At 41.0% G+C, this 56,944-nt stretch carries 61 protein-coding genes; 18 read left to right on the top strand and 43 right to left on the bottom strand.

The genetic code is table 11. The features are described from left to right. The first annotated feature begins 148 nt into the window (after positions 1-148). The 3 genes from HGJ91_RS10835 to cysK are packed head-to-tail and all read left to right on the top strand — an operon-like array spanning position 149 to position 2,443. A complete protein-coding gene (locus HGJ91_RS10835) occupies positions 149-544 on the top strand; it encodes a helix-turn-helix transcriptional regulator (RefSeq protein WP_291347765.1) in 396 nt (131 codons plus the stop codon). 5 nt (positions 545-549) lie between these two features. Further along, positions 550-1,533, top strand: a complete 984-nt coding sequence (gene epsC / locus HGJ91_RS10830; protein WP_291347764.1) for a serine O-acetyltransferase EpsC — start codon at positions 550-552, stop codon at positions 1,531-1,533. Next, positions 1,520-2,443, top strand: coding sequence for a cysteine synthase A (gene cysK, locus HGJ91_RS10825; RefSeq protein ID WP_291347763.1), 924 nt, complete (start codon positions 1,520-1,522; stop codon positions 2,441-2,443). Before epsC ends, cysK begins: the two co-directional genes overlap by 14 nt. A 279-nt stretch (positions 2,444-2,722) precedes the next feature. Here cysK and HGJ91_RS16525 read toward each other — a convergent pair whose 3' ends face one another. From HGJ91_RS16525 to HGJ91_RS10760, 14 genes are all read right to left on the bottom strand, one after another. Further along, entirely contained in the window at positions 2,723-3,607 is an 885-nt protein-coding gene (locus HGJ91_RS16525) for a radical SAM protein (protein WP_367142598.1), read from the bottom strand. 36 nt (positions 3,608-3,643) lie between these two features. Then, positions 3,644-4,651: a hypothetical protein gene (locus tag HGJ91_RS10820; RefSeq protein ID WP_291347762.1), complete on the bottom strand. Its 1,008-nt coding sequence runs from the start codon at positions 4,649-4,651 to the stop codon at positions 3,644-3,646. A 519-nt stretch (positions 4,652-5,170) separates the two neighbouring features. Further along, positions 5,171-5,503, bottom strand: coding sequence for a hypothetical protein (locus HGJ91_RS10815; RefSeq protein WP_291347761.1), 333 nt, complete (start codon positions 5,501-5,503; stop codon positions 5,171-5,173). A gap of 15 nt (positions 5,504-5,518) precedes the next feature. Then, complete coding sequence (locus HGJ91_RS10810; protein WP_291347760.1) at positions 5,519-6,472, bottom strand: hypothetical protein; 954 nt, start codon at positions 6,470-6,472, stop codon at positions 5,519-5,521. A 442-nt stretch (positions 6,473-6,914) separates the two neighbouring features. Beyond that, a complete protein-coding gene (locus HGJ91_RS10805; RefSeq protein ID WP_291347812.1) occupies positions 6,915-7,502 on the bottom strand; it encodes an ImmA/IrrE family metallo-endopeptidase in 588 nt (195 codons plus the stop codon). A 10-nt stretch (positions 7,503-7,512) separates the two neighbouring features. Next, on the bottom strand, positions 7,513-7,875 hold the full coding sequence (locus HGJ91_RS10800) for a helix-turn-helix transcriptional regulator (RefSeq protein WP_291347759.1): 363 nt from the start codon (positions 7,873-7,875) through the stop codon (positions 7,513-7,515). Between the two features lie 331 nt (positions 7,876-8,206). After that, entirely contained in the window at positions 8,207-12,022 is a 3,816-nt protein-coding gene (locus HGJ91_RS10795) for an Eco57I restriction-modification methylase domain-containing protein (protein ID WP_291347758.1), read from the bottom strand. A gap of 487 nt (positions 12,023-12,509) precedes the next feature. Beyond that, complete coding sequence (locus HGJ91_RS10790) at positions 12,510-13,400, bottom strand: heterodisulfide reductase-related iron-sulfur binding cluster (RefSeq protein WP_291347757.1); 891 nt, start codon at positions 13,398-13,400, stop codon at positions 12,510-12,512. After that, positions 13,375-13,911, bottom strand: coding sequence for a 4Fe-4S dicluster domain-containing protein (locus HGJ91_RS10785; protein WP_291347756.1), 537 nt, complete (start codon positions 13,909-13,911; stop codon positions 13,375-13,377). Before HGJ91_RS10785 ends, HGJ91_RS10790 begins: the two co-directional genes overlap by 26 nt. Beyond that, positions 13,908-15,080: a cysteine desulfurase NifS gene (gene nifS / locus HGJ91_RS10780; RefSeq protein WP_291347755.1), complete on the bottom strand. Its 1,173-nt coding sequence runs from the start codon at positions 15,078-15,080 to the stop codon at positions 13,908-13,910. Before nifS ends, HGJ91_RS10785 begins: the two co-directional genes overlap by 4 nt. Positions 15,081-15,088: 8 nt before the next feature. Beyond that, a complete protein-coding gene (gene nifU / locus HGJ91_RS10775; protein ID WP_291347754.1) occupies positions 15,089-15,652 on the bottom strand; it encodes a Fe-S cluster assembly protein NifU in 564 nt (187 codons plus the stop codon). A 135-nt stretch (positions 15,653-15,787) separates the two neighbouring features. Beyond that, positions 15,788-16,501 (bottom strand): DNA/RNA nuclease SfsA, encoded by a 714-nt coding sequence (gene sfsA / locus HGJ91_RS10770; protein WP_291347753.1) that lies wholly within the window; start codon positions 16,499-16,501, stop codon positions 15,788-15,790. A gap of 171 nt (positions 16,502-16,672) precedes the next feature. Further along, positions 16,673-16,870 (bottom strand): hypothetical protein, encoded by a 198-nt coding sequence (locus tag HGJ91_RS10765; protein ID WP_291347752.1) that lies wholly within the window; start codon positions 16,868-16,870, stop codon positions 16,673-16,675. A 265-nt stretch (positions 16,871-17,135) separates the two neighbouring features. After that, complete coding sequence (locus HGJ91_RS10760; protein ID WP_291347751.1) at positions 17,136-17,297, bottom strand: hypothetical protein; 162 nt, start codon at positions 17,295-17,297, stop codon at positions 17,136-17,138. Between the two features lie 769 nt (positions 17,298-18,066). On the opposite strand from HGJ91_RS10760, the gene proC reads away from it, so the two are divergent. After that, on the top strand, positions 18,067-18,924 hold the full coding sequence (gene proC, locus HGJ91_RS10755; RefSeq protein ID WP_291347750.1) for a pyrroline-5-carboxylate reductase: 858 nt from the start codon (positions 18,067-18,069) through the stop codon (positions 18,922-18,924). A 92-nt stretch (positions 18,925-19,016) separates the two neighbouring features. Here the strand turns inward: proC and HGJ91_RS10750 are convergent, their stop codons facing one another. The 11 genes from HGJ91_RS10750 to HGJ91_RS10700 all read right to left on the bottom strand — a co-directional run bounded on the left by HGJ91_RS10750 (position 19,017) and on the right by HGJ91_RS10700 (position 28,382). After that, the gene (locus HGJ91_RS10750) at positions 19,017-19,370 is read right to left on the bottom strand and encodes a DVU0772 family protein (protein WP_291347749.1); all 354 of its coding nucleotides are present in this window, start codon (positions 19,368-19,370) and stop codon (positions 19,017-19,019) included. Between the two features lie 261 nt (positions 19,371-19,631). Continuing rightward, positions 19,632-20,207, bottom strand: coding sequence for a rubrerythrin (gene rbr / locus HGJ91_RS10745; RefSeq protein ID WP_291347748.1), 576 nt, complete (start codon positions 20,205-20,207; stop codon positions 19,632-19,634). Between the two features lie 14 nt (positions 20,208-20,221). Beyond that, positions 20,222-20,413, bottom strand: a complete 192-nt coding sequence (locus tag HGJ91_RS10740; RefSeq protein ID WP_291347747.1) for a ferredoxin — start codon at positions 20,411-20,413, stop codon at positions 20,222-20,224. Between the two features lie 50 nt (positions 20,414-20,463). Further along, positions 20,464-22,608 (bottom strand): FAD-dependent oxidoreductase, encoded by a 2,145-nt coding sequence (locus HGJ91_RS10735; protein WP_291347746.1) that lies wholly within the window; start codon positions 22,606-22,608, stop codon positions 20,464-20,466. Between the two features lie 19 nt (positions 22,609-22,627). Further along, positions 22,628-23,755 carry an FAD-dependent oxidoreductase gene (locus HGJ91_RS10730; protein ID WP_291347745.1) on the bottom strand — a complete coding sequence of 376 codons (1,128 nt, stop codon included), beginning with the start codon at positions 23,753-23,755 and terminating at the stop codon, positions 22,628-22,630. A 32-nt stretch (positions 23,756-23,787) separates the two neighbouring features. Beyond that, positions 23,788-24,618: a rhodanese-like domain-containing protein gene (locus tag HGJ91_RS10725; RefSeq protein WP_291347744.1), complete on the bottom strand. Its 831-nt coding sequence runs from the start codon at positions 24,616-24,618 to the stop codon at positions 23,788-23,790. A 62-nt stretch (positions 24,619-24,680) separates the two neighbouring features. Continuing rightward, the gene (locus tag HGJ91_RS10720; protein WP_291347743.1) at positions 24,681-24,860 is read right to left on the bottom strand and encodes a rubredoxin; all 180 of its coding nucleotides are present in this window, start codon (positions 24,858-24,860) and stop codon (positions 24,681-24,683) included. A gap of 50 nt (positions 24,861-24,910) precedes the next feature. Further along, the gene (locus HGJ91_RS10715) at positions 24,911-25,069 is read right to left on the bottom strand and encodes a rubredoxin-like domain-containing protein (RefSeq protein ID WP_291347742.1); all 159 of its coding nucleotides are present in this window, start codon (positions 25,067-25,069) and stop codon (positions 24,911-24,913) included. 286 nt (positions 25,070-25,355) lie between these two features. Next, positions 25,356-27,128, bottom strand: coding sequence for an aminopeptidase P family protein (locus HGJ91_RS10710; RefSeq protein ID WP_291347741.1), 1,773 nt, complete (start codon positions 27,126-27,128; stop codon positions 25,356-25,358). Positions 27,129-27,217: 89 nt separating this feature from the next. Beyond that, complete coding sequence (locus HGJ91_RS10705) at positions 27,218-27,796, bottom strand: DUF6691 family protein (protein ID WP_291347740.1); 579 nt, start codon at positions 27,794-27,796, stop codon at positions 27,218-27,220. 1 nt (position 27,797) lies between these two features. Then, complete coding sequence (locus tag HGJ91_RS10700; RefSeq protein ID WP_291347739.1) at positions 27,798-28,382, bottom strand: YeeE/YedE thiosulfate transporter family protein; 585 nt, start codon at positions 28,380-28,382, stop codon at positions 27,798-27,800. Positions 28,383-28,704: 322 nt separating this feature from the next. Here HGJ91_RS10700 and HGJ91_RS10695 point away from each other — a divergent pair, with 322 nt between their 5' ends. The 6 genes from HGJ91_RS10695 (at position 28,705) to HGJ91_RS10670 (ending at position 35,049) form a co-directional block, all read left to right on the top strand. After that, positions 28,705-29,850 carry a MalY/PatB family protein gene (locus tag HGJ91_RS10695; protein ID WP_291347738.1) on the top strand — a complete coding sequence of 382 codons (1,146 nt, stop codon included), beginning with the start codon at positions 28,705-28,707 and terminating at the stop codon, positions 29,848-29,850. Between the two features lie 258 nt (positions 29,851-30,108). Next, the gene (locus tag HGJ91_RS10690; protein WP_291347737.1) at positions 30,109-31,227 is read left to right on the top strand and encodes a branched-chain amino acid ABC transporter substrate-binding protein; all 1,119 of its coding nucleotides are present in this window, start codon (positions 30,109-30,111) and stop codon (positions 31,225-31,227) included. 115 nt (positions 31,228-31,342) lie between these two features. Then, the gene (locus HGJ91_RS10685) at positions 31,343-32,326 is read left to right on the top strand and encodes a branched-chain amino acid ABC transporter permease LivH (protein WP_291347736.1); all 984 of its coding nucleotides are present in this window, start codon (positions 31,343-31,345) and stop codon (positions 32,324-32,326) included. Positions 32,327-32,350: 24 nt separating this feature from the next. Beyond that, on the top strand, positions 32,351-33,553 hold the full coding sequence (locus tag HGJ91_RS10680) for a branched-chain amino acid ABC transporter permease (protein WP_291347735.1): 1,203 nt from the start codon (positions 32,351-32,353) through the stop codon (positions 33,551-33,553). A 4-nt stretch (positions 33,554-33,557) separates the two neighbouring features. Further along, positions 33,558-34,349, top strand: coding sequence for an ABC transporter ATP-binding protein (locus HGJ91_RS10675; protein ID WP_291347734.1), 792 nt, complete (start codon positions 33,558-33,560; stop codon positions 34,347-34,349). Then, positions 34,342-35,049 carry an ABC transporter ATP-binding protein gene (locus HGJ91_RS10670; RefSeq protein ID WP_291347733.1) on the top strand — a complete coding sequence of 236 codons (708 nt, stop codon included), beginning with the start codon at positions 34,342-34,344 and terminating at the stop codon, positions 35,047-35,049. The genes HGJ91_RS10675 and HGJ91_RS10670 overlap by 8 nt, the downstream gene beginning before the upstream one ends. Positions 35,050-35,130: 81 nt before the next feature. On the opposite strand, the gene HGJ91_RS10665 is transcribed toward HGJ91_RS10670, so the two are convergent. From HGJ91_RS10665 to HGJ91_RS10610, 12 genes are all read right to left on the bottom strand, one after another. Next, on the bottom strand, positions 35,131-35,571 hold the full coding sequence (locus tag HGJ91_RS10665) for a GNAT family N-acetyltransferase (protein ID WP_291347732.1): 441 nt from the start codon (positions 35,569-35,571) through the stop codon (positions 35,131-35,133). Between the two features lie 14 nt (positions 35,572-35,585). After that, positions 35,586-35,771 (bottom strand): DUF2080 family transposase-associated protein, encoded by a 186-nt coding sequence (locus HGJ91_RS10660; RefSeq protein WP_291347731.1) that lies wholly within the window; start codon positions 35,769-35,771, stop codon positions 35,586-35,588. A 242-nt stretch (positions 35,772-36,013) separates the two neighbouring features. Further along, positions 36,014-36,916 carry a DMSO reductase gene (locus HGJ91_RS10655; RefSeq protein ID WP_291347730.1) on the bottom strand — a complete coding sequence of 301 codons (903 nt, stop codon included), beginning with the start codon at positions 36,914-36,916 and terminating at the stop codon, positions 36,014-36,016. An 18-nt stretch (positions 36,917-36,934) separates the two neighbouring features. Beyond that, positions 36,935-39,544 carry a molybdopterin-dependent oxidoreductase gene (locus tag HGJ91_RS10650; protein WP_291347729.1) on the bottom strand — a complete coding sequence of 870 codons (2,610 nt, stop codon included), beginning with the start codon at positions 39,542-39,544 and terminating at the stop codon, positions 36,935-36,937. 15 nt (positions 39,545-39,559) lie between these two features. Continuing rightward, a complete protein-coding gene (locus tag HGJ91_RS10645) occupies positions 39,560-40,216 on the bottom strand; it encodes a 4Fe-4S dicluster domain-containing protein (RefSeq protein WP_291347728.1) in 657 nt (218 codons plus the stop codon). A gap of 78 nt (positions 40,217-40,294) precedes the next feature. Beyond that, positions 40,295-40,843 (bottom strand): 2-oxoacid:acceptor oxidoreductase family protein, encoded by a 549-nt coding sequence (locus HGJ91_RS10640; protein ID WP_291347727.1) that lies wholly within the window; start codon positions 40,841-40,843, stop codon positions 40,295-40,297. A 15-nt stretch (positions 40,844-40,858) separates the two neighbouring features. Then, positions 40,859-41,818 carry a thiamine pyrophosphate-dependent enzyme gene (locus HGJ91_RS10635; protein ID WP_291347726.1) on the bottom strand — a complete coding sequence of 320 codons (960 nt, stop codon included), beginning with the start codon at positions 41,816-41,818 and terminating at the stop codon, positions 40,859-40,861. Position 41,819: 1 nt separating this feature from the next. Beyond that, a complete protein-coding gene (locus HGJ91_RS10630; protein ID WP_291347725.1) occupies positions 41,820-43,073 on the bottom strand; it encodes a pyruvate synthase subunit PorA in 1,254 nt (417 codons plus the stop codon). Further along, positions 43,070-43,357 carry a 4Fe-4S binding protein gene (locus HGJ91_RS10625; RefSeq protein WP_291347724.1) on the bottom strand — a complete coding sequence of 96 codons (288 nt, stop codon included), beginning with the start codon at positions 43,355-43,357 and terminating at the stop codon, positions 43,070-43,072. The genes HGJ91_RS10630 and HGJ91_RS10625 overlap by 4 nt, the downstream gene beginning before the upstream one ends. 350 nt (positions 43,358-43,707) lie before the next feature. After that, on the bottom strand, positions 43,708-44,409 hold the full coding sequence (locus HGJ91_RS10620; RefSeq protein WP_291347723.1) for a response regulator transcription factor: 702 nt from the start codon (positions 44,407-44,409) through the stop codon (positions 43,708-43,710). After that, positions 44,396-46,072 (bottom strand): HAMP domain-containing sensor histidine kinase, encoded by a 1,677-nt coding sequence (locus tag HGJ91_RS10615; protein WP_291347722.1) that lies wholly within the window; start codon positions 46,070-46,072, stop codon positions 44,396-44,398. The genes HGJ91_RS10620 and HGJ91_RS10615 overlap by 14 nt, the downstream gene beginning before the upstream one ends. Before the next feature lie 25 nt (positions 46,073-46,097). Further along, a complete protein-coding gene (locus HGJ91_RS10610) occupies positions 46,098-47,459 on the bottom strand; it encodes a VWA domain-containing protein (RefSeq protein ID WP_291347721.1) in 1,362 nt (453 codons plus the stop codon). Positions 47,460-47,679: 220 nt separating this feature from the next. On the opposite strand from HGJ91_RS10610, the gene HGJ91_RS10605 reads away from it, so the two are divergent. After that, complete coding sequence (locus HGJ91_RS10605) at positions 47,680-48,048, top strand: VOC family protein (RefSeq protein ID WP_291347720.1); 369 nt, start codon at positions 47,680-47,682, stop codon at positions 48,046-48,048. Positions 48,049-48,067: 19 nt separating this feature from the next. Here HGJ91_RS10605 and HGJ91_RS10600 read toward each other — a convergent pair whose 3' ends face one another. The 4 genes from HGJ91_RS10600 to HGJ91_RS10585 are packed head-to-tail and all read right to left on the bottom strand — an operon-like array spanning position 48,068 to position 50,936. After that, a complete protein-coding gene (locus HGJ91_RS10600) occupies positions 48,068-49,348 on the bottom strand; it encodes an FAD-binding oxidoreductase (RefSeq protein ID WP_291347719.1) in 1,281 nt (426 codons plus the stop codon). Between the two features lie 48 nt (positions 49,349-49,396). Beyond that, positions 49,397-49,816 carry an alternative ribosome rescue aminoacyl-tRNA hydrolase ArfB gene (gene arfB, locus HGJ91_RS10595; RefSeq protein WP_367142599.1) on the bottom strand — a complete coding sequence of 140 codons (420 nt, stop codon included), beginning with the start codon at positions 49,814-49,816 and terminating at the stop codon, positions 49,397-49,399. A 12-nt stretch (positions 49,817-49,828) separates the two neighbouring features. Next, the gene (locus HGJ91_RS10590) at positions 49,829-50,293 is read right to left on the bottom strand and encodes a GNAT family N-acetyltransferase (protein WP_291347717.1); all 465 of its coding nucleotides are present in this window, start codon (positions 50,291-50,293) and stop codon (positions 49,829-49,831) included. Continuing rightward, on the bottom strand, positions 50,286-50,936 hold the full coding sequence (locus tag HGJ91_RS10585; protein ID WP_291347716.1) for a class I SAM-dependent methyltransferase: 651 nt from the start codon (positions 50,934-50,936) through the stop codon (positions 50,286-50,288). The genes HGJ91_RS10590 and HGJ91_RS10585 overlap by 8 nt, the downstream gene beginning before the upstream one ends. Positions 50,937-51,180: 244 nt before the next feature. On the opposite strand from HGJ91_RS10585, the gene HGJ91_RS10580 reads away from it, so the two are divergent. The 5 genes from HGJ91_RS10580 (at position 51,181) to HGJ91_RS10560 (ending at position 53,042) form a co-directional block, all read left to right on the top strand. Next, positions 51,181-51,618, top strand: a complete 438-nt coding sequence (locus tag HGJ91_RS10580) for a VOC family protein (RefSeq protein ID WP_291347715.1) — start codon at positions 51,181-51,183, stop codon at positions 51,616-51,618. Continuing rightward, a complete protein-coding gene (locus HGJ91_RS10575) occupies positions 51,602-51,814 on the top strand; it encodes a hypothetical protein (protein WP_291347714.1) in 213 nt (70 codons plus the stop codon). The genes HGJ91_RS10580 and HGJ91_RS10575 overlap by 17 nt, the downstream gene beginning before the upstream one ends. Positions 51,815-51,866: 52 nt before the next feature. Next, positions 51,867-52,061: a KilA-N domain-containing protein gene (locus HGJ91_RS10570; protein WP_291347713.1), complete on the top strand. Its 195-nt coding sequence runs from the start codon at positions 51,867-51,869 to the stop codon at positions 52,059-52,061. A 64-nt stretch (positions 52,062-52,125) separates the two neighbouring features. Beyond that, positions 52,126-52,617 carry a GNAT family N-acetyltransferase gene (locus HGJ91_RS10565; protein WP_291347712.1) on the top strand — a complete coding sequence of 164 codons (492 nt, stop codon included), beginning with the start codon at positions 52,126-52,128 and terminating at the stop codon, positions 52,615-52,617. A 47-nt stretch (positions 52,618-52,664) separates the two neighbouring features. Further along, positions 52,665-53,042, top strand: coding sequence for a YajD family HNH nuclease (locus tag HGJ91_RS10560; protein ID WP_291347711.1), 378 nt, complete (start codon positions 52,665-52,667; stop codon positions 53,040-53,042). A 15-nt stretch (positions 53,043-53,057) separates the two neighbouring features. Here the strand turns inward: HGJ91_RS10560 and HGJ91_RS10555 are convergent, their stop codons facing one another. Together HGJ91_RS10555 and HGJ91_RS10550 are read right to left on the bottom strand one after the other, a co-directional pair. Next, a complete protein-coding gene (locus HGJ91_RS10555; protein ID WP_291347810.1) occupies positions 53,058-54,605 on the bottom strand; it encodes a histidine kinase N-terminal 7TM domain-containing protein in 1,548 nt (515 codons plus the stop codon). A 201-nt stretch (positions 54,606-54,806) separates the two neighbouring features. Beyond that, positions 54,807-55,607, bottom strand: a complete 801-nt coding sequence (locus HGJ91_RS10550; protein WP_291347710.1) for a thymidylate synthase — start codon at positions 55,605-55,607, stop codon at positions 54,807-54,809. Positions 55,608-55,836: 229 nt separating this feature from the next. On the opposite strand from HGJ91_RS10550, the gene HGJ91_RS10545 reads away from it, so the two are divergent. Together HGJ91_RS10545 and HGJ91_RS10540 are read left to right on the top strand one after the other, a co-directional pair. After that, positions 55,837-56,181, top strand: a complete 345-nt coding sequence (locus tag HGJ91_RS10545; RefSeq protein ID WP_291347709.1) for a metalloregulator ArsR/SmtB family transcription factor — start codon at positions 55,837-55,839, stop codon at positions 56,179-56,181. A 19-nt stretch (positions 56,182-56,200) separates the two neighbouring features. Beyond that, a partial coding sequence (locus HGJ91_RS10540; protein WP_291347708.1) for a permease occupies positions 56,201-56,944 on the top strand: 744 nt, incomplete at its 3' end.

The raw sequence follows: 56,944 nt of genomic DNA, 5'->3' as shown, positions 1-56,944 counted from the left end.
GGCGTCAAGCAACCGCCTCTCAATTATTTTTGTATCTGTCTATCCTTTGGATGCACGGTTTTCTCATTGACAACCCCCACTCTGTGGTATATGTTTAGAAAAATAAGTCAAGATGACAAATAACCCTTTAACTTAAAAAAGTGCACTAATGAAAAGCAATAAATTCAAAGACATCCGAGCCAAACTGAATAAAACACAAAAAGAGCTGGCACAGCTTCTTGGAGTCTCTATCAAGGCAATTCACAGTTATGAACAAGGCTGGCGCAAAATACCTCATCATGTTGAACGGCAATTACTTTTCCTGCTTTCCCGGGTAATCCTGGACAATGGCAAACCTTCGGATAAATGCTGGGATCTACGGAAATGTCCTGATAAAAGGCTTAAAAAATGCCCGGCCTGGGAATTTAAATCCGGCGATCTGTGCTGGTTTATCAACGGAACCAAATGCAGTGGAGAAGCCCACAAGTCATGGGAGGACAAAATGGAAGAATGCCGAGCCTGCAAAGTGTTTATACATTTTTTTGAAGCAAAAAAAGGAATTTAAAACCAATGGATGATTTTATTATAAATAACGCCTGCCGAACCGAAAGAGACAATGCTTCTGAGTATCGCAAAGAATTACCACATGCTATCAATGCTATTCTTGCATCTATGGATGATAAGAGGTGCTTTGCCCATATAGGAGATGAACCGATTCATTTTTCAACAAGCGTAAAAGAAATGATTGATAAATTCAGAGAAATTCTTTTTCCCGGCTACTTTTCCCGTGAGAAAATTGACGGGGCAAACCTTGTTTACAATATGGGCCAGGCAGTTTCATTATTGTATGATATCCTGTCAGAACAGATCATTCATGTGCTGAGACATGACTGTCTGCGATATGGTCAGGCATGCGCTGAATGTGAAAAAAGCGGGAATTCCATTGCTTTGGAAATCATCCAGTCCATTCCGGATATTCGCATTTCTCTGGCCAAAGATGTAAAAGCCGCCTACGATGGTGATCCTGCTGCAAAAAGTCATGATGAAGTCATTTTTTCCTATCCCGGATTATATGCCATCACGGTTTACAGAATCTCTCATATTCTTTCCAATCTGGGGGTTCCCCAACTGCCAAGAATTATGACGGAACATGCCCACAGCCTGACCGGGATCGACATTCATCCGGGTGCAAAAATAGGAGAAAGATTTGTCATTGATCACGGAACAGGTGTTGTTGTGGGTGAAACCAGTATCATCGGCAATAATGTCAGAATCTATCAAAATGTTACCATTGGTGCATTGTCTCTGCCCCCGGACGCAGGAGAAAAACTTCGGGGGGCCAAACGCCATCCCACCATTGAAGATGATGTCATCATCTATTCCGGTGCCACCATCCTGGGAGGAGAAACCACCATTGGTGCCCGGTCCGTTGTGGGCGGCAATGTCTGGCTGACCAATTCTATTCCGCCGGACACCAAAGTCTTTATTGACTCTCCGCACCTTATTTACAAATACCAGAAAACCCGGAAAGATTTGAGCCATGCACAAGCCTGACATTACAAAGGCCTGCGGCAACACCCCTTTGGTCTACCTGAAAACCGCCAGCAGGGAAACAGGAACAAAACTATATGGAAAACCTGAATTTTTTAACCCGGCCTCCAGTGTAAAAGACCGGATCGGTCTTGCCATGATTGAGGATGCCCTTGAAACAAAAAAAATCAATTTGGAATCCACCATTGTTGAACCGACCAGTGGCAATACCGGCATTGCCCTTGCCTTTGTGACCCGGGTCAAAGGATTGAAACTGATTTTAACCATGCCGGAAACCATGAGCATTGAAAGACGGCAGCTTTTAGAACACCTGGGAGCAACCCTTGTTCTGACCAAAGGGTCAAAGGGGATGAAAGGTGCCATTGAAGCGGCAAAGAAAATTGTTAAAGAAACGCCCAATTCCTTTATGCCCGACCAGTTTTCCAATCCAGCCAATCCTGAAATCCATCGAAAAACCACTGCATTGGAAATCTGGAATGATACCCATGGAAAGGTTGATATCTTTGTAGCAGGCGTGGGCACCGGCGGCACCATCACAGGGGTTTCTGAAGTTTTAAAAGAAAAAAATCCTGATCTCAAATCCGTGGCAGTAGAGCCTGCCGCTTCACCCGTCATTTCCGGCGGAACTCCGGGTCCCCACAAAATTCAGGGCATTGGTGCAGGCTTCATTCCCAAAAATCTTAACGTGGATATCCTCGATGAAGTCATTACCATTGAAAACGAAGAGGCCCTTAAGGGAGCAAGGGATCTTGCCAAACAGGAAGGAATCCTATGCGGTATTTCATCGGGTGCAGCATTTCATGCCGCAAAAACCATTGCATCTCGTCCAGAGAATAAAGGCAAAACAATTGTGTTTATCATCCCGGATACAGGGGAAAGATATCTGAGTACAGATCTGTTTAAAACATCCTGAATAGAGGGATGATTCAGATTTCCCGACTCGGGTATTTGGCGGAAATGCCAAGGCTGTCAAAATGGCTGAATAACAATTTTTTGTCAAAAATTCATTCAGGGAATAGTCCGGGGTACTTTTTGAATTTTGAAAAGCCAGAACTATAGCCAGAATTGCTCACTTAAATTTTTTATAAAGAACACTGCAAGGATATAAAATTAATGGAATTTGTCTGGAAATATAGTTGAATCAAAGTTTGAGTTCGAAATTGTCCCAAATACCGGACTTTGCGAGGGATAACTATTCTATATCATCAGATATTAGATCATAAGCAAGGCAGCCACCACAACAATGGCCATGCTTGAAAAGATTACAACTCAAACAAGATGAAATGCGTTTTCGTTTCTTCAATTCTATATCTTTCCTAAAAAAAGTTTTTGGGGAAAGATTGTCAAGGGTTTTGATATCTGCTCTTATATCAAGCTCCGGGCACGGTTGTATAGTTCGTCCATCTGGATGTATATAAAGAGAATTCGATGGTAAACTACAATGTCCCTTCAATCTGCTTGTTTTTACCAGAATTTTTATTTGTTCCGAATTAAAGATGCAGAGTGGTGTCGCTCTAGATATTCGAGTCGTGATTGATTTTGATGCCAATTTTGTTACTAGTTCATATATAATATTGCCAATATTGGGCATTGGTTTAGCAGGGAACCGGCACGATAGTGACACTGAATTTGCATACTTGCATGCTAACGACACAGCATCCTCAATGTTAAGCTTTGTAAATTCTTCTCCAATATTAAAACGAAGGACTATCCTAGATTTGTGCTTATATTTTTGAAGATTTTTTAGAAAAATTGATTGTAGTGTATCACTCCAGAACGAACTAGCGTTTATAAATAAGCTGTTAGGAAAAGCTCCCAACGGTGTTATACCATTGGTGAAAACTGATACATACTTATTTTTATTCTTCAATACTAAGATGGCCTCATTGATAAACTTCCATTGAGTAGGCTCTCCACCAATAATGCAAAATCTATTATATCTCCACATCAGAGACTTGCAAACACCAATGAAGTTTGGCCAGTCTAAATCATAGGGGAACTCTGAAGCATACTTGGCGGAGTAGCATTGCTCACATTTCAAGTTGCATCTATATGTTGGCGCAATGTACGCAGGCAAGTAACACTCTCCATGTAGAATTCAAAATTTTCATTATTATTTTGGGCAATCATCTGGGCAATCATCTGGGCAATCATCATCTGGGCAATCATCATCTGGGCAATCATCATCTGGGCAATCATCATATGGATAATCATCATTTGGGCAATCATCATATGGATAATCATCATTTGGGTAGCTTAAGCGCAGCCTTTTATCGGGTAGAGATACTTCTTCTATCGCAAACTTAAATATTAGTTCTTCGTATTCAGTTATATTTAAGCCACAGTAGTGGCAAGCCAGTTCTTCAAGGATCAATCTACTTTTTGTGATTATGAACTCAACACCCCGTTCCCTTTGCCGTTGTACTTTTCTCTTTAGTATGGCTTTTTGTTGGCATGATGGGCAGGCCACAATTTTATCTATACTTCTTACAATATAATCTTCGGTGTTTTTCTTCTGGTCTCGCTCTTGAGGTGTAAGATCTTCGAAATAGTGATTTTTTGCAATCTCGACTTTCTCGTAAAAACTACTTTTTGTTTGGCTGTCTATCGACTCTTTGAACCTGCTTAATGAGGCTACAATTCCTGCCTTGAGAAACAAATCGATTTCGAGACCCATCTCTTTTATCAGTACACTTATATATTCAAAAATATGAACAATCAGTAAGATCTTTAACTTTCTGTGGCTAATCTGGTATTCGAAATGAACGCACTTATTCCTAAAATGGTTTAGCTTCTTTAGATGTACTGAATATTGTTCAGGTAATTTGGAAAAATTAGACAGTCTAGTTTGGCATTCTGCATAGTTTATAGTGTTTGAATCTATGGTAATTTTATTCACTGTATCAGTTCTGTCAATTAAAAGAGATGTGTAATTTATTTTTTGGTATATCAATGCTCTGTTTTTTTCCATTAGATATATTTTCATAAGCAACTCAACTCCATTATGCACTGATACTATCGAATTCCTGTAGTCGATTGTTGTCTTTGCTCGAATTAAACTTCCATAACCAAAATTCAAGCAAAGCATTGCATTTGTGCGTATATCAATGGGGTTAGACATCTTTTTATATCTCCAGGTTCTCTGTCTTTACTCCACAACAAACAATGCAGAGTGAGCAAGGCTGGGTTATAGGAACTGCATTTATATCCCCAATCCTTTTAATTGGGTTGACTATAGTTTAGGAATGAAGAAGTTGTCAATAATATCATCAAATTGGAATCTCGGTGCACATCCCCGCATATTCTATAAATTCGAATGACCATACAAATTCAAAACATGGTTTAAGTATTCCGTATCAACATTTTTAATGACCTTCGAAGCATTTCAGCAAATCAACTTTTGTGAAAATATAATTTATTGCGGAAAAAATGTCAAAATAACCTTTATTGGAGAAAAAATATACCGATACTCATTCTGAAATGGTGTTGACTTTGTCTATACATCCGTTGTTTTTTTTAATAATTTATTGATCCAGATTTTAGCCAGTAGTCAACGCTTAACGATTTCATCACTCATTCACATTTTGCCCCGGTGTGAAAATGGGAGATCCGAAAATCTCCCATTTGTCAGATTAAATTTCTATACAATAGAAGCACCTTTCCCAGCTATGTCAGCTATCTTATCAAGGACATCAGTAATTTTGTCTATTTTTCGAACGATGTCATCTATATCATCCGACTTTTCTTTGGCCTTTTTAATGACCGATTTTAGTTTTTTTGAAGATCTTTCAATATTCTCAACTTTCTTTTCCAACTCGCTGAATGTCAGGTCATCTTCGAGGTCGTCGAGGATAATGTAAACATCTTCCAACTCTTTTTTTGCAGGGTGGTCGGCATTGGCTTTCCGAATCTGAACCTTTTTTTTCAAAGACCTTATATCATCCAAAACCGTTTTAATTTCTTTATTTACCATTATAATACCCTCCTATCAGGAATTCTTTTTATCAAGTTTTTCTTTAAAATTTTTGGCAGCCTCAACTTCCTCAACCAAGGTTTCAATAATCTCAATGGTATCTTTTAAATCCGTCTTTTTTTCTATCTTTGTTATCAAAATCTTATGGGCTTTTTGCAGATTTACAGCCGCATTTTTCGATTTTTCAACTAAAATTAGGACGGATTCAATTCTTTCAAGTTCTTCAGCCACCCATATGGCCGTGGACAAAGGCTGTTTATATCCTGAAGTTTCGTACCACGTCTGCAAATCGTCTTTTTCCGCTTGTATAATGTCCAGGCTATTTTCACCGGCATACATTTCCAGAAGCTCTGTTATGGCGTTCATGATTTCTTCAATCGCAGGGTCAGCTTCTGTAACTGCCATTTTAATCGCCTTGTGCTGTCTGTTTTTAATGTATATCGAACTAACACCTCTCAGAGTGGCTGCAATCAAACTACCAAAAGTTGTCAATGAAGATTTCGAAATTTCATTGTATTCTTGGATTGAATGATCCAGCTGCGATCCCAATTTTTCCAAACTCGCCTGTGTATCTGCTGTGTAGGTGTCTGAAGAAAGTTTATCAAGGATAGCTGAATAGGAGCGCAATATTCCGCATGCATTGTCTGTTCTTTTTTCCAACCCTGTAAGCCTTTTGTGTTTTTCAATACCTTTTTCAATGAAGCCAAAGGCATTTTTCCCATCCACTGAACTGGATGCGTTTGTAAGCTGGTTATGAAAACTCAGATCTGCATGAGAATTAATAACTGCTCCTGGATAATCACTGTATGAGTTTGAAGCGGAAGAGAATTTTTTAATTTCTGTTACTTGAGACTCAGTCAGAAGCCCAACACATCCAGATAAACAAAATGTTAGAAGAAGGAGAATGATGAGCAGTGATTTAAATTTAATACCGTTTTTCAATTCATTTACTGTTACAAAGTCAATCATTTTTTACCTCATAATAAAGAATTAATAGAAGTGGTCTCTGTTCTGTTCCATGCCGAGACCAAAACATGGTGCCGTAGGCACTGATTCAGGTTAACTATGCCTTTTCATAGATTGGAATTTTCCAAGCTTTGAGGCCATAGTCTTTAGCCCAGATTTGAGTTCCATCCTTGGTATATCTCCAAGCTCGGAAGATGAACCCAATAATCCGACGGCCTTTAGATTTATGATCCATAATCTAAATTCCTTATCGAGGATTTTTTATTGACAAATTGGTCTCAGAGTGTAAATAATGACTTTACGGACATTGTAATTTAAATACACAATGGGCAGCAAACCATTTTCAACTGAATCGTTGAAAATTATTTTTGATATTTCCAGTCCTCACGCCGGATAATATTAAAGCTGCAAATATAAAAAAAGAGCATGGCCAAATGCTCTTTTTTTATTTAAGCTCAATTTTTAATGCCCTGGCTCTCGTCTGAACAAAAGCAGGATTGACTTCAAATATATTTGCCATTTCTCTTGCACTAACACCATCATTAACAAGTTTTTTAAAAGTAATAGCAGGCATTAGCAGTGCACCTGCATATCTCCATGCCTGCCATTCCGGATTTTTAAATAAAGGAATATCGCTTTGTCTATACATTTTCAAAGAAGCGTGATCATCATCGTGTATAGATCTCAATATAGCTTTCTTTAATCTGAATTCTGGGACATGTATTATTGCATGACCTATTTCATGTGCCATTGTTGATCTCGCGAAGTATATATCTGGCTTGGAATTTCCCTCCATAAGTTTTGCTGAAATAACACATTCTTTTTTATCTGAATCTGTAAATCCATGAATTCCTACTGGCAACTCGCGATAATCGGGATCTATTCCCGTAAGCTTTTTTAAATCCAGATCAAAAAATGATTCAATATCAAAAGAAGATGGTCTCTTTAGAGCATCTGGTTGAATCCTCATGATTAGCATTTGAGCATCCAAATCAATTCCAGCTCCGCTTTTAGGTTTAGCAATAGGAACCATGTTTCCCAAATTATTGTCTCCTTTTTCGCTCAAGTTGTTTTACAAAATTCATAAATTCATCAACCTGATCAGCATCGATATCTTCATCAACTCTTAACAAAGCACCTGATAGGTTGGGCTTTAGCATTATATTGCTCGATAGATCTTTTGGCATCTTTCTTTTAATTACCGATGCCAATCCTACAAGACTGCCATCCAGAATTCCTAAAAATTCTTCAATTTTCTGGACCAAATCAAGCTTTGGTGGATTTTTCCTGTTGTGTTCAATATCAGACAAATATCCCACCGACAGATCTACATGTTCTCCAAGTTTTCTAAGCGTGATCCTTTTGGCTTGCCTTGCTTTTTTTAATGACCTGCCAAAATCAATCATTAGAGCCTCCTTTTTGTTTTTATTTATTAATTTATACACATTAGCGTATATCATAAAATCAATATAGTTATTAAAATTAAGCTTGTCAAGGTTTTTACGCCAAAAAAAGAGAAGATAAATACTCCTATATTTGCGTAAATTTAATTTTGATCCTTCAGCTCTTAAATTTCTATAACTTCGTTTTCCTCTTTCCCTTTATAAATCAACCAATACAAAGATTAGAATGCCTACAAGCGCTGCTGTTATAATCGAAAATAGGCCCATTTCGGAGATATTAATCTTTCAGCTATAAGCTCTGATGATATTTTGGAATTTATGACCAAGGTTGAAATTATTTTCCTTCAATAAGTTGAATCTCTTCATCATCAAGGCCATAAAGTTGATAAACAAGCTGATCAATTTTGTTTTCCGCTGAAGTGGTATCTGCTCCCGGGTTGCCTTTTTTTGCTTCGATAATTCGATCAGCAAGATCGGTTATTCTTTCTCTCAATTCTTTTTGTTCATCAAGGATTTTCGGGATGGGAATCCGGCCGAAATATTGCCAGATAAGCTGATACCCGTTTTGAATGGCAGTGCAATATTGAGAAATAAGCCACCAGCCGATTTTAGAGTTCAAAATTGCCAAAAGGACTTTGTCGTCTTTTGGGATTATCCACATAGAATTGTTACAATATAATCCTTGATCGTCATAAATGAAGCATGGCTTGACCTGAAAAACTTGATACATAATTTTGTTTTTTTCAAATTCCCGCCAATACGCTATATTATCCTGGATTTCAAACCATTTGTTTCCTGTTTTTTTTCGACTCCCTTTTGAACCTGATTGTTCAAGTCTTTTTTCACCAAAAGTAAAAAAATAATCTTTTATGGCTGGATACTTATCAATATTGATATCTAAAACAGGAAAGGTGCCAATCAGCCAAAGATTATCCTGATTTGTGTACCATTTTTTTATTGTCCTGCCTCTCAATACCGGCTTTAATAAATCTAAGTTTTTGGGATCTGTTGACAACAGGTTTTCTTTTATGCCCTCTCCTATGATAAATGCCTCTGTTAATCCAGTTACAACACCTCTAAATGACTTTCCATCCACATAGTCAGCTAATGAAACACAGTAACTGTTTAACTTAGAAAGCAGTTTTTGATCCGGCCCTGAGCTGACAATCCATGTTGCATCGCTAAGTTCACAAATTTTCATTTGATTGTTTATCGATTTTACATAATTTTCAAATCCATCTTTAAATAAAAGAGTCTTTACAGGAGCGGAATCAAATGCCGCATCATCTCCACAGGGTTTGTTAATTGCCGACAGGATGCAGGGGTAGGTGGTTGCCTCTTCAAAAACCTGCAAATCACCGAAATCGATTATTTTTTCCAATCTGTTTTCAAGGAAAAAAGCTCTGAGAGGCTTCCCATATCCCGCCTGCATCCATTTATTCGGCATGATATAACAAAAACAACCTGTTTTTGTTAAAATCTGAAACCCCCGCTCAACAAAGAAAACGTACAAATCCGAAGTACCTGTGTAAGTGATGAAATTTGATTTGAGATAGGGTTTTTGATTCTTGATCGCTTCCTGTCTGATATATGGCGGGTTGCCAACGACCACATCAAACCCTTCAAATTCACCATTATCATTGAGAACTTCCGGAAATTCAAAACGCCATTCAAAGGCATTTTCGTATATCCGGTTGCTTTTGATTTCTTCTATGGTATTTTCAATCTGAGCGATTTCTTTTTCAAGTTTTTCAAGTTTCTTCTTTCTCTCCTTTTCTTCAGCTTTTGTTCTTTCAAACAATTCCAATTGCTTAACAAGGTCTATCTGCGCTCCTTTGAGTCTTGCGAGCCTTTTTACTCTGGGATCATTTTTTGTGATTTCGCTTTGAAAGTTGGATTTAATTTCTGCGATCAGGGCCTCCATTTCCCTTTTCTGATCTTTGCTTTCAGCGTTTTGGTAGGTATGAACAGCCTTTTTGTATGCATTGATACTCAACTTGCTTTTTTTCAGAGCTTCCTTCAAATCCGAATCAAGGGGATATCTGCTGATAAGGGAATTACCGCATTTAATATTGATATCGATATTAGGGAGGGTTTCAAGTTCGGAAAACCTGCTTTCCGCAGTATAGTAAGCGCTTTTTAACAGTTCGATCCAGAGTCGCAGCCGACAGATCTTGACAGAGTTGGAATTTATATCCACTCCAAAAAGGCAATTTTCTATTAATCCCTGCTTTTCATGAAAAAGGGTTTCCTGGATACACTGAGATTCCTTGTTTGACGGTCTGTATTCAAAAAACAGGTTTTCATCATCACTGTCTCTTGTAACAATGAGTTCATCATTCACAACCGTAACGGAATATTCAGTGATTTTTTTTCCATCTCTGTCCTGAAAAATCCCCAGGTCATATTTGATGGCGATCAGTTCATTTAAGGCAGAAACAAGAAAGTGGCCGGAGCCGACAGCCGGGTCGCAGATCTTTATGCTGTTGATAATTTCATTTGCCTCTTTCCTTGGCGTTTTCCTGCCTTCAGGGTGGATTTTTATATACTCATGCAAATCTTCTCTAAGATCTTCAAATGACGAACAATTCCAATTTTTGACACGATTAAATTTTTGAATAACGGCCTTTCTCAGCGTGTCTTTGCACATATACATGGTGATAAAACCAGGGGTAAAAAAAGATCCGTCCTTGTAACCATTTATTTTCTCAAAGATAAGCCCCAGAACAGAGGCATTGATAAGAGCCTTATTGTCTTCCTGGATTTTCTCAGCTCCTTCGCTGCTGAAATCATAAGCGTCCAGAAATTGGAAAAGATATTCAATTGCTGTTATTTCGCCTTTTTTCTTTTTCCCTTTTCGGTCTTTTAATATCGTAGAAGAAACAATTGATAATTTTTTATCATCCCTTAGATTGCTGATTGAAATCGTTCTCTGCTCTAACTCAGTCGGCTCAAAAAGGGAGCTGTTAAGATAAGGGACTTTTCCAAATTGATTCTTTACATCCTCATTTCTTTCGTTTGGCCTTCTGGCTAGCACACTGAAAAACAGGGTATTGAGATCATCATAATCCTTAATTTTTTCAATGGTCATAAAGGCGTATTCTTTGTTGCCGTTATGATAATTTATTATCTGGGCTTCAAGCAATTTAAGGAAAAGGACTCTGTTGATCCATGTGATGGACAGTTCAAGTGCGACATTAAAAAGTTTTTCCTGAAAAGACTCGCCATATTTATAAGGCGTTTGTAATCTGTAAATTTTCCCCATTGTATCTAATTGTACAATGGCACTTTCAATTAATGCTCCTTGACTGCGGTTTGATTGCTCTTCCCTCTGTATCAGTTTTTTGCCGGTTTTTTTTATTTCAGTGAGTCCGATAATATGAAGCAGTTCTGAATAAAAAGACCGGTCAAGGCTGTTATTGTCGTTTTTGAAAGGAAGTTTTAATAAATGCTGAGGAGAAAAAAGTTTAAAAAGTGCAATGAACTTATTATCATCTTTTTTGTCACTGTTTCTAAGCGCTTTTTCATACTCCTTTAAGTTAAAATAAGTAAAGCTGATTTGATTTTGGACGGAATCGATAAACGGCTTTGCTATCTCGGAATAAAAAAAATCAGTGGTCCTGCCTGAAAGGCTGCCTCCATCAAATGACTTGAATTTTTTTAACAGCCCCTTGTCCGCTGAAATAAGCTTTTCAAAAATATTGGCATCAAAGATAAACCATTCATAAACATTGGTTATGATAAGGTGCTTTATTTCGATGTTCTTTTCCTTAAACCTCTCCTGTAGATAATAAAAAATAAGTTCCTGAAGTGCTTTGGTGTTAAGCTTGCCTTTCTGGGCCATCTCTTGCCTGTTGGATGGATTCTTTGCCTCGATTATAACCCCGGCACTGGCTCTGGCATCTTTCCCGTTATGAATTACAAGGTCTTTTCTGTCCTTGGTATTGATAAAAAAATCGGGGTGGTAATAGGTGATTTTAAGAAAATCAGAAATAAGATTTTTATGAAATTCTTCCGACTCGCTCTCATGGACTTGATCCAGCAGGATCTTAACATTTGTTTTAAATTTTTCAATATCGCTTCTAAGAGGCTTTATTTTTAAAAAGGCTTTGTTAAGAGCTTGTTTTGGTCCAAGAATATCAACTGCCATATTTCACCTCAATTAAGTCAGGAGAGTTCTTTGGAAAAGGGATAATTACAAACCTTCCATGACTATGTTTTTTCACAACCGATAGCAGTAAACTATCTCATAATTTATCAAACTACAAGACTGATCATCCATTATTTGGGAGAGGACATCATCAAATCAATCAAGATTCTATTCAATTTTAATTGGAGACAAAAAGTAAGGAATATCCATTCTGATATGGTGCGGACTTTGTCTATTATGGTTTTCCAACGTCTCTGAATTTAAAAGCCAGGACTAATAGAAGTCCCGGGCTTTCTGAATCAGAACCAGACCACAATATCTGTTGCTAACACAAGCCTGACATCAGAATTAAAATAGAGTAGCGTTAGATAATCTGATATTCCAATCAAATGCTGCCACTTTCAATAAATACTTTTATACTTTCAGGTATTGATTTAAAAAGACAAGGTTGTTTTTAATATTTAAAAAGTTGGGGTTATTGAGGTTATCAGGAAATTAACAAACCTCTTTTTTTTAGAAGGGGGACAGGATCCACGATATGCCGCGGGAACCATTTTTTCTGGTCTTCGGCTCCCAAAGCCATTGAGAGCAATTCGGAAAAATGAAGGATCGGGATGGGATTTTCAAGCGAACACCGGATTTCAAGATTCAGGTGGCACATGGAACAGGCAGTTACCATACACTCCGCTCCTGCTTCCATTGCCCTGGATATAATTTCATTCACAACCTTCTGGGCAATCTGAGGTTTTGCAACAGACAGGTATGTGCCGCAGCACCGGGATCCATACCCGAAAGAGATGAGGTCAGCCCCAAGTGTTGCAAGGGTCTTTTCCATGATCCCGTAATAGCTTTTTTCAAATCTTAAATCCGGCGGCATGGAAAGCATGCAGCCATAATAGGGTGCAACCTTCAATTTTTTCAATTTTTCTTTAGGACGATCAATATAATCGTCAATGCGAACCCGATTAAGAATTTCAAAAAAATGGATGATTTCAAGATCTTCATCAAAGGGTTTCCCCCATAGATCTTCATATTCCTGTTTTAAAGTCTCATCCCCTTTAATTTTTAAATACATGGACTTGATACGGATAAGGCAGCTTGGGCAGGCGATCATTAACGGGATTCCCTTTGGAGCCAGGGAGATATTTCTCATGGGAAGCTTTTCTGCCACATCCCGGTCAACGCTGTGGGCAGATGATGATCCACAGCAATTCCAGTCTTCAAGCTCCTTCAGTTCAATATTCACGCTATCGCAAAACTTCAATAAGGACAGGGTATTCTCATGCCCGGATGCTTTGAGCGAACACCCCGGAAAGAAAGAAAACCTTAATCTGTCGGACTGACGGCTGTTTTCATTTGCCTTTGAAGATTTTTTCAATCGCTTTTTCATCCTGAACTTTTGACGGTGTTAAATCCAGTTTTCTTTTTTTCAACATTTTAAGGCCCACCCCCATATCACTGAAAAGATCCATCTTCTTGAGCTTATACCGCATCATGATCTCAAGTTTATGGGTTCTGCCGTATTTTTTTACCGTGTTCAATACTTCGTTATGAAAATTTAACACATCAGGTTCTGCAATTTTGATCCCTTTTTCAATGGCTTTATGTCGAAGTTCATCCATAACAGCAGATATGTCAATCGCCATGGGGCAATAACTGCTGCAGGTATTGCATCCCACACAGATCCAGATGGTGGAGCATTTTAAGGCTGTTTCTTCAAGGCCCAGCTGAATAAGGCGAAGCACAGCATTGGGGGCATAATCCATGCCCTCTAAAAACGGACATCCGTTTGCACAGGATTGACAGTGCAAACAGGCACTAAAATTAATCCCTGATCTTGTCTTTATTTCATCTGCAAACGCATCCTGTTCGTTGTCAAGGGTTATCATATAACTTTCCCGTCTTTCCAGAAGGGCGACATATCTCTCAGCGTTTGAATCACAGGCACGAGTGTTGTAATAATGATATCCATTTCTTCTTTAGTATTATAATGAGACAAAGAGAATCGAATAGATCCATGGGCTGATTTAAAGGGCACTTTCATAGCCATAAGCACATGAGAAGGTTCTAAAGAGCCTGATGTGCAGGCAGAGCCCGAAGATGCACAGATTCCATCACGGTCCAGCATCAACAGTATGGATTCTCCTTCCACGGCATCAAACCCGATAGATAAGGTGTTTGGAAGCCTCTGCTCAAGATCCCCGTTAACCGAAGACCCGGGTATTGCCTCAAGAATACCTTTTTGTAAATAATCCCGAAGTTCCCTGACTTTGGTATTCATAACGGACAGATTCTCACGGGCAAGCTCGCAGGCCTTTCCAAGCCCGATAATGGAAACGGTATTTTCCGTACCACCGCGTCGTCCTTTCTCCTGGTGTCCGCCGATCAGATAGGGTGAAAACTTAAATCCCTTTTTTATATAAAGGACACCAACCCCTTTAGGTGCATGAATTTTATGCCCGGAAAGTGACAACATGGTAACACCGCACTTTTTCACATCAATGGAAATTTTACCGGCGGCCTGAACCGCATCGGTATGGAACAAAATACCTTTTTCACCGGCTTTTTTTGCAATATCTTCTATGGGGAACATGACACCGGTTTCATTGTTTGCCCACATTAATGAAACAATGGCCGTGTTATCCGTCATGCTGTCATACAGCAGATCAAGATCTAAAAGTCCTTTCTCATCAACCGGAACAAATGTTACCTCATAGCCTTTTGTCTCCTGGAGATGCTGATAAAGCTTATTAATGGCAGGATGCTCCACTTTGGAAGTAATAATATGTTTTTTTTCAGGAAAGGCGTTAATGGCTGAAAAAATAGCTGAATTATCACTCTCTGTTCCGCAGGAAGTAAAAACAATCTCATCCGGATCAGCATTGATCAAATCGGCCACCCGCTGTCTTGCCTGTTTGAGTTTTTTGTCTACCTTATCTCCAAAGGTATGCATGGAAGACGGGTTGCCATATAGTTCCCCAAAATAGGGAAGCATTTCTTCTATGACTTCATCAGCGACTTTTGTTGTTGCATTATTATCTGTATAGACTATTTTCATTGTTTGAATTATCCTTTGGCTTTAACAGACTCAATTAATTCTTCAATCCTTTCAAGACAATTGCCGCATCCGCCACCGGCTTTCAGGTAGTCTGTCACATCTTCAGTAGTTTCAAGGCCGTTTGTTTTTACAGCATCTATGATCTCAAGATCAGTAACATCAAAGCATTCACAAACAATCTCGCCCGGTTTTTCCAGAATCTGGATGCCTCTGTAATCTGCAATAGCTTTTTTCAAAGCTGACTGTCCCATGACCGAACAATGCATTTTTGCTTTTGGCAGGCCCCCTAGATAATCTGAAATATCATCATTGGTTATTTTTGCCGCATCATCCAGGGTCATCCCCTTAATAATCTCAGTCAAGGCTGATGAAGACGCCACAGCACTTGCACATCCAAAGGTCATAAAAGTTGCATCAACAATTCTTTCGTTCTCATTGACTTTTAAATACAGTTTTAATGCATCACCGCAACTTAAAGAGCCGGACTCTCCAATCGCATTGGCTCCTTCCAACTCACCCACGTTCCTGGGTTTTAAAAAATGATCTTTAACTTTATCTGTATAATCCCACATAAACGCCTCCTTAATCAAATCTCCACAGGATTGAACTTTTTATTCAAATAACCAAGTCTAACATACTACAGAGTGGTAGGATGTCAATGAAACCGTATCTTTTTAATTGGCATCTTACCTGGCAATAGCAGGCCATCAATCCAGATCCACAGGCACGGTATTTCCCAACCTGATCATCTGCGTACTGATGACCGTATCCCTTACAATAACCTTAACACCATTTTTCACAACGTTCCTCAATTTTTCGGCATAGACTTTATCAATCATAGCCGCCGGTTTAAAGGCTTTTGCATCCATACGCTGAATCAGAAAAAAAATGACCCCCCTGTGACCGAGAGATACAAGGCGGTCCAGTTCGTCAAGATGCTTTTGCCCCCTTGTTGTCACTGCATCCGGAAACATGGCCGTTCCTTCTTCTGCCAGAGTGCAGTTTTTTATCTCCACATAGCACTTTTCTTCAACCTCATTTTCCAGTAACAGATCAAGCCTTGTATGGCTGCTTGTTTTCACCTCGGCTTTCACGCGCGTGTAGCCGGACAACTCTTTTATCAGACCATTTTCAATGGATTGTTTCACCAGTTTATTGGGCACCTGGGTATTGATACCGATCATTGTTCCCGGCACCTTAATCAATTCCCAGGTATATTTATACTTTCTTTTGGGGTTATCGCTCTCTGACAGCCAGACCTGTGATCCTGGCATTGCGCACCCTTTCATAGAACCTGAGTTTGGACAATGGGCTGTTACCTTTTCACCTGTTTCAAGCTCTATATCGGCAAGAAACCGTTTATACCGCTGAATCAATATTCCACTGATTAATGTCGGCAATTGAAATCCTTTGTATTTCACATCATCTTCCTTTTATTATACTTGTAAACCCGTCTCCATACACTCACACCTGAATTTATAACAATCATGCCACTTTTTATTTTAAAATAAATAAGCAATTATAGGGCCAGAAGGGATAATCACAATTAAATTTTTATACATTTCAAATAGCCTGCCGGAAAAAAAAGCAGCCTATTCCGATGCCGGTTTTGCTGGCGTTGGAGCTGGCACGTCAGGAACCGGTGGCGGATCATTGTCCAGGCAATTATTTATACAGTCATGTATGCATTCCTCATAGTCCTTGCCGGTAAGCCCTGAACAACTGCTTACACAGTCTGAACCACAGTCGGCTATTGCCTGGGAGGAGACGGCAACAATGAATACCAGCATCAGAAATACCGGGAATATAGTTCCTTTTCCTGGCTGTAAAGATCTTCCCCCACAAGTGGATTGCATAATGTCACTGGCGCAATAATAATAAGATCGATCCCACCGGAGCCCCCGAAGGTATTGGATGTTTTAAGCGGATAATAGAGTTTTTTACTCTTGAATCTGTAGACAATAGGTTCTACAAAATGTACTTCTAGTGTAACATCTACGAGATCAAATACAAAATACTTAATACCCCTTTCTACATAATCTGCAGCGATCTCAACTACTTGTTGGTAGCCTTTGCCAATTCTTCTTTAAGCATTTTGTATATTTTCACCGTGGCTTCCACCAGGTCTTTCTGTTTCATCCCTTGTCCGGGCGCTCTCATTGTCACGAGATTGGAGGCCGTCAAAAGAATTATTGATTCGCTGTCCGTTATGTTCATAAATTCCTCCTATAAAGTTTGTGGACCTATACCGAATAACAAGGCTGGCATGCTCATTAATGTAGTGTTTTCCTTGCAGAACATCAAACGCGAAGCCGTCCGTTTCAAATATAGACTTGACCCATTTTTTCTTGCTGGTTATGTTAAATTCTTGAATTAATAAATAATATATTGTCTTATTCACTATTCAAGCTTTGACCTCAATCGCCTGGATACCATTCGTGGCATCTTTATGCATTTTCTTTTTGTTACTCAAATCAATTCAATGAAAATCAACATACTTTATGTATGAAAACAATACAAATTAATTTTTATAATTGATCCTTGACCGACATGTTTCAAAGACCAAGCAGATCCTATTTGATATCAAATCAAAATTATTGTTTTGGGAGGCGTTTCCTGTCTCTAACCAATAGAGAATCGAATCATCTCGTAAATCCGAAAAACAGACAGCCCATTCATTTATTTGAAAATCATTATTTCCCAAAACATAAATGCATGACAGACTCTCGTCTGCCTCTGCTTTGAACTTAATCAGGAAGTCGTTGCCCACCCGATCTTTTCTGCCCTTCTCAACGACAAAGTGCCTTGGCGACTGATAACAGCGAATTTGGTTTGATTCCACAGATGATGTGCCGCGTTACAATAAACGCGGGCTGATCAGACCGATTGCCCTGCAGGGCCAGATAATTTGTCTTGACTATATTAATTTGAACGTCTTAATATAAATTCTTTATTTTAATCAATAATATTAAGGAGTACTATCAATATGCTGCAGGAGAAAAAGATAGGATTTATTGGAAGCGGAAATATGGGTGAAGCGTTGATCAGTGGTTTGGTTCTTTCCAAGGCGACAAAACCCGAAAATATTATCTGTTCAGATATTGCAGAAGATCTTTTAGAAGAAATTCAACATAAATACAGGGTCTCAACAACCACAGACAATATTGAAGTGGCAAAAAAATCTGAAATCATCGTCTATGCCACAAAACCCCAGATCTTAGGATCAGTCTTAAAAGAAACGGCAAGGGCCCTTGATCAATCAAAACTGATCATTTCAATTGCAGCGGGTGTTCCCCTGGCTGCCATCGCGTCAGGGCTTGGCAAGGAGCTTCGGCTGATCAGGGTTATGCCCAATATCTGCGCATTTGTAAAAGAGAGTGCTACAGCCATTGCAGCCGGTGAATACGCATCAAAGGATGATGTGGCGCTTGCAAGAGCTATTTTCGATTCTGTTGGAAAAACCGTTTTTATCCAGGAAAATATTCTCATGGATGCATTTACCGGATTAAGCGGCAGCGGGCCTGCCTATATCTTTATCATTGTTGAGGCCATGGCAGATGCCGGTGTTAAAATGGGGTTGTCAAGAAAAGACTCTCTGCTTTTATCCACCCAGACGGTTCTCGGGGCTGCAAAGCTCCTGCTTGAATCAAAAGAACACCCCGGGCAACTCAAAGACAGGGTGGCATCCCCTGGCGGGACAGCCATTGCCGGTATCCATACTCTGGAACAGGGAGGACTTCGAACCACCATGATCAATGCCATAGAATCGGCCACAAAACGCTCAAAAGAGCTGGGTGAAATGATGGTAAAAGATTTTATAGAAAATAATAAAAAAGGCAGTTAAAAAACAATCGGGGCAGAAATCACAGCATGGCGTTGTATTTCTGCCCCGAACGTTTGGCTACGGAACTTCAAGGCGGTGGTTAAGATTTAGACTTAAACTTCAAGTTCCTTTTTGAGCCAATCTCTGACGTCTCCTTCAACCGCATAGACTCCCTTGTATTGACCGATTCCCTTCATAAATTCTGTTTCAAGATTCTGTGGAAGTCTGAAATTTCCCAGCTCCTCGGAATCAAACCCTCTTCTTCTGACCAGGGTTAGAATGGGTGGTTTTTTCCATGTATTAATGACGAAATACACGGTTTCGTTATCATTATCTCTTGAATTATAATAGGCTTGTGATCTTAAGGGACCCCATTCAAGATGAAGTGCAATGGCTTCTTCCGGTGTCATTTCCCAGTCCACGGAATTCATCAGGTCAAAATTTTCTTTTATTTCACGAAGATTCATATGTTCCTCCGGTTATTTTTGTGTTGAATCAACTTTTAATGATAAATAAAGCAAATTGCGTGCCTGCATTGTCATCTTCACAGGAAACACTTTAAATAAAGGGATTCTCTTGGTTGGAAAAAAGGAGGGCAAAAAACTTATGGTACAAATATGAGGCATAACAAACGAGCCACAAGTGTATCATTTGTTATACCAAGTGCTTAGGATCGGAAATGAAATCCTTTGTAATTTCTGTTCAATCTATATAATTTCCGATCCTTATTACCAGTTTTTATAAAGCAACTCGAAAAATCCAGTCGGTTTCACACAGGCCGGGCACTTTTTTGGTGCTGCCTTTCCCTTATAAAGGTATCCGCAGCTCAGACAGCGCCAGACTTTTTCTTCCTCTTTTTGGAAGACCCTGTCCGTTGCAATATTTTCGGCCAGCTCAAGATAGAGTTTTTCATGGTGCTTTTCAGCTACAATAATATTGTTAAACGTATCTTCAGCTCTCTCAAACCCTTCTTCTTTAGCGACCTTTGCAAACAGGGCATACATGTCTTCACTGACATATTTTTCCAGTGCTGCCGCCGAAAGAAGATTGGCACGGGTATCCTTAATCACACCAGTGGGAAAAACCCATTTTATTTCAAGCTCTCCCCCGTTAAAAAATTTAAAAAACCGCAACGCATGTTCAAATTCCTGGCCCGCGGTCTCATCAAATATTTTTGCGATCTGAATATACCCGTCTTCCCGGGCTTTGTTTGCAAAAAAGTCATACCTGGTTCTGGCCTGGGTTTCGGCTGCAAAAGAGGTATGAAGATTAATGGCAGTCTGACTTTCCCTGAACTTAACCATATACACCTTCTTTTTTATTCTTCAATAATAATGGCATCTGCACCACATTCATTAGCTGCCCTGCGAACAATGTCTTTCAGATGTTCCGGAATCTCATCCATTTTAATGGTGGATTTTAACTGATCTTCATCATACTCAAAAATTTCCGGACAAAGTTCGTTGCAGTTCCTGTCGCCCATGCACTGTTTTGTAATAGTTACTTTCATTTGAATTCTTTCTCCTTTTTAATGGTTTATTTGTGTGTCTTACAACTTTGTTAGTTCCGCATCCAGGTGTGGTATTTTCTGATCCATGCAAGCAATCTCTTCGGTGCATGGCTTTTCTTCCATAACCCTGCTGCATACTTGTTGGCTTCAGCCATTGTCGGATAGATATGAATTGTTCCTAAAATCTTATTCAACCCTATTCCATGCTTCATTGCAAGGACAAATTCTGAAATCACATCTGCTGCATGATTTCCCACAATGGTGACACCTAATATTTTGTCCTTTCCCGGTACGGTCAAAACCTTTACAAACCCATGATCTTCAGAGTCTGCAATGGCCCGGTCAAGTTCATCAATCCCATATTTAACCATTTCATAATCAAGGCCGGCAAGTCTGGCATCTGTCTCATTAATGCCAACCCTGGCTACTTCAGGATCAGTGTAAGTTGCCCATGGAATGGTGCTGTAATCCACGCTGAATTTTTTAAATCTGCCAAACAGTGCGTTGACCGCAGAATACCAGGATTCATGGGCGGCTGTATGGGTGAACTGATACCGGCCATGGACATCTCCGCTGCAATAAATATTAGGAAAATTGGTCTGTAAAAATTCATTGGTTTCAATATGCTTATGCCCGGTAAGTTCAACACCCAGCTCTTCAAGGCCAAACCCTTTAACATTCGGGACTCTTCCAAGGGCGATTAAAATTTCATCAAATGTGATCCTGATGTGTTTTCCATCATGATCACAGATCAGTTGTTTTTCTTCCCCCAAGACTTCAATCTCTTTGGCTGAATGATTTAACAGGACATCAATGCCTTCTGTCTGAAACCTTTTTAAAATTATCTGGGCGGCATCAGAATCTTCTTTTTTCATTATCTGCGAGCCTCTCTGGACAAGGGTTACATTTGCCCCCAGCCTTGAAAACCCCTGTGCCAGCTCACACCCGATGGGGCCTGCACCCAATACTACCAGCTTTTTTGGTAACGTTCTTATATCCCATATGTTATCCGAGGTAAGATAGTCTATCTTTTCCAGCCCTGGCAGGGCGGGAATCAACGGGTTTGCGCCGGTGGCAACAATGATATTTTTTGTGGTTAAAATTCTATCATTCACCTTTACTTCAAAAGGGGACACAATCTTTGCCCTGCCCCGGATACAATCCACGCCTAATCCGGTATACCGTTCAATTGAATCATGGGGCTCCACTTTTTTAATAATAGATTGAACCCGCTCCATAACCGTTGCAAAATCAAAATCGATTGAAGCTTTATCAAACCCGAATTCTTTTGCTCTTTTAACATAAGAAAGTAGTTTGGCACTGGCAATCAGCGCCTTGCTGGGTACGCACCCGGTATTAAGACAGTCACCCCCCATCTTATGCTCTTCAATCAAAGCGACCTTTGCCTTGACAGCCGCTGCAATATAGGATGCCACAAGCCCGGCAGACCCTGCACCAATCACCACAAGATTGTAATCATAATTTTCCGGTTTTGAAAATTTTGAAAATACTTTCTGCCGTCTTACATCTGCTGTAAACCGTTTTGCGATAATCGGAAAAATACCCAACAAAACAAAGGAAAGAATAATATTTAATGATAAAATTCCGCTGGCTGTTTCTATTTTAGCCAGCTGAGTTCCTGCATTGATAAATACAATGGTTCCGGGCAGCATTCCCACCTGGGAAACAATATAAAAAACAAACGTTCGAAGGGTGGTCAGCCCCATGACAAGGTTAATCACAAAAAAGGGGAACACCGGCACAAGCCGTAGGGTAAACAGATAAAATCCGCCTTCCTTTTCTATTCCTTTATTAATAGCAGAAAGCTTTGAAGAAAATTTATGCTGGACCCAGTCTTTGAACATATAGCGGGAAAATAAAAAGGCTAAGGTTGCGCCTATGGTGCTGGCAAAGGAGACAAGAAGGGTCCCGTAAAAAATGCCGAATAATGCACCACCGGCCAGTGTCAGGATGACCGCCCCGGGCAGGGACAACGCAGCCATGAGAATATAGACGGCCATGTAAATCACCATGGTCAGGGCTTTATGCTGCCCATAATATTCTTTAAAGGCATCCAGCTCATCTTTAAGGTTGGCCAGCGAAAAATACTGATTCAGATCAAACAAAAAAAACATCCAGATTAAACCTGCGACAGCCAGCAACAGAATAATTTTAAATTCTGGACTTTTTTTCATTCTTATTTTCCTTATACCCCTACTCTTTTTCAATGGCCTGAAATTTCTTCATAAATTTACGATCAATATAGTCTTTAATCATGAATGCAATTTTCCCGCCAAACACCAGCCATTTTTTCTTGAATACACCATGCCCGCCGCCCACATTAAAAATTAGAAGATATTCAGGGCCCGGATCAAATATTTCAAGGTCACCACCTTCAAGGCTTGCCAAAAGGTTATGCAGCAAAACAGGATTTTCACGGACTGCATACACCCCGACCTTATCCAGAGGCCGATCCTTAAAATAAATACAGTCACCGCCGCCAAATATGTCTGGGTATTTTACAGACTGTAGATATCTATTCACTAAAAGTCCTTTATCCGGACCGACCGGCAGACCGGATTCTTCAAAGATAGTGGAAGGCTTGACACCCAGGGCCATAAAAATAAAATCCGTGGGAAATGTTTCACCCGATTCAAGACAGATTTCATCAGATTTAATCTGCCTTACATAACCTGTTTCAAGGATTTGAATACCCCTGTTCTGAAGGGATGCGAGAACCCTTGATCTGATACTTTCGGGAAATCTTGCCATAAACTTTTTACCGGCAAAAATCTGAATGTCAGGCATATACCTGTTTGTTTTTTTTGCCAGCTGCCACACATTTCCGGCCACTTCAGCCGATGAAGGGCCGCCCCCTACGATACTGACAACAATCTTTTTTTGTGAAAATAGTTTTTTTAATTTATCCGCCGCCTCCATCAGCTTTTCAATGGGCTTTACAGAATAAATAGTGTCCTGATCCTCCGGGCCCTCTGGAGCTGCCTGCATGGGAACATAGCTGCCCGCATTAAAGGAAACCAGGTCATAGGTAAATGTATGCCCTGTCTTGGTATAAATCTCTTTTTTATCCGGATCAATCCGGACAACTTTATCCTTTACAAAGATCCCACCCTGTTTTTGAACCACATCTCTTGTAGCGAACCGGATATCGTCAGAGTTGTATGTCCCGCCCAGCATCCCGGGGCCCATACCGGAATAATAGTGGTAAAAAGAAGGGCCAATTACAGTAACTTTAAACCCCTTTTCAACAAACCTGCCAATATTTTCAAGGGTCATCATATGAGCATGACCTCCCCCGACGAGTACAAGATGTTTTCTCATTTTACCCTCTCCTTTTATCTGTGATCTTTAGGTTAAAGGCTGTCCAGAAGTTTACCCAGGCTTGCCAGGTGTGCTTTTTCTTCATTGGCAATCTGATTGATAATATCCCTTGATTGCGGATTTTCTACTTTTGAGGAGAGTCTTTGATAAAGATCCAGGGCCTGTGCTTCTATTGACATGGCAAGAGAAATCACATCGATTTCAGAATTCAGATCAGGGCTGAAAAGATCAAGGTATTCTCTGGTAGAAAGACCGCCTTCCAATGCCTTTGTTTCAACCATTTTTTCAAACTCACCTTTTCTCAGTTCCTCATCGTTAATGTCATTGTAAGCAGTATAAATAGACATCTGATGTTTCACTTCAATCTCAGATAATTTTGAAAAGAGATCTTTCACTTTTTCATTTTTCGCTTCTTTTCCCATGGAAATATAAAATTCGTACAACCCCTGTTCAAGGGAATAGGCTACCTTTAACACATCCAGCGGCTCCTCCTTGCCGCTGAAAAGATCCATTCCAAGATCCTGCGGGCCAATAGCTGTTTTGGCACGCCATGCCTTTATCCCCCCTGCGACATTAAACACTTTTTTAAACCCTTTCCCTGCAAGCATTTGCGCGGCAACACGGCTGCGTCCGCCAATAGCTCAGTAGACCAGGGTGGATTTTTCAGGATCAAGCTCGTCGAGCCTGTCAGAAAGCTGGGGCAAAGGGATCAGGGTGGACCCGGGGATATGGCTCTCCTGGTATTCCGAGGGCTGTCTGACATCCAGGATCGTTATCTCTTCTCCCGAATGTTGTGAAATATAACTTTCCGTCTGATTAAAATCTATTGATTTGGCCGGTGTTAAAAACTGCCTCCATTTCATACCCACTCCTCTTTTTTGGTTTCATGCCTTAGTTAAAACTATTTATTCCCTAAAGGTTAATTTTAACCAAGCGGCTTAAATGCTTTGGTACTGGCTCCACAGACAGGGCACTTCCAGTCGTCGGGAAGATCCTCAAATTTCATTCCTTTTGCAATCTTTCCTTTTCTGTCTCCTTTATCAGGATTATAAATATAACCGCAATTAGTTGTCTGGCACTGATACATATCCTTGGGTTCAGCCATTTTTGCTTCCTTTTTCAATTCGTATTAAAAACAATCCTTTCTTTTTATCCTTATCCCTTGATCTGGGGATCATTTGGCTTCCCTTCACAATCAGGTGTATAGCAGGAATTATCAACAAAGGAACACTCACTCTTGCAAGACGGGCACTCTTCAGGAGGGGTATCAGCCTCAAGCGTATACCCGCATTTGTTACATATCCAGCTGATCATAATTTTTCTCCTTTTTTTAAATAATATAGTATTACCTGTTTCATATGATGGTCTTTCTATTCATATTTATCTAATTCAATATCCTATCAAAAACCATGCCATCTTTTGTGTATGGATATTTCGTCAAACTATTTTATGCTTTAAGGGCATTACAATTGGCAATCAAATACAGACTACTTCACCAGGATCATGATCCTACAGAATAAGGATAACCTTAATAATTACCATTTCAGGTGTTGGGTACAAATTCAACAGACATTAAACGCATTAAAGATTTATAACAATTTTATATCGCTCTTGTTTTTTCCCTGAGCCAGGATGCCACATCCTGATCCAGACTGGGGGACAACTTTTCATATACCCTGGCATGATAGGTATTGATCCAGTTTTTTTCATCTTTGGACAGCAGGGTTATATCTATCAAATTTCTTTCAAAATGGCAATTTGTCAGGGTCTCAAATTTCATGAATGCTCCAAACTCATTTTCAAACGCCGAATCTACAAGAATCATATTTTCCAGCCTTATGCCGTAAGCTCCCTCCCTGTAAACACCGGGCTCATTGGTCAGCACCATGCCTTTTTCAAGTTTAACATCAACAGGATGGGGGCTTATCCTTGCAGGGCCTTCATGAACACATAAAAAAAATCCCACACCATGTCCTGTACCATGCCCGAAATCCATTCCCTCATTCCATAAATACTGCCTTGAAAGCGTGTCAATCTGAAAGCCTTTGGTACCTTTGGGAAAAAGGGCTGTTGCCACAGCAATATGGCCTTTCAGCACCAGGGTATAATCTGTTATTTCCTGTTTTGACGGCTCACCCCGACAAATGGTCCGGGTAATATCTGTGGTACCGGTAAGATAATTACCACCTGAATCCGTCAAAAACATACCGGTATTACCAATGATCGCATCTGTTTCCCTGGTCGCCGAATAGTGACACATGGCTGAATGATCCTGATAGGCCATAATCGGATCAAAACTGTTATCAACAAATAACGCCTGAGCTTTTCGAAACGCATAAAGCTTATCAGCAACGAATTGTTCGGTAATCTGTGCATTTTCATTCTGATATTCAAGCCAAAAAAGGAAATTAACAACAGCCGCACCATCTTTTACAGCCGTTTGTTTCAAATGAGCGATTTCCGTATCATTCTTTATGGCTTTAAGTGCAATAGCCGGATTGGGTTTTTCAACAATTTTACATTTTTTGTTGATAGACTGATACAGCCTGTAATTGGTGTTTTCAGGATCAACCAGAATTACTTTGTTATCCTGGATTTGCGATAAAGCAGCGGTGATGTCTTCATATTCAGCAATCTCTATGCCATCCCTGTTCAACTCTTTGGCAAGCTCATTATCAATTTTTCCATCGCTTACAAACAAAGACACCTTTTGGGGGGCAACCAATACAAACGCAATATTAACAGGATTTGTATGAACGTCTTTTCCCCGAAGATTCAGTGTCCAGGCGATATCGTCAAGCGTTGCCATCAAATGATAGGATGCATCCAAATCATCCATCTGCTTGTGGATTTGCCTAATTTTATCCTTCCTGCTTTTGCCGGCATATTTCTCTGACAGAGAAAATGCCGCTGACTTTGGCCTGAGCGGCCTGTCTGCCCAGAGCCCCTTGATAAAATCGACATCTGTATCCAGCAAAAGCTCTTTGGCCTCAAATTCTGCTTTATACTTTTTCACATTGGCCTTGCTGACCACATTTCCATCTATACCGATGATGTCCCGGGGTTTCAAAGTATTGATCAGCCATTTTTGGAACGTCGGGACATCCGGCTCCCCCATTTTATACAACTCAAACCGGGAGCCTGAAATTTGTTTTTCAGCCTGGATATAGTATCTGAAATCCGTCCATAAAATGGCGTGTTCCAATGTGACAACAGCTATTCCGGCAGATCCCGAAAACCCGGTGAGCCACTTTCTTGCCTGCCAGTGTTCGGCAACATATTCGCTTTGGTGGGGATCATCGCTTGGAATAATAATTGCGGCAATATTGCCCTTTTCCATCAATTGCCTGATATGATCAATTTTCTCATTCATATTCATGACAAAACCTTATCACTTGTTTGTAAACAGGTAAAACCTTTTTTGGACTGTTCAGACATAGCCCAAGATTTAATTTAAAACAATCATTTTACAATACTGTGTTGGTTTTTTTGAGTCCCGGGAAGTATCCAGGCAATAATCATAAAAACAATGCCTATCCCACCCGCTATAACAATTTCAGGCATGGAGGCAAATAATGTAGTGAATTTTGCGTTACCGGTTGCGGCTAAAGTGGCTTTTCCTCCCAAATTACCAAACAAAAAAGTGGCTTTTAATAATCCATACAGCAAAGTAAAGACAAACGCCCCCAACAAACCGCCTAAGATAAAAAGCAAAGCATCTTTCCGGCCGGCACCTGCCGCTACTATACCCGTTCCAGGGCAGAAGCCCGCGATTGCCCAGCCTAATCCGAATATGATGCCGCCAATAATTACACCTGTATAGGATGTTTTTACACTAAGGTTAGCACTATCAATGATACCAATATTGAGCAGAACAAATAAGAACATGCTGCTAATACCTATACCAAAGAAAATAGTTTTCATTAAGTGAAAGTCTTTAAGACGTAACATATTGATGATATTTTGAGGATTTGCCGCACCAATTTTTTGCAATACAAAACCAAACAACAGCCCCAAAACAATTGATAGGATAATATTCATTTTATTTTTCTCCTTTGTACATAAGAATTGCAACAGGAACAGCCACCGCAAATGTTCCCAGGGTAAACAGATATCCGCTCAAAGAAGTCTGCATCATCCCGCTCATCATGTGTCCACTGGTACATCCACCAGCCAATCGCGAACCAAATAACACCAGAAAACCTCCCACAAATACAGCCAGATAGCGTTTAGCCTGCGAATCACCGAACCGGTCTGTCCAGACAAGCGGAGCAATCAGATTATCCTTACTCTCCCCGGCAGGTTGCAGTCTGCTGGCAATAAAGCCACCAGCAATCATCGCAAATACAAATATGAAGCTATAATTGATAGGGTTCGCAACATTTTTAGCATATTTGCCACCACTTTTATTCAGGTAGGCATTAGGGCTTGAATAACCACTTTTGGCAGTATTGTCCTCCACAACAATTTGATCAGAAAAAAAATCCCAGACCATACCATCGAGAATAACAAACTGGGTGGATACACCAATCGGTTTGACTAATGCTACAGTCAATATAAAGACTATACCAAGAGAGACACCGCTTAATAACCAACCCCATTGACTTTGATAAATAAAATTTTTCATAAATTCTCCTATTTTGATTTTTTTTAATAAAGATATCAGCAAATTTCATACCAGTGGGCGCATCTCCATTATTTTAAAGATATCTTATGTTTTTTTGACCTTTTATGTCTCATAAGACTGCAATAGTGTCACAAGATAAAAACATTTGAGACAAAATAATCAAACAAATTTCACCAAACCCGCACTGTACAAAATAAAAACAGGAAGGATAGCCGGACTGAGAAGAAATTGGACTAGAAGATTTATTTTGATTTTTTTCCCTCATGTTATTATTATAATTTTCTTTATATTTAGCATCATAATATTAGGAGCAAGAATCTATATGAAATATGATTTTGATGAAATAATTAACCGGACCGGCACCTCTTCGTTGAAATGGGGAAAATATGAAGGAAAGGATATCATCCCCATGTGGGTGGCGGATATGGATTTCAAAGCCCCGCCTGCCCTTTTGGATACCCTTCAACAAAATATTGAACATGGGATTTTAGGATATACGGTTATTCCTGACGACCTCAATGATACCGTTATTGAAAAATTAGACGCTCTCTATGACTGGAAAGTCGAAAAAGAATGGATCATGTGGGTTCCCGGAGTTGTCTGCGCCTTGAACGTTGCCTGCGCAACCTTTGGCGGGCCGCAAGACAAAATCGTCACCACAACCCCCATATATCCGCCGTTTTTTGCAGCACCCGAAAACTGCGAGAAAAAACTGGTTACTGTTCCCATGGTCGATATCAATCAGCGGGCAACCTTTGATTATGATGCCCTTGAAAAAGAACTAAAGGAAAACACCGGACTCTTTATGCTGTGCAGCCCTTACAATCCTTGTGGCACTGTTTTTACCAAAGAAGAAATCAACCGGATAGTAGAACTGTGTGCGGCTTATGATGTTGTCATCTGCTCAGATGAGATTCACAGCGATTTTGTTCTGGATAAAGATAAGCGCCATATTCCAACCGCATCGATATCGCAAACAGCAGCAAGGCACACCATCACTTTGATGGCACCTTCCAAAACCTATAATATCCCAGGCCTTGGATGTTCTTTTGTTATCATCCCGGATGAAGATTTACGACATAAATTTAATTCCAAATTAAAAGGCCTGATACCGAATGTAAATCTTCTGGGTCTTTTTGCCGCCAAAGCAGCCTATAAAGAATGTGATGAATGGCTTTTTCAATTAATTATCTACCTGAGAAAAAATCGGGACATTGTCCAGAACCGTGTTAATAAAATGCCGGGGTGTAAACTTAACCCCATTGAATCTACCTATCTTGCCTGGGTTGATGTCAGGAATACAGGCCTTAAAGATCCCGTTCTTTTCTTCGAACAGGCGGGTGTCGGACTTTCCGATGGCAATTTTTTCGGTCAAAAGGGATTTGTACGCCTGAATTTCGGATGCCCTGAACCTGTGCTTAAAAAGGGATTGGAGAGGATGGAGACCGCTTTGATAAAAATTAAATAAAACCAAGGGATCTTTTTACCATCATTTTAAAAACCGTGATGATTATTTTAAAAAACTTTAGAGGGTCAAAATGCGACGAATAAAAGCGAGTAGATTAATCCTGTATATACAAGATATAAGTGCGATTTTCCTGCTTTTTTGTTCTGATCAGATTTTTTTGCTTGACTATTGGGAAGCCTTGATTTTATAGTTGCAAAATCCATAATTGTAATTAAGCAGTACTAAACCAGTAATTTAAACTAGAAGGGGAGTAAAAAAATGAAATCTTTTTTTAAAACTTTAGCACTCGCACTATTGATCCTGGTAAGTTTTTGTGCGCCAGGCTTTGCCGCTGACACAATTAAAATTGGCTGTGGCGGTGTTATTTCCGGTGACTTGGCACCCTATGGAATTTCTGCTTTAAGAGGCGCTGAGCTTGCCATTGAAGACCTGAATGCCAAGGGCGGTATTCTGGGTAAAAAAATTGAATTATTAGTCGGTGATGATGTATGTAAACCTGAAGTCGCAGTCAACATGGCAACCAAACTGGTATCAGACGGTGCACAGATGATTGTTGGCCATGTTTGCTCCGGTGCCACCATTGCTGCAAATAAAATTTACAAAGATGCCGGACTTATCGTTATTTCCTCAGCATCCACAAATGATGACTTGACCCTTAAAGGCGAACATCCCAACTTCTTTCGAACTATTTCCTATGACGGCGCCCAGGCCGATCTGATGACCTCTTTTGTAAAAAATAATCTAAAGGTCAAAACAGTGGCCATGATCCACGACAAAGGCGATTATGGTAAAGGTCAGATGGAACTTGCCAGGCAATATTTTGAAAAACTCGGCGGGATTGAAGTTGTCCTTTTTGAAGGTATCACAACCGGTGCCGTTGATTATTCAGCTATTGTACAAAAAATAAAAAGAACCAAAGCTGAGCTCACCATGTTTGGTGGTTATCATTCAGATGCTTCCAAAGTTGTCGGACTTCTTAAAAAGAAAAGAGTTAAAACCATTTTCTTCGGCGCTGACGGTATCATTGGTGACAACTTTGTAAACCTGGCAGGCAAATATTCTGACGGTGTTTATGCAACAGGTCCGAATGATACTTCCAGCAACCCGCTTTATCAAGAAATTTCTGCCAAACATCAGAAAAAATACGGCGAAGATCCCGGAACATTTACCCACAATGGGTATGCATGTGTTCAGGCTCTTGCTGCTGCCGCAGAAAAAGCAGGATCACTGGATTATGACAAGATGAGAGCTGCCATGTTTGAAATTAAAATCGATTCTCCTTTAGGACCCATTGGTTTTGATAAAAATGGTGATGTTATCGGCGCAGGTTTCTCTGTATATCAAGTTCAGAATGGGAAATATACACAGGTTAATTAATATAAAGGCCTAAAATAAAAACAGGGGCATAATAAACAAATATTACGGCTCCTGTTTTTTTAATCAGGAATTTTACTTAAATTTAACAAAGTTTGGGAGAATTAATTTAATTAACATGCGTCTGTTTAATATTATATTGGGCGTGGCTGTTGTCGGGCCACTGGGATTTTTCGGTATCAAAGAGATAATTGCAGACCCTGTCTATTTTTTAGAATTATTCTTAGGCGGCCTTACAAGGGGCAGCATATATGCCTTGATCGCTCTCGGGTATACCATGGTTTACGGTATTATCCAGTTGATCAACTTTGCCCATGGTGAAATCTATATGATTGGTGCCATGACGGCCCTTATTGTTGCCAGTGTCTTAGGACTTTGGGGATGGAACTCTGCTGTTATTGTTATCCTTGCCATTGTTTTTGCCATTGTATATTCCTGTGCCTATGGATTTACCGTTGAAAAAATCGCCTACAAGCCCTTAAGAACAGCACCAAGGCTTTCTGCCCTCATTTCTGCCATTGGAATGAGTCTTTTTTTACAAAATTATGTCATGCTTGCCCAGACACCGGAATTTATGCCCTTTGAAAGTCTGATCCCTGATTTTCAATTCTGGGAACCCTTTGCCCACATTATTACTGCCGTTGAAATGACCATTATTGTAACCACTGTCATTACCATGATTCTCTTAGGAATGCTCATTAAATTCACTAAAATCGGCAAAGCCATGAGGGCCACTGCCCAAGATAAAATCATGGCATCGCTTGTCGGGATCAATGTGAACCGGGTTATTTCAACAACCTTTGTGGTGGGATCTGCCACGGCTGCCATCGGCGGTGTTTTAATTGCCTGCCATGTGGGCCAGGTAAACTTTTTTATCGGGTTTCTGGCAGGGCTTAAAGCCTTTATTGCAGCTGTTTTAGGCGGAATCGGAAGTATTCCAGGTGCTGTTTTGGGAAGCCTTGTACTGGGTATTTCTGAAAGTATGTTTACCGGTTATTTCTGGAGTGAGTATGAAGATGTCTTTGCATTTACCATTCTTGTGATTATTCTGATATTCAGGCCATCAGGCATACTTGGCAAAGATGAAATATCTAAAGTTTAACCCCCAAAATTTTGAAAGTTGATTATGGTTACAAAAAAAGAAATCAAACTGTCATTTGTTATTGCTTTATGGTTTATGGTGCTGACCTTCCCGATCATGGTCATAAAAGTCAACACCATAAAGCATATTGTAATCTTCAGATGGGAAAACCTTTTATGGACGGGTATAGTCTGCTTTTTTGCCTCCCTCATCTGGAATTATCTTTTACGGATCAAAGAGGAAAAAAAGAAATCAGATACTAAGGACGATATTCCCATTGTCCACAGGCTGCTTCAAAATGAAAAATTCAGGATTCCATTCCTGGCGGCAATTTGCTTGTTTGCCATAGCCTACCCCTTTGTATTTTCCATGTATCATACCAGTATCTTAATTTCGGCACTGATCTATGTGATGCTGGGACTGGGACTGAATATAGTTGTGGGGCTGGCAGGGCTTCTGGATCTTGGGTATGTCGCTTTTTATGCAGTTGGGGCGTATGCCTATGCCCTTTTAAACCTGCATTTCGGCATCAGTTTCTGGGTAGTCTTACCCATCAGTGCCCTTCTGGGTACTATATTCGGAACCCTTTTGGGATACCCTGTTTTAAGGCTCAGGGGAGATTATCTGGCCATTGTTACTCTGGGGTTTGGTGAAATCATCAGGATTATCCTGGAAAACTGGGATGAATTGGGCAATGGGCCTCGTGGAATTGGAAATATTCCTGCACCGTCTTTTTTTGGTCATCAATTTAATCAGCATAACTCCGTCATTTACATTTATTTTGTTGTTATTGCTTTGGTGCTGCTAACCATTTTCTTTGTTAACAGGCTTGAAAACTCAAGAATCGGACGGGCCTGGATCGCTTTGAGGGATGATGAGATCGCCTGTGAGGCCATGGGAATCGACAAATTCAAAACAAAGCTGACAGCGTTTGCTCTTGGTGCCACCTGGGCTGCTCTGGGGGGGGTCGTTTTTGCTGCTAAAACGTCTTTTATTAACCCCATGTCCTTTACGATCTGGGAGTCCATTACCATTCTGTGTGTTGTTGTTATCGGCGGGATGGGATCTGCCATTGGTGTTATTGCCGGTGCCCTCGTGCTGATACTGCTGCCTGAATACTTAAGAGCCGTTGCTGAATACAGGATGCTTGTATTTGGCGCACTCCAGGTCATCGTGATGGTATTCAAACCTGAAGGGCTTATTCGAAGTATCCGGAAAACATATAAATTTGAAAAAACAAAAGAATAAATTTATGGAACCTATACTCAATGTAAAGAACCTCACAATGAATTTTGGAGGTCTAAAAGCGCTGGACGACATAACCCTTGCTGTTGAAAAGGGGCAGATAGCAGCTCTTATCGGACCGAATGGTGCCGGAAAAACAACCTTTTTCAATTGTATTACCGGCATTTATGAGCCCACTGAGGGCAATGTAAAAATCACACCTCCGGGAAAACCAACCCAAAAATTACAGGGGCTGAAAACCAATCTTGTAACGGAGAAAGGCCTTGCAAGGACCTTTCAGAATATTAGGCTTTTTGAAGGGATGACCGTTCTTGAAAATGTCATGATCGGAAGACACTGCCGGTTGAAATCAGGAATTATCGGTGCCATGCTAAAACCTTCAAGCCAGAAGAAGGAAGAAAAACAAGCCGTTGTCGATAGCTATGAAATCCTTGAAAAAATCGGTCTTGCGCAATATGTTAACGAAATGGCCGTCAACCTGCCCTATGGTGCCCAGCGACGATTGGAGATTGCAAGAGCCCTTGCCACAGAACCGTTTTTGCTGCTTTTAGATGAACCGGCTGCCGGCATGAATCCACAGGAGACAAAAGAGCTTGATGACTTAATCATCTGGCTGAGGGATAATGAAGATTTATCTATCTTACTGATTGAACATGACATGAAGCTTGTCATGAGTCTGTCAGATAACATTCATGTTGTAGATTACGGCAGAAAAATTGCCGAAGGTACACCTGAAGAAATAAAGTCTAATCCTGACGTAATCAAAGCCTATCTTGGAGATGAGTCTGAAGATGCTTAAATTAAAAAACATACATACGTATTATGGAAATATCCAAGCACTCAAAGGGATTGACCTTGAAATTTCCGAAGGAGAAATTATTTCTCTGATCGGAGCCAATGGTGCCGGAAAATCAACCACCTTAATGACCACCTGTGGTATTGTTCCTGCCAAACAGGGAAGCGTCAAATTCAAAGGACAGGATATCACCCATATGCCCTCTGATGAGATCGTTAAATTAGGGATCTGCCAGGTACCCGAAGGTAGAAGAATTTTTCCGTATCTTACAGTTGCGGAAAATCTTGACATGGGTGCTTTCTTACGGAACGATAATGATAAAATAAAAAAAGATTTTGAATATGTTTACAGTCTCTTCCCTATTTTAGCAGAAAGAAAAAATCAGGCTGGTGGAACTCTCAGCGGCGGCGAACAACAAATGCTGGCAATTTCAAGGGCCCTGATGTCAAGACCGAAAGTACTGCTCCTTGATGAACCGTCCCTTGGACTTGCGCCCATCATTGTTAAACAGATTTTCAGTATTATTAAAAAAATCAATAAAGAACAAAAAACCACTATTTTCATTGTCGAGCAGAATGCAAACCTTGCTCTAAAAGCTGCTCACCGCGGATATGTAATGGAAACCGGTATGATTACGATGACAGATACCGGTGAAAACCTGCTGGCCAATGAAGATGTCAAAAAGGCATACCTGGGCATATAAACACCCACTTATTTACAATTAACAAAACCCTTGGAGAAGGTGTTCTTAAAGGGTTTTCGTGATGGTTAGGTTAAACTTTATTTATAGTTTCTTTTTAAGATTGATGAACTCGCTTCTTTCAAAACCGAGTTTTTTGAAAAAGGAAAGGACATCGGTGGAATCCCAGCGAACAGATGAGTATATATTTTTAATCCCTTTTTCTTTATAAATTTCACAGATTTTCCTGGCGAGTTTCAATCCAATGCCCTGTCCCATATAACCAGGATGAACGCCAATTGCCATAATCCATGCACTTCTTTTAATCCCAAACCCTGCAAAAAGACTTGTGCTGATCATATATCCAACCACGGTCCCATTAATTTGCGCTACCAGGCTTGAATTGTCCGTACCCTCAAATATCTGCCGTTGAATATTTTTTACAAAATTCACTTCAGCATCATCTTCTGAGATGGCCTTTCTTATATTTTGAATTGCCTCTGCATCGTTAAGAGTGATTTCTCTTATGTTGACTGTGTCTTCCACAAGATCCTCCATTGTTATTCTACTTTTATGATCTTCACAGTATGACCGACCCAGTTAGGCGGAAGATAAATTCTGCCGCTGTTACCACTGGATTTTACTTCTTTCTCAATCATCTCTTCACCATAAACTTCAAACTTTACCTTTGCCTGAGATATGGATTGTTTTTCTGTGCTTTTTTCTTTTTTCTCTTTATCTGCCATATAACATCCTAGTTTTTACAAAAAAAATGTTTGCTGCCGATTTTTTTATTCAAAGTCATTATTTTTTTGTGTAAAGCACCGTTTAATTACAAATAGCTTATTTTTATCTGTTATGTAGCTAAATTATATCTTTTTATAAATATTTTCAACACCAAAGTATTATTTCTTGAAAACATCTTAAAAATGAAAAAGAGCAGGGGGAAAACGATGGTCTTGCCTGCCCTTTTTTCTTAATCATTTATTTAAATCAACGGTGTATACACCGCACTTTTCATGATTACATACCGCATGGCCAGGTCTCCTGCAATGACAGATGCCAATCTTAAAAAAATCAAAAAGCCATTGGTATTACCACCCCACATGATCAGGGTCAGAATCAACGGAAGGACAATGCCAAGCCCCAGCACACCAATCAAGGAAATTTTTGAATATTCTCCTGTTATCAGTGATTTGATAGACTCTTTTCCAATTTCATTGCTGTGCCAGGTTCCCCAGACATAGAGCAGGATGCAAAGAAAATAAACAAAGAAAAACACCTCTGCCCATACTTCCATCCCTGATGCAAGAGCCGCAGAACCCGAAACGGCAAACATGAACTGTAAAATCTGATGACCGATCCATACCCCTGAAATAACGGACAATGGCAGAACCATTGTTGAACTCCAGGCAGGAAGCGCTCTGATGACATTCATTGTGGCAAATCCATGGGAAATAATTAAAAGGCACAAGATACCCATAATGCAGTTAAACACAATATTAAAACTGCCTGCCGTCACAATCTGTAAAAATCCCAAAGCGGCAAAAACCCCAATGATCCATATACCCCGGGACAACTCGGATGTATTGGGCTTCATGAGCATTCTCCAGGCCCTCAAAGGCATGCCAAGATAAAGCACATGAATAACACCGCCAAGGATCAGGGTAACGAGCCAGCCCAGAATAAGTCCTGCTTTGTATTCATAAAAAAGCGACACAAAATAAAGGCCTGCCCCGATTTCAGAGAAAAAAAAGGCCAGCCACAGAAATATGCCCTTGTCATCAATCCATTCCCGCTGACGGGTGGGCTGTATCATCCATTCATAGGGTTTAACCCCGCTGCCGTCAGAAGGGAACATAATTTCTTCAAGCTCATTTCTCTTTTCCATAATTGTTCAATCCTCCTTTTAGCCTTTATAAATTTTAACGGCAACAGACGTTTCAATATTTCCGGTGATGGGGTCATAGTGCCTCAAGTATGATGGAAGCAGCTTGCAGAAATTACTTCCCTTACCCTTGGCAATAGGTCTTTTGTCTGCCCATAAACCACCTTGTCCGCAAACGCCGAGAACCTTTGGATGTTGAGCTTCCATTGTTTTTACAATACCGTTTTCCTTAGTTCCATATTTATTTTCCATCCAGATAATATCGCCGTCTTTGAATCCTTTTTCATCTGCCAGACCTTTATTTAATGTAATTGTAAACGTATAAGGGCTCATCTGGCTGACTTCATCAATTAAGGGATTTTGAAATGTTGAGTTATTTGTGTGGAGAATATCACGATAAGAAAAAGCCAAAAGATCATATTCATCATCAAGTTCTTTGTGAGATGTCGGCCAGAACCAGTTAGCTAGAGGGCCATATTGATCCATATCCATTTCAATTTCAAACCCGGTATCTTTCATAATTTTTTCAGCAGCTCTTCTGTCATGGATCAAAAATTCCATATAAACAGGGCATCGTGTCTTCATATTCCATCGCCAATAGACATCTTCAATGGGTTTATGCCAGGTTGCAAATCCCTGTTCCTGAATTTTTTCTTTATCATCCCCATAAACCCATGTCAGGATTCTTTCACCGATTTCCTTCCAGGTCAGGACTTCGCCGGATTTAAGTTGAAGCTTTTCATCTGTAATACTGTAATAATCGTTAAGGAGTTCATGATATTTGTCAAGAACACCCACACGATTTGCAACATCCAGATAAACGTTCATGAAGTCTCGTGATTCACCAACAGGTTTTGCAACCGGTTTTTGCAAATGAACATACCAGTCTTCATAGGATGGACTTCCATTAAAGAAGAAACTGTCAATTTCTGAGGACCAGGTATCTTTTTCAAGATAAGAGGTATCAGGAAGGATGATATCACCTATGGCCTGGTCAGTTTCATTGACCCATATATCACTCAGCACAACAAAACAATCTTTAAAATTATCCAGCGCAACATCCCAGTCAGATTGACTGATAAGAAAGTTCACTGCGATTCCAAAAATCATCTCAGGCTGAACTTTTTCAACACCGAATTTTTCCTGAATATAATTTTTTTCTTTCACATAGGGTATATGAGAAAGAGTAGAATGTGACCAGAATTCAACACAACCAGAATTTGTGCATGGATAGCTGGGTGGATGAACAGGCCATGGATCATGTGAATAAAATACCGAAGGAACAATAACGCCGTCTTTACCGACTTTAGGCATACGTTCGTATTGACCACCAGGGTATCTGCGTCTGATAGACGGCCACCCCATTGTACCACCGGGTACATCTTCAGCACCAACAAGCTGACTGATAAGATCTATTGAAGCCACCTGATGTATACCATTTGAATGTCCCTGGGCACCACGGAAGGTTACAGAGGATACGGGTCGAAAAGGAAATGTCTGTCCTTCTATTGTAATGGTGGATCCAATCTGAGCATTATCCACCCATCCCTTTGCAACTTCAAGAATGGTTGCTACCGGAACCGTACTTATGTTAGATGCCCATTCCGGAGTGAATTGTTTTAAATGTTCTTTTAATGCCATAAAGCAGGGTCGGCATTTTTCGCCGTTATGCTCAAAGTCACCCTCAAGAGCAAAATCCTCAAACGCTATGGATTCATCATCAAAAAGTTTTATCTTTTTTGCTTTTTCATCAAATACAAACGGCTTGTCTGTTTCTTTATCACGGACAAAAGTACCGTCTTCGCGTATCAGGTAAACAAAGTTTGTTTTTGCTCTAAGATAAAGTTCGTCGATCTCTCCCCTGGTATTGAGGATGTAGTTGGCGATTGCAAGTCCGACGGCTGTGTCGGTTCCAGGAAGAAGAGGAACCCATTGTGTGGCCTTACCACCTGCAAAGTTACCCATTGGATCAAAAACGATCTCTTTTAGTCCGCGTCTCACACCGTCAGCTCTCAGTCTTGCATTGATCATGGCTGAATGTCCGGAACCGGTTCCTTTACTTGACCCCCATTTAAGGACATACTTTGTATATCGCCAGTCCGGTGCGATTGACCATGCACCATGGATTAGTCCCCCCAGCATATGAGCAGCATTACCGCAGTGCAGACTGCCGCCGCCAATGATAAAGTTCCCATTGTTTGGTATGCCAAAAGCCTTTGCATAGAAATAAAGATGATTATGAGGACCATCGCTTGCACGCATGGTCTGGTTTGTGAAGAGGATTTTATTTGGATTATCCTCCATAATCTTTTTCATTCTGGTGGCGATCTCTTCAAGTGCCTCGTCCCATTCAATTTCTTTCCATTTAGGATCAACACCAAATCCTTTTTCAGGATTGGTTCGTCTCAATGGCTTTTTAATCCGGTTGGGATCATGGTAGTACATCAGCCCTGCGATGCCTTTACCGCAGAGACCACCTCTTGTCCCTCCCATGGTACTCTCTTCAATACCTTCAACTTTTACCGGCACACCATTCACCACCCTAACTCTGCAGGCACAGCCGCAGTAACATACGCCACAGGTGGTATTTACCCATTTGTCTTCCCAAATTTCATCTGTTTTATAGGTCATATTTCCCCCTGTTTATTAATCAATATAATAGACTGCCGGTTCAGTTCCAAATTCTTTCCGGAGCTGTTTGCCCTTTTTCTCCATGATCAGACGACTGATTTCACTGTCAGGGTCATTAAGGTCACCAAATACCCTTGCGCCGACCGGACAGGCATTGACGCAGGCGGGTGTGGCTTCCTCATCCTGGCCCGGAGTAAGTCCTTTTCTAAGGCCTTCATCAACTCTTTCCGAACAGAAATTGCACTTAATAACTGTTCCTACTTTAAGCGGATACAATTTTTCACCGAGTAATTCCATCTCGGTTTTACCCTGACCCGGAAAATACTCCCTGTCTTTTACTTTCTGGTCATAATACGTTCTCTGCTGATACGGGCAGGAAACAAGACAGGCCCTGCATCCGACACATTTATCATCATCAACTACGACAATTCCATCTTCCCTGATATAGGTTGCTCCGGTGGGACATGCTTCTACGCAAGCTGCATCAGTACAATGATTACAAAGAACCGGATAGATCAACTTGCTGGATGTCGGGAATTTCCCGGTTTCCCCAATGAGCACCCTGTTAAAGAATACTCCGGGAGGAAGAAAATGTTCTTCTTTACATGCGATGGTGCAGCCCCAGCAAGCGATACACCTTTTTACGTCTATTACCATTCCCCATCTTGGCATAACAGCTCCTTTATTAATAATTTTATAAAAGTAGTGAGAAATAAATTAGCGATTCTGCTTTTCATATCTCACATCTGTTTACAAATCAAACAATTCCACCTCTTCAAACCCTCTTTTTGCGCATACAATATTGGCCGAAAGCTTTTTACCTGAAAAATAATCCTGCAACGCATCGCAGCAGGGGTCTATTTCCAACAGGCCCGACATTTTCGCAAATGCTCCCACAATCACGGTATTGGGAATGGGAAGGCCGATTTCTTCCAAAGCAATTTTATTGGCATCAATAATACCCAGTTTTTTTAAATTGTCGTGTGAAACGTTTATTGTATTATCCGAATCATTGAGCAGCATCATACCGCCAGGCAATAATCCTTGAAAAACTGCCTCAGAACTTCTCTGGCTGGGGTCAAGCACCACTAGAATATCCGGATTATAAATCTGTGTTTTCTCTCTGACCGATTTATCTGAAAATCTGCCAAAAGCCGTAACAGGCGCGCCTCTTCTTTCAAATCCAAACATGGGAAAACTGGCACCGAATTGTCCGGTTCTGGCAAAAGCATTGGCAAGAATTTTAGATGTGGTCACAACACCTTGCCCTCCTCTACCATGGAATCTGACTTCACTCATTTGACGCTTCCTCCTTTAATCTTCTGTAGATACCGGAAGCTGACATTCTGCTTCCAATACGCTCAACCCGCCCAACATGCAGTATTCGTAATCCACATCATCCTGAAGGATCTGAAGATCTGCTTCATTCAAATGAGCGAATTTTTTTATTAACTCGGTATAGGTTGATACAGGTTTGGGTTTTTTAACGGTTTTGGTCATCCGGATTTTGCCGTTTTCTGCTTCCCATAGGGGAAAGTAGTTTGTTTTCACAGCCCTTCGACAGACCTCAATGGTATTTTCAGGTGCATAACCCCATCCGGTCGGGCAGGGAGCAAAAACATGGAGGAAAGCAAAGCCTCTTTCTTTGGCTTCTTTTGCCTTTAACAGTTTTTTGGCAAGATCGCCAAGGTCGCTCATCGTTGCAGTGGCAGTATAAGGGATCTTATGCATGGCCATTTTCAGGGCCAGGTTCATTCTTCTTAAATTCTTTCCTTTGGAAGCCGACCCAAAAGGAGTCGTGGTCGTGCTCGCTCCAAAGGGTGTGGTTGCGCTTTTCTGGATACCGGTATTCATATATCCTTCATTGTCATAGCAGATATAGATAAAAGGTTCGTTTCTTTCCGCCGCACCGGCCAGGTTTCCAAACCCGATATCTGCTGCTGTTCCATCCCCGTTGAAACAGATAACCGTATTGTCAATGCCTGCTTTCCTGTAATATCTGGCAAGGCCTGTGGCATTTGCCGCGGCTCCGGTCATCAGCGTTCCAAAATACGAAAGTGAATGCCAGGATTGATTATTCTGTCCAAGAAGTACCGGAGCAGAACAGGATGGGGTACCGGTAATGACGATATCATTCCCCAATACCTGGGGAATAAAGCGAATTAACAACTCCAGACTGCAACCAGGGCAAAATGCCACACCTTTTGAGAAGGGATCATCGTGCTTGAGGTAATCCAGTACTTTAGTCAGTTTGCCTTTCTTTTTTCCTGTCATGTTAACGCCCTCCCATTTTCTCGGAATCAGGTTCCTGAGCTTCAGGATATGAAACCCATGTGACTTCACGGACGTCTTTGCCCTCCGCCAGATCACAAGTTGCATCAATCATCTGCTCGACATTGGCTATTGTGATATCCGTATTTGCTATACCATCAATGAAACTGATCATTTTTGAACCGTCAAGCTGTGTTTCAAAGGCTTTTAATTCAGTATAAATGGGGCCGCCCTTAAATCCGAAACAAAGACTCCTGTCCACCACGCCAATGGCTTTCTTACCCTTAAGAGCCTTAACCATTACTTCACTGGGAAAGGGTCTGTACATTCTTATCTTTAAGAGACCGACCTTGACACCCGCATCTCTTTTCTTATCAATAACGGTTTTAATGGTTCCGCACATGGAGCCTGAGCCAACCAGGACTACATCTGCATCATCCATTCGATATTCTTCAATCAGACCGCCGTATCCGCGGCCAAAAATCTCTTGAAATTCTTTATCAGTCTGCTCAAATTTGGCCTTGGATCTTTCCATGGCAGAGACATGTTTATATCGAAGTTCAAGATATCCATCCAAAATTCCATGGGAGCCACAACCCAGTTTTCCACCGGGAATAAGTTTTGTTCTTTCGGGCTGATCCTTTAAAACAGCCAGAAATTTATCGACATCTTCCTGAACGGGTACATCCACAACTTCAGACAGATAAGACAGGTAAAACCCGTCATAATGAACCATGACCGGTACCTGGATATCATAATCCTCCGCCAGCCTGTATGCCTGAATGACCAGATCAATGATTTCCTGACAATTTTCCGCGATAAGGAAAATCCATCCGGCATCCCTTGTGGAAATCATATCCTGCTGCCCGGAAGATACGGCGATAATGCCCGGTGTCTCACGGTTAACATTGACCATGACCACGGGTGCTCTTGCCCCTGCTGTTGCAAGAACGGCATCATACATAAAAACAAGTCCCCATGAAGATGTGGCAGTAAATACCCTGCCACCAGCAAGAGAGGCCGCCATAACAGCGTTCATGGCAGAGTTTTCACCCTCAACCGTAATCAGCTCGCAATCCATTTCCCCGTCTGCATGAAATTTGGAAATCTGCTCAATTATTTCTGTCTGGGGCGTAATCGGATATGCTGCCACCACATCCGGGCGGGCAAGCTTTGCACCGATAGCCGCTGCGGCATTTCCGGTTATAACCTTAATCTGTGAGCCTGCCTTAGCTTTGGCCTTTATTTTTGTGTTCATTTTTGAAAATCCCCCTCCGCTATCATGGAAATTGCATTTTTAGGACATTCTTTGGCACAAATCCCGCACCCTTTACAAAATGCCAGGTCAGGAGAAAAATGTGAGTTTTCAACCATCTCCATTACCTGAATCGGACAGTAAATCGCACAAAACCCGCAGAATATGCATGTATCCTTGTCAACGACCGGTCTTTTAGTTCGCCAAGACCCGGTATCAGAACACATCAAGGAATCATTTGCATCTGACCACGGTCCTTCATGCTTAAAAAATTTGTTTAATGACATACAACCATCTCCTCCTTAGAAAATAAGATGACCCTTTATGAAATACAGTTCTGCAATCGTATCTATTTCATAGCTATTAGATAGCGATAGTGTAATTGCATTGTCAAGTAAAAAATTATTTTTTAATGAAAAGAAATATCGAAATTAAACAATAAGAAGTGATAGTTATAGGATTTATGCGGGTTTCAAAATCTTTCAAATAGTTGATCAGTCAACTATCTTTATAAAAAATATTCTTCCTATGATTTACTGGAATAATCCATCAACAAATTTTCGCAAATGTTTAATTCATTCTATAGCTTCAAGATAGGTTGAGATAAGCGGGGTTTTTGATTCTAAAATACTTTGATTTAAGTCTCATATCGATACCCCACGCCATGAACAGTGGTAATAAGGGATGGGTTGGAAGGATCAGTCTCTATTTTTTTCCGAAGCTGTGCAATATGTTGGTCAAGGGTCCGGGTTGTGCCAAAGTAATCAATCCCCCAGACGGCATTCAAAATATTATCCCGGCTTAAGACTTCTCCCGGGTGGTCATGAAAATGCCGGATCAGCGTAAGCTCTCTTTCCGAAAGATCAATGTTCCTGCCCTGGCCGGACAATTTAAAGGTTTTAGGGTTTACTTCAAATTTACCAAATATGAATGGGCTCTGGACAGGCTCTTTTTTTGCCTTTGCCTGCCTTTTTGACCTGCGAAGCACGGCAGATATCCTTGCAAGCAGTTCATGAACACCAAAGGGTTTAGTCATATAATCATCCGCTCCAAGCTGAAGCCCTACGACCTTATCGATTTCCTCACCTTTAGCCGTCAGCATAATAATGGGAACATCTTCATTTATTGCCCTGATCTCCCGGCAGACATCATATCCGCTTTTTTCAGGCATCATAATATCGAGAAGAACCAGATCAAAAAAATCGGTTTTAAACAATTCCAAAGCCGCTTTACCATCTTTGGCTTCAACTACCCGATAATCTTCGCTTTCAAGGGTATCCACAAGCCCCATTCTGATGTTCATATCATCTTCTGCCACAAGAACTTTAATCTGACTCATGATGTTTTATCCTTGCTGTAAAACAACTGCCATGTCCCGGCATGGGATCAAAAAACAGATCACCTTCAAGATCCTTTAAAATCTGCCTTGCGATACTCAATCCCAAACCCGAGCCCGGCTGTTTTGTGGTTAAAGAATTATCCACTCTGTGAAATTTTTCAAAAATCATCTCCTGCTGTGCTTTGGGGATGCCCGGCCCATCATCACAAATTTTTAAAAGAATAAAAGAATCATCCTTTTCCAGAACAAATTTGATAAACTTTCCTTTATCGGCATACTTTAAGGCATTGTCCACGAGATTCAGAATCACCTGCTCTATGGCATCCCGGTCGGTTTTCACTTTATAATCCCCTTCTTCAATCTGTGATATGATTTCAATGCCCTGATTCTCTATTCTGATGCTGTGAGCCTGGATCATCTGCTCTAATAACCGGTCCATCTCAAAAGGTGTCAAATGATACGTTTTTTTGCCCTGTTCAAGTTTTCCAAAAGCAAGCACATTATTGATCAGTCTTGTCAGTCGCTCACTTTCACTGACAATTACAGAAAGATAGGTTTGCGTTTTGTTCGTATCTTTAATTCTTTTGGATAGCAAAAGTTCTGCATACATTCTGATACTGGTCAACGGTGTTTTCAATTCATGGGATACCGAAGAAACAAATGAAGTTTTCTGCCTGGCATCTTTCATGTTTTGAAGGGCCAGGCGGGTCAACAAGACACCACCCGATACAATGGCAATGATAAAAACACCCAGTAAAATTACGGAGATATATAAAAAGCCACGGGTTGATCCAAACCCTTTCTTATCGATAAAGACTCCGATCTGCCAGTGGGGCAGCAGGTTTGATATGGAAACCACTGCCACGGGCTTTTCTTTGGGATCGACCGTCATTTTCCCGGACTGATGCATAAAATAGCCGTTTCCATCCATTAACAATAAGGCAACCTCCTTTTCCGGCAATTCTGGAAAATCAACCACCAGCCTTGAAAGGAGCGCCATCAATTCCAGTTCAATCCCGTATACCGGCCCATTTCCAATTTTTTGCACCCAGCCTAAAATGTGCAGCCGATTCTCACTGAACCAGGGAATCCATCCTGACTTTTCTATAAATAGGTGTTCCGATTCTGTGAAAGGAAAAGCCTTCTGCTCTGAAACAGGCGCTTTTTGTACAACCCTTGACAGGGCAACAAGCTTTTGGCGGGATGATTCTGTTACCCCTTTTATCTTTGATTCATCCTTTGAAAGGTCTTCATTAAAATCAAACGTCATTCTCCCTGAAAACAGCGAGTCATACCGGGCAATAAACCGTCTTTCCTCAAAGGTGGATTCCATTCCCCTGACCGGATATTCAAGTTCCCGGTTCTTTTGATAAATAAAAACATTGCGCACCAGAGGATTTGTCTCTTCCCATGCCAGAAGGATTTTCTTAAGGTTATCCTGATCAATATCAAGTAATGACTGCGTAAGATTTTCCTGAACCGCTTCAACCGTAATGTGAATGGTTTCAGAAATAGTTTCTGCCCTTTCGGACAACGCCTGTATGGCTGACCGGTTGATCCGTTCCTGCTCATGGGACAGCAGCCTAAAGGCAATACCACTTATAATAAGGGTGGGCACTAAAAATAGTGCCCAGAAAATAATGATGGATCGTTTGCTTGTCATACCTTAAGCCATACCAGTTTTTTGCCTATTGTGAAAGCTGTTGATTTTTCATCTGAAAAGATTCGGTTCTCAACACTTTACGGCTTTTGGGGCTCATGCCCCGATCCTCAATTGTATCCGCCTGAACTTCCAGCTCATCGGCTTCTTTTAATAATTCTTTATCATTATACCGGGAACCGACTTGTTTCAATCTGGCAGCAGATTGTTTAAGTTCCCTTACAGCCTCTTTTTTCTTTCCCTTATCAGACAGTTCAATGGCTTTTTCCTGGGCCAGGGCATTCAGATTTAATTGATATTCTCTGATCACTTCAATGTTGGTTGACCTGGCAACCTTTCCAGAGTCGCTGCTGAACCTGGCATATGAGATTCCGGTTGATTTTTCCGATTTCCTGCTGAATGGATTTTCATACGTTACGTCAACCTGAGCAATCTTGATTCTTGATCCGGATGTTGATTTTGGAATATTGACTTCAACCAGGGCATACTTCTCCTGATCCCCATAAAGCTGATTCATATAAAATTCTATCTGGTTTTCGCGTATCCTGCCTTCTCTTCCGATAATATTAATCGCTTCCACATTGTCGGACAGCGTTATGGTCACTTTTACTTTTTTCGCCACTACATTTAATACATCCCCCAGTTCTGCTGCAAAAATTCTGGGAAGATCAAACCCGGATTCGACAAAATACGTATTGCCGTCACTTTTCTGAGCAAGTCTTGTCATGAGATCTTCATTATAACCGGTCCCCACTCCCACGGTTGTGACAGAAATATTTTCTTTAATCAAAGCGGCACCCAGCCGCCCAAGATCTGCCGGCATCCTGGGGCCGACATTGGCCAGGCCGTCAGACAGAAGAATAATTCGATGAATATAATTACTTTCAAGATTTTTCCTGATCTCGGAAGCCCCTTGGCTGACACCGCCGAAAAGGGCTGTACTGCCCCCGGCACGAATCTGCTGAATGGTATTAATAATACTTTGAATGTTCCCGGCTCTTTGAGCGGGAACAATGGTATGGACATTGGTATCATAGACCACCACAGAAAAAATATCCTGCAAACCAAGCCGGGTTAAGGCCTCAATGGCAGCCGCCTTTGCCTGTTGAATCTTGTTGCCGTTCATGGAGCCGGACTGATCCAGAACCAGAGCAAGATTGACCAGGGGTCTTTTAATATGAGCTGGAGATGGCGGTGCATCAAGGGTGATCTTAAGCACCACATTCTGGGAATCTCCTGCCGGTAGAATCGCCCTGTCTGTCTCCACCCTGCAGATAAGTTTAGAAGGTTCAATTCCCGCCTGGACACCCCCTGTCATTAAGATAAAAACAATCAATACTGTAAAAAATGAAATGCTTGTTCGGTGCTGATATTGTTTTGAATGTGCCATGGTCCTTCTCCTTTACCTGTTGAGTTAATCAATTTTTGTTTAAACCGCAATATAAAAGTCTGCCTTACATCCGGTTCAACTATACAAAGCATGATTCAGGAATGTGTCATAAAGGCGTAAAGAAGTTGTAAAAAACTTGTAAAACCGCTTTTTTCTTGACCCATCCTCTATTGTCTAGGATTATTTAATTTACAGCATAACTCCAAAAAAAAGGATAACCATGAAATTCACTATCGACCATTTCAATATTAATGTGCTGAATCTTGAAAAGAGTCTGACATTTTACAATAAAGCACTGGGACTAAAAGAAATTCGAAGAACCGAAGCCAAAGACAACAGTTATATTATTGTTTTTTTAGGCGATGGTTCAACCCAAAACAAAATTGAACTCACCTGGCTGAAAGCCATGGACCGGCCCTATGATTTAGGGGATGAAGAATTTCATATTGCATTTAAAACATCGGATTTTGATGCAGCCTACAACCTTCACAAGGAAATGGACTGCATCTGTTACGAAAACAAAGATATGGGGATTTATTTCATCAATGATCCGGACGGTTACTGGCTGGAAATTGTTCCAGTGCGGTAAATCAATACCGGTGCCCTTTTTAAATTCTTCGCTGGATAAAATGATACAATCTTGCACCAGTCTCATAAAACGGATTCCAAAAACGGCGGGACCATATCGGTTCAATTTTTGAAACCGGCAATGGGATATCTTCCGGAGAACCCCCTGTGATATAGTCGGCCAGAAGTTTTCCAAACACGGTCCCGGGACCGATACCCCGGCCATTATAACTTGTGACCATTGCCATATTTTTATCCAGCACATGGAATCTTGGGATATGGTTGGTATTCATGGCAAATCTGCCATGCCACCCATATTCAAGTTGTATGTCTCCAACCTGGGGAAATGTTTTTGTAATCGTTCTTTTTACCCAGTTTTCATGCAGATCATAGGCAAAGCCTTCCAGTGTCCCCACACTGCCCACAATGAGTCGCCCGGCAGCATCCAGGCGATAGGAAGACAGAATCAGATTGGTATCCCAGGCACCCTGGCGCCCAGGCAATACAGTGTCCAGAACATCTTTTGAAAGAGGCGGCGTGGCAAACTGGAAAAAGCTCATCGACACCATTGATTTTTTATATGATTTAAATGCATGAGCCGGATAGGCATGAACCGCAATGATAACTGACTTTGCTGTCAGTGTTCCTGTCGGGGTGTTTAATTTCCATCCCTTCCTGGTCTTTTCAAACCCGACCACCGGGGACTGGTTATGCAATTGTGCCCCGGCCTTTAATGCTGCATTGGCAAGCCCGTAAGCATAGGCCAGCGGCTGAATGGTTCCGGCGCGCTTATCCAGCAATGCCCCGTAAAAAGAATTGCTGCCGGTTTTGGCGACTGCCTCATCCCGCTCAAGAAGCCGTACAGGCGCCCCACGTTTCAACCATTGCTCTTCCCGCTGCTGAAGCGCTTTATAACCTTTTTTGGAGTCTGCACAATGGAGGGTCCCGTTGCGAAGGGCCTCACATTCAATCCCATATTCTTTAATCAGTCCAAACACAAGGTCAGGAGAATCTCCCAGGACATCAATGAGTTTTTCTCCATATTCCGGCCCTGCAAGCCTGATCAACTCTTCGGGCATGAGCCAGAGTCCTGCATTAACAAGCCCCACATTGCGCCCGGCTCCGCCATACCCGATGTCTTCCGCCTCAAGGACAACGCTCTCTTTGCCTGTTTTTGCAAGATGCAGGGCAGCGGAAAGGCCTGTATACCCGCTCCCGATGATGGCAATGTCGGTTCTTTGATCTCCCTGCAGGGAAGTCAACCGGGGTTTGGAAGGGGCTGTGGCCGCCCAGAGACCTTGTTTAATATTTCTGTCTTTCATGAGTTTTCCTAATATTTTATCAAAATTTTCAGGCCCATTCGACGGCCTTTAATCATCCTTTGTCACCTTTTGTCTCAATTGCTTAAGTTTGCCATGTCTTGTCTTTTTGTCCAACCGCTTTTTCTTTGCACTTCCGGAAGGCCGGGTCGATCTCCTTTTCTTTTGCTTGACCATTGATTTTAAAATTAAGGCCTTGAGCCTGTTAAGAGCATCTTCTTTGTTTTTTTCCTGGCTGCGAAATTTCTGTGCCTTAATAACAATGATACCATCCTTTGAGATTCGCTTATCCTTAAGCACCAGTATTTTTTCTTTAACCTCATCGGGCAGACTGGAATTTTGAATATCAAACCTCAGATGTATGGCGGTTGAGACCTTGTTCACGTTCTGACCGCCCGCCCCCTGAGCTCTGATGGCCTCAAACCGGATTTCATTATCCGGAATACTGACCGTGCTCGATATATGCAACACCCGGCTTTTCATTTACGACCATATCCTGATCATATCAATATGCGGAATCCCGTCCTCAAGATAGCTTTCGGATGCTGCCTCAAATCCATGGAATTCATAAAATTTCTTTAAATACACCTGAGCACCGATCCGGATATTCTCATTGGGCCAGATGCGATTAATTTGAGCAAGCGCTTTTTTAATCATGATATCACTGATCCCCTGCCTCCGGCTCTCTTTTGCCACAACCACCCTGCCAATACTCACCTCTTTAAACCTTAAACCCGGCGGCAGGATTCTTAAGTATGCCATAAGTTCCCCGTCTTTTCGTCTTCCTGCAAAATGCAGGGTTTCAGGATGCCTGTCCTTGTCATCCATTTCCGGATAAGGACAATTCTGCTCTACCACAAACACATCCACCCGGAGTTTTAAAAGTTCATACAGTTCATCTATACCCAGCCGGCTAAATGATTTTATTTTCCATTGAATCTCAGTCATGCCTTTTGCTTTTCAACTTTCCCAAATAATAAAATCCATTGGATGTATGGTTGTTCATGGTAGTATACACAATAGTGTCAAATTCCATGGTCTCAAAATTCCGGGTCAGGTTAAACAAATGGTCTGTCGTATGATGCCGAAGCTGTGCCCCCTCATCAAGTTCAAATATCCCATATATCCCGTAAGCCTCTTTAAAGGCATTATATCTGTCAATATTACGCGAGTCCCGGTTAATTAAAAAATCATTGATGTACAATCTCCCGCCGGGCTTTAACACCCGCTCTATCTCACTCACCAACCGGTCCTGGTTTTCATCTTTCACAATGCATGTCAAAACTGCAACCAATACTACTGCATCAAAGGTGTTGTCATCAAAAGAAAAGACAGGGTTGCATTTTTTTAAATCAAGATAAGGATACAGACGATTGCCTCTTTCAATCATTTTCTGGGAAAAATCTATCCCTGAAATTTTCTTAAACCCTTCCTGATAAAGCTCATTCAGAGTTCGGCCATATCCACAGCCCACATCCAGGATGACGGATTCTTTTGACACATGCGGTTTTAAAATATCCATCTGAAAGGGTGTGGTAAATTCCTTTTTGACTGCCGCCTTATCCCAGTATGCCTGCTGATCCATAATCATAGCAGCTTTAATTTCCTGCTCATGCCGTTCTTCCTTTTTAAATATTAACCCTTCACCGTCAGAGAATATTCATATCAAAATTCCGGTTGATTTTAAATCAATTAATCGGACAATAAGGTGCTCTGATTACCATGGCATTTCATCAAAATGCAAGTTTTTCTTGACGATAATTTTTAAATCGGATACTCGAATTATTATTGAAAAGTAAAAATGAGTCAAATTTTATCCGAATGCAGGGGCTGAAATGAAAGTAAATAAAATCGATCATATCTGTATTGCGGTCAAAAATCTGGAAGACGCTCGAAAAGTCTGGGAGCCGGTATTAGGCAAATCCAGGCCGGATGACGAATATATCGATGAATCTGAAAAAATCAAAGTTGCCAGGTACTGGGTGGGGGAAGTTGGTTTTGAGCTGATGGAATCGACGACACCTGACGGGGATGTTGCCAGGTTTATAGAGAAAAAAGGCGAAGGCGTCATGGTAATTAGCTTTAACGTTGACAACACCCGTGAGGCCATGGGTGAGTTGCAAAAAAAAGATTATCCCTTTATTGGGGACGCCCGTCCGTTTCGGGATTGTGAATTTGCATTTGTTCACCCCAAAAAGATGAACGGAGTCTTGCTGGAATTCATTGACGATAAGGGTAAGGAGTCCAAGGAACAAAATGAAACTGACCGATAACGAGATAAGAGATATTATCAAGCATCTTGAAACGGATAAGCCGTTGCCGGAGAAGTACCGATTTTTGTTGTTTGAGGATAAGAAAGAAGTTGAGCTGGTGTGGAATGGTAAAAGTGGAGAGGTCTGCAATGTGGTGCTGCCGTTTCAGGTGATTGAGCAGGTGGATGAGCCCCGGGGCGGCGCAAGATTGCCGTGAAAGTGGTGGATATTTTTGGCAACGATACGATGAAGTTTATTGAGGTATCGGTATGAAAAAAACGAAAATAATCAGAGTTAAAAATACTGAAATAACCATTATATCGGTCAATGGCGAAGACCACATCTCTCTGACCGATATGCTCAAAGCAAAAGATGGAGATTTTTTTATTTCAGACTGGCTGAGAAACAGGAATACAGTCGAGTTTTTGGGAATATGGGAGCGCATCTATAACCCTGACTTCTAATTATGGCGAATATGCCATAATTAGAAGTCAGGCGGGGTTGAATAATTATAAAATAAGCTAAAAAATGATAACCCGAATAAAGACAACAAACAAAATCAAACCGATTTTCAGAGAGTATCTGGATTATATGAGTCAGTTTTATGAAATTGATGATGTTGATTCGTGGTGTAAAGGCGCACTGAAAAATTTACAACGATATTCCATGGCAGATGACCGGTACATTTACATTCTAAAGGAATTTGACTCTGTCATCGGCTTTGCCCTGGTCAATCAACACCTGCGGTTCAATACTGACGGGTTTGCAGTGGCAGAGTTCTACATTCAAAAAAATCATGAAAGAAAAGGGTATGGCCGTAAGCTGGCCGGACATGTATTTGCACAGTTCACAGGTGTTTGGGAGGTTGCCGTCACATTAAAAAATAAGGCTGCTCTGATGTTTTGGGAACAGGTGGTGTCATCTTATACAAATGGTAAATTTATAAAAGAAAAAAAGGCTTCCTTTGGCGTATATGGCTTTATCTTCGACACTGCGGACGAGCCGCAGATTTTGCAATAAAAATAACCCATGAATCGAATCATCTATATCTAAGGGAGAAAACACATATGTCTTTGAAGGACAAGAACACTGCCAATCTGACTGTCTCAGAGGCGCTTCAGTTTAAAAAAGATCGTGAAAACACTTACCGGGAGAGAGCTCTCAAGCTTTTCCCCTGGATCTGCGGCCATTGTGGCCGCGAGTTCAGCGGAAAACGTCTGAGCGAGTTGACCGTACACCATAAAGATCACAACCATGACAACAATCCTCCGGACGGCAGCAACTGGGAGCTGCTGTGCATTTACTGCCACGACAATGAACACTCCCGGGACCAGGTTGCCGATGCCTATGACCATGAGGTGCCCGACAATTCTTCGGAACATGGTGGCGGCGATACCCCGTTTGCCGGGCTGGCGGATTTATTAAAGGGTAAACTGACGGAATAGAGATGATTAACGAAATCAAACCTCTTCGTGGAAAAAAGTTCTATTCCGCCCCATATTTTTTGCCTTGTAAAGGGCTTTGTCTGCAAAATCAAAAAGCTCATCAAGGGAGATGGATCGATTTTCTGCGGTTCCGAAAATCCCTACACTGACGGTCAGATTTATTTGCTTGCCATCAATGGCCAAGAGATCCCTGCAAATGCTTTCACGTATACGGTCAGCTATGGCAAAGGCTGTCTTGGAACTTGTCTCCGGCAGGATGATGGCAAACTCATCACCACCATACCGACCGAATATGTCGATGTTACGTATATTTTCCTTCACGATCCGGGCAAATGCCCTTAAAACCTTATCGCCGAAAGGATGGCCGAATTTATCGTTTACAGCTTTAAAATGGTCCAAATCAATCAACAGTATGGATATCGGCCTATCCATCCTTTTTGCTTTTGCGACTTCAATTTCCAAAAGGGAGATTAGATAACGCCGGTTATAAATATTGGTCAATTCATCCCGAGATGCCATTTTTTCCAGTTTGATCATCATGTTCTTTTGCAGGGTAATATCGTTGAAGGTGATAATGGTTCCTACCTTTTTGTTTTCTGCATCGAAAAGAGCAGATGTGGATAAATGGAAATAGAGAGTTTTGTTTTTTTCCATGATTGAAACATCCACTTGCGGGGACGTGTTCGAAGAAAGTATCTCATTAATTTTATGGGGGTTCCCCGGTATCGTACTAATATCAGATCCGATATATTGTTTTGAAATATCCGGAAAAATTTTTTTACATACCGAATTAAAATCCACCAGCCGGTTCTCCAGATCCAGGACAAGGATACCATCTTTCAACCCCTCAAACACTGTATCCCGTGCAACCGGTACAAGATCGAAAAGAGCAAATCTGAATATGCCAAGAGCATATACAGGAACACTGACAGCAAATAAAATCGGATTAATATCAAGGTTCCACGGAATATCCACAAAAAGATAAATGATAAATCCGAGCCATTGTATGAAAGTGGCCACCAGCATGATAATTGTCTGATTTCGATAAAAAGGGGCGGCACGGATAAAAAATCGGACAAACAATATCGTGGTGATAATTAAAGTAATATTAGCATAAAAAACATGCAGCAGATAAAAAGGCCCGATGTCAAATTTCAGCATGGGAAAGGGGGGGGCTGTATTTATGGATGCAGTTTTATAAAACAGATGATGAAAATCATTTAATCCCCTTGATACCAGGGTAATCAGGGGAATAATGAAAATTACCATCAGCTGACGACGGGTCTGCCATTTTTTCTGGCCTGTATAACAGATGGCAACCACCAGCACCAGCCCTGGAAGAATAGAAATCCCAATATACTGGATTTTCGACCAGAAAAGCATGCCGGAAAGGGTCGAGCTTGCAAGCTCAAACCCATAGCCAAAAGCATAAACAGCTGTAGCAGCTGCCAGAAAACAAAAGGATCTTGTTAAAAGAGAAGATCTTAATTTAATGGAATAAAGAGACAGAAACAGGCTGATACTCCCGGCAAAAAAAGAAGGATGATAATAATAGCCCTGAATTCCATATGGAACATTTAATCCTGTAAAGCTGTTTCTTTAAAAAACATGCAACCTGTACTTTTTTGTTACATGGGTTTTGTTTATAGATCATAGCAGGGCGTATGTAAACATAATTCGAAGCCTTTGAACAACTGAGCCGCCAAAACATCGAATTGTCACAAAAATTTAGTTGTCCAAGTGAATGGTGCTTAAAATTGATTCTTAAGACATATCCCGAAATTCATCCATGGAACGGCCCCTGATAGCTTCAGCAATTTCAAACACATAATCGTAAATATGAAGCCCTTTGGAGGATGCAATTATCTCACCGTTTTCAACCCCGATCTGCTCGGCACAATATTGTTTCATCATTTCAATGGCAGCAAGGTTGGCAGGAAACCCGCCAAATAAATCCCAGGATCTGAAATAAGGGAAAAAGTGAAGCTTTCCATCCTGGATTCTTGTATCGATATGTCTAAGGCAGGGCGGATCTATCAAAATCATATCAGATGGATTTCCCACCTGTAGTATCATCTGGTTGTTCCTGTGCCCCTTGTTTTTATAGGTCCAGATCATCATTTCCATCTGGTTCACAAAGTATCTGCCGTTTTCCTCAATTAAAATATTTCTGTCTTCCCAGATGTCGCTTTCCTGGACCAGGATTTCCGTTAATTTTTTATAATCATCGGGCAGATACTCCACATCACACTTACACATCCGCTGTCCATAGGTATAGGACTCTCCTTGTTTTTCCTCACCCGTCATGAGATACGGCAGGTAATCATCCAGGTAGCCGTCTTCCACAGGATCAGGAAATCCCAGTGCCGGGTTTACCTTGGGCAGCAGGGGAATACTTGACGGGTGGGTGATATGAAGGGTGATAAAATCAAATTCAAGTCTTTTCTGTCCTTCAAATGATCCTCGATTGATGGTAAAGGCTCTGCCCTGCTCCACACATCTGTAAAGGGTTTGAAACCAGGCATCTGAAAGGCTTGTGGCTTTGATAAACAGCGGTTGTAACATTCATTGCTCCTTCTCTAATTTTAACCTCATATTCAAACTAATAAATATATACTTTAATCCGTATTGTGACAACCAAAATTTTCCCATCTCCCATAACAAGACTGACATCAGATACCTTCAGACTGATCCAGCAAAATATCCCTTTAAACTTTTTTTTATTCTTTTTTTATTGACAAAGAACAGAAATCGAATTAACATATGAACAAATGTTCAAATGAAGAGGTGTTAAATGGATATATGTGCTGAAAAATGTATTAACGAAAAAAAAGTAAGAGAGACTGTAGAAACCATTCCCCAACAGGAAGATATCGGGCAGATGGTTGATATATTTAAAGCGTTAGGTGATCCGTCCAGGCTTAAAATCGTTCTCGCGCTCTTAAACCAGGAACATTGCGTGTGCGACATTGCCGTTATTTGTGGCCAGACCGATTCTGCCATCTCCCATCAGCTTCGCATATTAAGGACAATGAAAATTGTAAAGAACCGCAGAGAAGGTAAAATCATTTACTACTCTATTGATGATGATCATGTCATCTCACTGATTCACATGAGTCTTAACCACGTCAGACATTGAAATTGAGGATAGAGCCACCATGGCAGTTATATATGAAATTTTAAAAGAATCCTGGCATATTTATCTGGATGTTGCAATCTATATGCTGTTTGGCTTTTTTGTCGCGGGCATCCTGTATGTTTTTTTTAAAGCCGACAAAATAAAACAATACCTTGGAACCGGTAAAATAAAACCGGTCGTTTTATCGGCTCTCTTCGGCATCCCCATTCCTTTATGTTCCTGTGGTGTTGTTCCTGTTGCCACGGGCCTTAAAAAGCAGGGGGCCAATAATGGGGCCGCCTTATCTTTTATGATTGCCACACCCGAATCCGGTGTGGATTCCATTGCCATCTCCTGGGCCATGCTGGACCCGATCATGACAGTGATTCGACCCGTTGCCGGATTTATTACCGCAATTTCAACAGGAATTGCCCAAAACTTTTTTGGGACCGATGATACGCCCAATAAACAGGATATGAAAAAAGAGACTGGCGGATGAGGCTGCGCATCAAACTGTTGTGCAGTTGCACCAAAAAAGAATGAGCCCCTGTCTGAAAAACTGATGAGAGGCATTAAATATGCTTATGGAGAATTGCTCACCGATATTGCAAAGCCCTTTATTATCGGAATCTTCATTGCCGGTATCATCACCTTCTTTTTCCCGGATGATCTGACACTCTGGGCCAATGATCACAGATTTTTATCCATGCTGGTCATGCTGATAACAGGAATTCCCATGTATGTTTGTGCCACATCCTCCACACCCATTGCCGCCGCCTTGATA

This window comes from Desulfobacula sp., from assembly GCF_014237455.1.
Taxonomy (GTDB): Bacteria; Desulfobacterota; Desulfobacteria; order Desulfobacterales; family Desulfobacteraceae; genus Desulfobacula.
Note: the sequence above shows the minus strand (reverse complement) of the source record. Positions and strands in the feature narration are given on the sequence as shown.

What these genes read in the sequence shown, in the direction of transcription:
- HGJ91_RS10605 (WP_291347720.1), top strand. Translation starts at nt 47,680, where the DNA reads ATGAAATTCACTATCGACCATTTCAATATTAATGTGCTGAATCTTGAA.
- HGJ91_RS10620 (WP_291347723.1), bottom strand. Translation starts at nt 44,409, where the DNA reads ATGAGTCAGATTAAAGTTCTTGTGGCAGAAGATGATATGAACATCAGA.
- HGJ91_RS10715 (WP_291347742.1), bottom strand. Translation starts at nt 25,069, where the DNA reads ATGATCAGCTGGATATGTAACAAATGCGGGTATACGCTTGAGGCTGAT.
- HGJ91_RS10585 (WP_291347716.1), bottom strand. Translation starts at nt 50,936, where the DNA reads ATGATTATGGATCAGCAGGCATACTGGGATAAGGCGGCAGTCAAAAAG.
- proC (WP_291347750.1), top strand. Translation starts at nt 18,067, where the DNA reads ATGCTGCAGGAGAAAAAGATAGGATTTATTGGAAGCGGAAATATGGGT.
- nifS (WP_291347755.1), bottom strand. Translation starts at nt 15,080, where the DNA reads ATGAAAATAGTCTATACAGATAATAATGCAACAACAAAAGTCGCTGAT.
- cysK (WP_291347763.1), top strand. Translation starts at nt 1,520, where the DNA reads ATGCACAAGCCTGACATTACAAAGGCCTGCGGCAACACCCCTTTGGTC.
- HGJ91_RS10645 (WP_291347728.1), bottom strand. Translation starts at nt 40,216, where the DNA reads ATGCCAAGATGGGGAATGGTAATAGACGTAAAAAGGTGTATCGCTTGC.
- HGJ91_RS10675 (WP_291347734.1), top strand. Translation starts at nt 33,558, where the DNA reads ATGGAACCTATACTCAATGTAAAGAACCTCACAATGAATTTTGGAGGT.
- HGJ91_RS10680 (WP_291347735.1), top strand. Translation starts at nt 32,351, where the DNA reads ATGGTTACAAAAAAAGAAATCAAACTGTCATTTGTTATTGCTTTATGG.
- HGJ91_RS10640 (WP_291347727.1), bottom strand. Translation starts at nt 40,843, where the DNA reads ATGAGTGAAGTCAGATTCCATGGTAGAGGAGGGCAAGGTGTTGTGACC.
- HGJ91_RS10565 (WP_291347712.1), top strand. Translation starts at nt 52,126, where the DNA reads ATGATAACCCGAATAAAGACAACAAACAAAATCAAACCGATTTTCAGA.
- HGJ91_RS10795 (WP_291347758.1), bottom strand. Translation starts at nt 12,022, where the DNA reads ATGGCAGTTGATATTCTTGGACCAAAACAAGCTCTTAACAAAGCCTTT.
- HGJ91_RS10785 (WP_291347756.1), bottom strand. Translation starts at nt 13,911, where the DNA reads ATGATAACCCTTGACAACGAACAGGATGCGTTTGCAGATGAAATAAAG.
- HGJ91_RS10615 (WP_291347722.1), bottom strand. Translation starts at nt 46,072, where the DNA reads ATGACAAGCAAACGATCCATCATTATTTTCTGGGCACTATTTTTAGTG.
- HGJ91_RS10805 (WP_291347812.1), bottom strand. Translation starts at nt 7,502, where the DNA reads ATGGTTCCTATTGCTAAACCTAAAAGCGGAGCTGGAATTGATTTGGAT.
- HGJ91_RS10545 (WP_291347709.1), top strand. Translation starts at nt 55,837, where the DNA reads ATGGATATATGTGCTGAAAAATGTATTAACGAAAAAAAAGTAAGAGAG.
- HGJ91_RS10590 (WP_291347717.1), bottom strand. Translation starts at nt 50,293, where the DNA reads ATGACTGAGATTCAATGGAAAATAAAATCATTTAGCCGGCTGGGTATA.
- HGJ91_RS10670 (WP_291347733.1), top strand. Translation starts at nt 34,342, where the DNA reads ATGCTTAAATTAAAAAACATACATACGTATTATGGAAATATCCAAGCA.
- HGJ91_RS10815 (WP_291347761.1), bottom strand. Translation starts at nt 5,503, where the DNA reads ATGGTAAATAAAGAAATTAAAACGGTTTTGGATGATATAAGGTCTTTG.
- HGJ91_RS10600 (WP_291347719.1), bottom strand. Translation starts at nt 49,348, where the DNA reads ATGAAAGACAGAAATATTAAACAAGGTCTCTGGGCGGCCACAGCCCCT.
- HGJ91_RS10700 (WP_291347739.1), bottom strand. Translation starts at nt 28,382, where the DNA reads ATGAAAAATTTTATTTATCAAAGTCAATGGGGTTGGTTATTAAGCGGT.
- HGJ91_RS10685 (WP_291347736.1), top strand. Translation starts at nt 31,343, where the DNA reads ATGCGTCTGTTTAATATTATATTGGGCGTGGCTGTTGTCGGGCCACTG.
- HGJ91_RS10550 (WP_291347710.1), bottom strand. Translation starts at nt 55,607, where the DNA reads ATGTTACAACCGCTGTTTATCAAAGCCACAAGCCTTTCAGATGCCTGG.
- HGJ91_RS10740 (WP_291347747.1), bottom strand. Translation starts at nt 20,413, where the DNA reads ATGAAAGTAACTATTACAAAACAGTGCATGGGCGACAGGAACTGCAAC.
- HGJ91_RS10635 (WP_291347726.1), bottom strand. Translation starts at nt 41,818, where the DNA reads ATGACAGGAAAAAAGAAAGGCAAACTGACTAAAGTACTGGATTACCTC.
- HGJ91_RS10695 (WP_291347738.1), top strand. Translation starts at nt 28,705, where the DNA reads ATGAAATATGATTTTGATGAAATAATTAACCGGACCGGCACCTCTTCG.
- HGJ91_RS10570 (WP_291347713.1), top strand. Translation starts at nt 51,867, where the DNA reads ATGAAAAAAACGAAAATAATCAGAGTTAAAAATACTGAAATAACCATT.
- HGJ91_RS10750 (WP_291347749.1), bottom strand. Translation starts at nt 19,370, where the DNA reads ATGAATCTTCGTGAAATAAAAGAAAATTTTGACCTGATGAATTCCGTG.
- HGJ91_RS10760 (WP_291347751.1), bottom strand. Translation starts at nt 17,297, where the DNA reads ATGAACATAACGGACAGCGAATCAATAATTCTTTTGACGGCCTCCAAT.
- HGJ91_RS10800 (WP_291347759.1), bottom strand. Translation starts at nt 7,875, where the DNA reads ATGATTGATTTTGGCAGGTCATTAAAAAAAGCAAGGCAAGCCAAAAGG.
- nifU (WP_291347754.1), bottom strand. Translation starts at nt 15,652, where the DNA reads ATGTGGGATTATACAGATAAAGTTAAAGATCATTTTTTAAAACCCAGG.
- HGJ91_RS10630 (WP_291347725.1), bottom strand. Translation starts at nt 43,073, where the DNA reads ATGAACACAAAAATAAAGGCCAAAGCTAAGGCAGGCTCACAGATTAAG.
- rbr (WP_291347748.1), bottom strand. Translation starts at nt 20,207, where the DNA reads ATGGTTAAGTTCAGGGAAAGTCAGACTGCCATTAATCTTCATACCTCT.
- HGJ91_RS10820 (WP_291347762.1), bottom strand. Translation starts at nt 4,651, where the DNA reads ATGTCTAACCCCATTGATATACGCACAAATGCAATGCTTTGCTTGAAT.
- epsC (WP_291347764.1), top strand. Translation starts at nt 550, where the DNA reads ATGGATGATTTTATTATAAATAACGCCTGCCGAACCGAAAGAGACAAT.
- HGJ91_RS10625 (WP_291347724.1), bottom strand. Translation starts at nt 43,357, where the DNA reads ATGTCATTAAACAAATTTTTTAAGCATGAAGGACCGTGGTCAGATGCA.
- HGJ91_RS10690 (WP_291347737.1), top strand. Translation starts at nt 30,109, where the DNA reads ATGAAATCTTTTTTTAAAACTTTAGCACTCGCACTATTGATCCTGGTA.
- HGJ91_RS10610 (WP_291347721.1), bottom strand. Translation starts at nt 47,459, where the DNA reads ATGGCACATTCAAAACAATATCAGCACCGAACAAGCATTTCATTTTTT.
- HGJ91_RS10705 (WP_291347740.1), bottom strand. Translation starts at nt 27,796, where the DNA reads ATGAATATTATCCTATCAATTGTTTTGGGGCTGTTGTTTGGTTTTGTA.
- HGJ91_RS10765 (WP_291347752.1), bottom strand. Translation starts at nt 16,870, where the DNA reads ATGCTGGTATTCATTGTTGCCGTCTCCTCCCAGGCAATAGCCGACTGT.
- HGJ91_RS10720 (WP_291347743.1), bottom strand. Translation starts at nt 24,860, where the DNA reads ATGGCTGAACCCAAGGATATGTATCAGTGCCAGACAACTAATTGCGGT.
- HGJ91_RS10730 (WP_291347745.1), bottom strand. Translation starts at nt 23,755, where the DNA reads ATGAGAAAACATCTTGTACTCGTCGGGGGAGGTCATGCTCATATGATG.
- HGJ91_RS10810 (WP_291347760.1), bottom strand. Translation starts at nt 6,472, where the DNA reads ATGATTGACTTTGTAACAGTAAATGAATTGAAAAACGGTATTAAATTT.
- HGJ91_RS10655 (WP_291347730.1), bottom strand. Translation starts at nt 36,916, where the DNA reads ATGGAAAAGAGAAATGAGCTTGAAGAAATTATGTTCCCTTCTGACGGC.
- HGJ91_RS10835 (WP_291347765.1), top strand. Translation starts at nt 149, where the DNA reads ATGAAAAGCAATAAATTCAAAGACATCCGAGCCAAACTGAATAAAACA.
- HGJ91_RS10735 (WP_291347746.1), bottom strand. Translation starts at nt 22,608, where the DNA reads ATGAAAAAAAGTCCAGAATTTAAAATTATTCTGTTGCTGGCTGTCGCA.
- HGJ91_RS10710 (WP_291347741.1), bottom strand. Translation starts at nt 27,128, where the DNA reads ATGAATGAGAAAATTGATCATATCAGGCAATTGATGGAAAAGGGCAAT.
- HGJ91_RS10580 (WP_291347715.1), top strand. Translation starts at nt 51,181, where the DNA reads ATGAAAGTAAATAAAATCGATCATATCTGTATTGCGGTCAAAAATCTG.
- HGJ91_RS10575 (WP_291347714.1), top strand. Translation starts at nt 51,602, where the DNA reads ATGAAACTGACCGATAACGAGATAAGAGATATTATCAAGCATCTTGAA.
- HGJ91_RS10650 (WP_291347729.1), bottom strand. Translation starts at nt 39,544, where the DNA reads ATGACCTATAAAACAGATGAAATTTGGGAAGACAAATGGGTAAATACC.
- HGJ91_RS10560 (WP_291347711.1), top strand. Translation starts at nt 52,665, where the DNA reads ATGTCTTTGAAGGACAAGAACACTGCCAATCTGACTGTCTCAGAGGCG.
- HGJ91_RS10660 (WP_291347731.1), bottom strand. Translation starts at nt 35,771, where the DNA reads ATGGCAGATAAAGAGAAAAAAGAAAAAAGCACAGAAAAACAATCCATA.